We start from the raw sequence: 56767 nt of genomic DNA, 5'->3' as shown, positions 1-56767 counted from the left end.
CCGGATCGAGCGTATCGCTGGGCGACGCGTTGTCGCTGCCCACACGGATGCGGCCGCCGCGGCGCGGCGTCTGCGCATGCGCCGACACGGCCGCGCCGGCAAGGCTCCCGGCAAGACCCAGTTGCATGCCGCCGGCAGCCAGGATCTTCAGGACGTCGCGCCTGCTGGCGCCATGGTGCAGGGCGCTCATGATCCGGGTGGATTCGGCAGGGCCGATGAGGCCCTCGATCGGCTTCTTGTCTGACATGGCAATAGCTCCTGGTGGGGGCCGGAGATCGGGGGATTGCGAAAGTGGAAACTCAGGACCATGCGGCGCGGGGGCAAGCTCCTGCTGAGGCAGCACGAGCGCGCGGCGTGTCATCTCCCTGACATTGAAGCATGTGCGACCGATGGCTTTGTGGGGTATTGCAAGCCTTGGCAGTAAAACCTGCGGTTTCGCGTGGGCGGTTTGGCATTGCCTGCCATGCGCACTGCGTGCGTGCATGTGCACCGCAACAATCCTCGGGATTACCCTAGGCAGGCACAGCGTCGGTGCATCGTCGGATGCAGCAAATTTTTCCTATCCGGGCCTTGCCTGTTCATCGCATCATCAGGGCTCTCTCTTTTCGTCCGGCGCTGGCCCTTACTGCAATGAATTCCGCGCAGCTCCCCCTCCATGCAAGCGATGGACCGCCCGCCATCCGCGTGATGGCACAGTCCGATCTGCCCGTCGCGCTTTCGCTTTCCGAAGATGTACGCTGGCCGCATCGCCCCAGCGACTGGAAGATGCTGTTCCAGATGGGCGAGGGCCGCGTTGCCGAAGTCGGCGGCGCGGTGGTCGGTGTCGGCATGCGCTGGCTGTGGGACGAGCGCGGCGCGTCGGTCGGGCTGCTCATCGTAGCCCCGGCCTTCCGCGAGCGTGGGATTGGCAGCGTGTTGCTGGAGGCGCTGTGCGCCGGCCTGGACGGCCGCACCGTGCTGCTTCACGCCCCCGGTAAGCTGCATCGCTTCTATGCGCGCATGGGGTTCGAACGCATCGGCGAGGTGCATCAATACGAGGGCAAAGCGTTGCCCGCGCCGTTGATGGCGCTGCCTGAAGGCTGCCGCCTGCGGCCTGGCGGGCGCAATGACCTGCAACTTCTGGTCGGGATGGAGCAGGGTGCCCGCGGTGTTGCACGGCCGTCCCTGATCCAGGCCTGGCTGCGCCAGTCGATCGGCACGGTGGTGCTCGATCACCCCGACGGGCCCCGCGGCTTCGCGATCCTGCGGCGCTTTGGCCGCGGCGCGATGGTCGGCCCCGTGGTCGCACCCTGTGCGATGTCGGCCAAGGCCATGATCGCGCACCTGGCCGGCCTGGTGACCGGGCGCGTGCTGCGCCTGGACGTCCACGCCGATGGCGAACTCGAGGAGTGGCTCGGCTGCCTTGGCCTGGCGCACGTCGCCGACGCGACGGTGCTGGCCCGCGGCACCCCGGCTTCGCCAACGGCACCATTTCTTCCCTTTGCGCTGGCCGACAAGGCCCTCGGATAAAAACAATGCATCAAGACACGACATTTCTCTACAAGGCGGATCCCGTGCGCGGCCGGGACTGGGCCAAGGTCTTTGCGCGCGAGGCGCCTGGCATCGATTTCCGCATCTGGCCTGATATCGGGGATCCCGGGAAGGTCTGCTACCTGGCGGCCTGGGAGGCGCCGGACCGCATCGCAGAGCGGTTCCCGAACCTGCAGGTACTGTTTTCGACCGGAGCCGGCATCGACCAGTTCGACCTGGACGCGCTCCCTGCGCACGTACCGCTGGTGCGAATGATCGAGCCCGGCATCGTCGACGGGATGGTGGAGTACGTCGTGTTCTCGGTGCTCGCCCTGCATCGCGACATGCCGGCGTACCGGCGGCAGCAGGCGCAGGAAGCGTGGCAGCCGCTGCAGGTGCGTCCGGCACACGAGCGCCGCGTGGGCGTGCTCGGCCTCGGCTCGCTGGGCCAGGCGGTGCTGGAGCGCCTGCGGCTGTTCGGGTTCGACTGCGCCGGCTGGGCAAGGTCGCCGCGCAGCCTGGAAGGAGTGCAGTGCTATGCCGGCCCGCAGACCCTGGACGCGTTCCTGGCCCGCACCGATATCCTGGTTTGCCTGCTGCCGCTGACGGATGAAACACGTGGAGTATTGAGCGCTCGCGTGTTTGACGCCCTGCCAACTGGGGCGGGGCTGGTGCATGTCGGACGCGGGCAGCACCTCGACGATGCCGACCTGCTGGCCGCGCTGGATTCGGGGCAGATCGGCGATGCCATTCTCGACGTCACGCACCCCGAGCCGCTGCCTGCCGGCCACCCGTTGTGGCGCCACCCCAGGGTCTGGCTCACGCCCCATATTGCCAGCATGACGCAGCCGGGCACGGCGGCGCGGGTCGTGCTCGACAATCTGCGCCGCCTGCAGCGCGGCGAATCGCTGATCGGGCTGGTGGACCGTGTGAAAGGGTACTGAAAGGCGATCCGGTGCCTCACTTTCCGGGCGTGCCCCGATTGCCCTCGCCGAATCATGCGGGGACAATGTGATTCAGTCATTCCAGTCTTGAAAGCCCATGTCCGCCCCCATCAAACTTGACCGACTCGACCTCCGCATCCTTGCCCAGCTGCAAAAGAACGGCCGCATGACCAACGTCGACCTCGCCGATGCCGTGGGTCTTTCTGCAAGCCCGTGCCTGATTCGCGTCAAGCGGCTGGAGCAGGCCGGCTATATCGGCGGATACAGCGCCCAGATCCGGATGGACAAGCTGGGCGATATTCTCACGGTGTTCACCGAGATCACGCTGGAGGACCACCATCGCGAGGACTTCGCGCGCTTCGAGAAGGCTGTGTGCGCGGTGGATGAGATCGTCGAATGCCACCTTGTCAGCGGCGGCTATGACTACCTGCTCAAGTTCATCACCCGTGGGGTCAACCACTACCAGGAACTGATGGAAAGCCTGCTCGAGCGCAATATCGGCATCGAGAAGTACTTCAGCTTCATCGTGATCAAGTCGCCTTTCATCAAGACGCACTATCCCATCGAACGGCTGTTCCCTTCGGCAACCTGAGCCCTGGGCTTTGGCACGCTGCGGCCGGCATTCCCGGGGGGCGGTGCGCTGGCCGTCTGGAACTGCCGTGGCGTCATGCCGCAGACGCTCTTCAGGCAGCGCGTAAAGTGGCTCTGGTCATAGAAGCCGCATTCGTGCGCGGTCAGCGCCGGCGAGTGGCCCTGCCTGAGCAGCCACTGCGCGCGCCGGATTCGTTTCAGGCTGATGTATCGATGCGGCGTCATGCCCAGCGTCAGCCGGAACACGGTCACGAAGCGTCCGACGCTCAGCTGGACGAGGTCGGCCAGTAGCGGCAGCGGCAGCGGTTCGCCCAGGTGCTGGTGAATGTAGGCGAGCGCGGCGCCCAGGCGGGGATGGGCTTGGTCGTCGGCAGTGGGGCCGGTGGTGGGGCCGGCGCTGGGCGGCTGAGAGGATGCAACGGTCGTGCTCATGCTATCGAGCATAAGTGCAACGTTGCCGTGCATCACGCTGATCTTGCCGCTCCAGTCCACATCGAATTGCGAACTGCTTTGTCCGGAACGCAGAATCTGCGGCAGGGGTGCAGCCGGGCTGATCCTCCCGGCATGCGCTAGGTGGCCAGGACGTCCGCAACCCGCCGGCGGCACAGGGCGACGAATTCCTGCGCGGCTCGCGATTGTCCCTGTCCCGGGTGGAAGGCGAGCAGGGCACGAAAGTGAAAGGCTGGTGCAAACGGTACCGCGCGCAGCCCCAGCGCCGCATACTCGCGCGCAACCAGCGGGTTGGTGATCGCCAGGCCAGCGCCCGCCAGCACCAGCGCGCATTGCGTCGCGCTGTACGGCGTCTCGGCGACAAAACGGGCTGATTTTCCGGCCGCTGCGAATAACTGCTCAAGCCGCCGCTGCGCGGGATCGGATGCCGACAACGCAATCAGTGGCGCATCCTGCAGATCGCGCGGCTCGATGCGGGCGTGGTGGGCGAAGGGATGCGTGGCCGGCATCGCGCACACCGCAGGCGCCTCATAGAACGCCGAGGCCACCAGCCCACTGGTGTCAGCCTCGTCGCCCATGAAGGCGAGGTCCAGCTCGCCCTGCAGCAAGCTGGCGCGCAGCGCGAGCGAACTGTCCACCACCAGCTGGCAGCGGATGCGCGGATAGAGATGCAGGAATTCCGACACCACCGCGGGCATGATGCTGGCCGACATCGCGTGCAGGGTGCCTACGCGGAGCACTGAATCCTCATGCGAGCGAAGCATGTCGATCTTGCGCTGCACCATGTCAAGGCCGACATAGACACGCTCGACCTCCGCCATCAAGGCGTGCGCTTCAGGTGTCGGGACCAGTCGGCCCTTGAGCCGGTCGAACAGCTTCAGTCCGGACCCGCCCTCCAGCTGGAGCAGCAATTGCGTGACTGCCGGCTGACTGATGTGCAGCGCGGTGGCGGCGCGCTTCGCCGAACCGAGCAACATCACCATGCGGAAGATTTCGATCTGACGTGCGCTGATGCTCATGGGCAGAATCTAAGGGATATAAGTTCTACTTAATTGTTGTGCCGAACGCATGACGGTGCAGGGCGAGCGGCGGCGCTAACATCCATCGCATGCAAACATCTTTTCAACCACCATCGGAAATGCGCGCCACGGGCCGCGTGCGCCGCAACGAGCGCCTAGCCGCCCTGCGCTGTATTGCCTGTCACACCCAGTATCCCATAGCAGACATGCCGACGGGCTGTCCACGCTGTGCCGGGGCGGGCCACCCGAGCAGCGTCGAGGCGGTCTACGCTGGCGCCCCGTTGCCGCTTCAGCCGAAAAGCCAGGGTTATAGGTGGGGGGCATGGCTGCCCTATTCGGATGGCATTTCGCTGGGCGAGGGCAATACACCTTGCCTCGATGTTCCCGCGCTCGCGCGAACCCTCGGTGTCGAGCAGTTGTGGATCAAGCACGAGGGCATGAACCCGACCGGTTCGCACAAGGACAGGATGTCGGCACAAGCCGTCAGCCGTGCCCTGGACGTTGGCGCCCGGCTCGTCGTCCTGGCGTCCAGCGGCAATGCGGCGGTTTCGGCGGCGGCATACTGCGCCGCCGCTGGCCTTCCCTGCGAGATCGCCACCTACAGCGATCTGCCTGCGCCGTTCGCGCGCGCCCTTCGCGAGTACGGCGCGATGCGCGTGGCCTTCGACAGCGGGCACGCGCGCTGGGACCACGTACGGCGGCGCGTGGAGCGCGATGGCGCTTTTGCCGTGACCAACTACTGCGTGCCTCCCGTCGGCAGTCCGGTATTCGGTGTCGAGGGATACCGTGCCGTGGCGCTTGAGTGGGTGGCCCAGGGCGTCCGGCCGGACCATGTGCTGGTGCCGACGGCGCGGGGCGACCTGCTCTGGGGCGTCTACAGTGCGCTGCGCGATCTGGTGCATGGCGGCGTGCTCGATCGCGTGCCGCAGTTGTGGGCGGTCGAACCGTTTGCGCGTTTGTCGCGCGTGCTGGACGGCGTAGCGCTCCAGTCCGAATTCGAGGGTCGGACCGCGCAGTTTTCCACGGCGGGCTCCACCGTCACGCTGCAACAGGAAATGGCGGCCCGTCTTTCCGGCGGGGGCGCCGTGCTGGTCGACGATCACGCCGCCGCGGAGGGTATGTCCCGCCTGGCGAAGGCTGGCTTTTGGGTCGAGCTGTGCGCCGGCGCATGCTACAGCGGCGCCTGGCAGTTGCGCTCCGCAGGGCGTATTGCGTCGTCCCAGCAAGTGCTGTTGCTGCTGACGGCCAAGGGCGACCGCGACCCGTTCCCATTCGATTCCCTATGAACCTCCCAAGGAGTGTTGGCATGACGATTCGCAGCATCATCGCTTCGCTGCTCTTTCTCGCCGCTCCTTGCAGTAGTGCTGCGCTGGCGGCGTATCCGGACAAGCCGCTGCGGCTGATCGTGCCATGGGCGCCGGGCGGCAGCACCGACGCCCTCGCACGTGCCATCGCGCAGCGCATGGGCCAGACCATGGGACAAACCGTGGTGGTCGAGAACCGCTCCGGCGCCTCGGGGCGGATCGGCCTGGAGATTGCTGCCAAAGCCCCACCGGACGGCTATACCCTTGCGGTCGTGGAGCTGCCGCATGCGATCGCTCCCGCTGTTTTTACACAGATGCCGTACGACCTGGTGCGAGACTTCGCGCCGGTTTCGCTGATCGGTGAGTCGCCGCTGATCCTGTTTGCCGACAGTGCTCGCTACAAGACCGGCGACATCCAGCGTTTTCTCGCCGATGCACGCAAAGGCGGTGATACGCCTCTGCTCATAGCGACTAGCGGCAACGGTTCCATCAGCCACCTTTCCGCAAAGATGCTGGAGGCGCAGGCCAGTCTGAAGGTGGATGCGGTCCCTTATCGGGGTTCGGCGCCCGCGTTGAGCGATGTTGCGGCGCAACTGGTCGGCGGGCACTTCGCCACGCTGGCCAGCGGCAGCAGCTTGCTGGGCGCTGGCAAGGTTGCCGCGCTGATGGTCACGAGCACGTCGAGGCTGGTGGCGCTTCCCGCGGTGCCAACGGCCGCGGAAGCCAGGCTGCCCGGCATGCAACTGAGCCAGTGGTGGGCCATCGTCGTGCCGGCGAGGACGCCGCCGGACATTGCGGCGCGACTGAACATGGAGGTCAACCAGGCGCTGGTGTATGGACCGACACGCGACCGGCTCAGCAGCCAGGGCGTCGAGCTGAAGGGTTCCTCACGCGAGCAGCTCGCTGCGTTCCTGCGCAGCGAGATCGCCCGGTGGGCCAGGGTCGTGCGGGATGCCGGCATTCAGCCGGAATAACGGCGCAGGGATTGGCGTGCCAATCCTGCGTGGGCTCAGTGCGCTCCCGTATTCCGACCGACCGGTCGGACATTGCCGCAGGCCCGGCTGAATTGCGGAGGGTGGAAGCCGTTGAAGACTGCCGCAATTCGCGCCGCGACCTGCAGCAGCGTGTCTCGTATTGAACAGAGCCGGGTGATCAACTAAGATGGACTTTCCGGGCGCGAAGAGCAAGTGCCCGCTGGCCAGACCTTGCCTCACCAGGACCAGGTCTCTGCCGCCAACTCCCCCGTATTAAGAAGTCCCGCTGCAAAACTACCCCATTTGCTGAGGAGACGCCTGTGCTGAGTCATCATGAGTTCGCTACCCTCGTACTCGTAAACGACAGCGCCGACGCGCGCGAGTTGGACCGAACGGATGTGGAGATGTTGCTCTCGCATCAGTTGATTACGCTGGAACGCCTTGGACCAGACTACAGCCGTCCTCAGGTGACAATTCAGGGGTACCATTTTCTCAAGGCTTTGGGGCGCATTCGCGCGAGAAGAGTGAATCCCTGTGCTATTGCAAGCAGTGCCATCGCCACTCTCGCCACCCGTGCCTGAGTTGGCACGGGCGCACCCTGATCAAATGTCGAAGTAGAGTTGGAACTCCCACGGATGTGGCCGCAACTTCAAGGTATCGATCTCGTGCGTGCGCTTGTAGTCAATCCAGGTCCTGATCAGGTCGTCAGTGAAGACATCTCCCTTTCGCAGGAACGCTGAGTCGGATTCCAGCGCGGCAAGCGACTCTTCGAGCGAACCTGGAACCTGCCGGATGCCGGCGGCTTCCTCCGGTGGCAGGTCATAGATGTTCTTGTCGAGCGGATCGCCGGGGTCCGTCTGGTTTTCAATGCCGTCAAGGCCGGCGAGCAGCATTGCCGAGAAGGCGAGGTAGGCATTGGCGGACGGGTCAGGGCAGCGAAATTCAACGCGTCGGGCGCTTGGGGAATCCGAAACCATTGGAATCCTGGCCGCGGCGGATCGGTTGCGCTGCGACATGGCCAGGTTGACAGGGGCCTCGTATCCAGGCACCAGTCGCTTGTAGGAGTTTGTACTCGGTGCGCAGAACGCCATCAGCGCGGGCGCGTGCCTGAGCAAGCCGCCGATGTACCAGCGGCACATCTGGGACGTCTGCGCCCAGCCGTGCGCGTCATAGAAGAGGTTCTCGGCGTCGCGCCAGAGGCTCTGGTGGCAATGCATGCCGCTCGCGTTGTCGGCAAACAGGGGCTTGGGCATGAATGTGGCGACCTTGCCGTGGCGGCGCGCAACGTTCCTGCAGATGTACTTGTACATCATCACGTTGTCTGCCATGCGCGCCAGGCGTGCAAAGCGCATGTCGATTTCATTCTGGCCCGCCGTGGCGACCTCGTGGTGATGCACCTCGACCTGGATGCCGGCCTGCATCAGCGCGAGTACGATTTCGGAGCGGATGTCCTGCAGCGTATCGCTTGGCGGGACGGGAAAGTATCCTCCCTTGTAGCGCTGCTTGTAGCCAAGATTGCCTCCGCCATAGGCGCCTTCGTCGCGACCCGAGGCCCATTCGCCTTCGGCGGATTCGACATGGTAGTAGCCTGAGTGCTGGTCCTGCCCGAAGCGAACGGAGTCGAAAATGAAGAATTCCAGTTCGGGGCCGAAGTAGCAATCCGTAGCAAGACCGGTTTGCTGGAGGTACAGCTCCGCTTTCCGTGCGATGTAGCGCGGATCGCGCGAATACGCCTGGTGCAAGACAGGATCCAGCACGTCGCAGATCAACGCCAGCGTTGGTGCTGTGCAGAACGGATCGATGAATGCCGTGGTCGGGTCAGGCCTGACCAGCATGTCGGACTCGTGAATTTCCTGGAATCCACGAATGGACGACCCGTCGAACCCGATGCCGGCCGAGAACAAACCGTCGTTGATTTCGGGCAGCGTGATCGAGAAGTGCTGCCACACGCCGGGCAAGTCGGTGAACCTGAGGTCAACGACCTGGATCGCGTGCGTCCTGATCAGGTCGATGACTTCACCGGGGTTTTGCGGCGGCGCAAATTGATAGCTGCCGGGTTCTATCGAGACCATGCTCATGACTGCCTCCCTCGTCTGCCCGCCGCATAGTCCAACATTAGCCTGCCAAATTCCGAATGCAAAGTGCCTCGGCAACCCGTTGCAGTCTTTCCGGGAGGCTCCCATGCGGTGAAATCCGCGTTCTCCCCAGGCGGCTCACCGCAACACAGTAACTTGGAGGCAAGTGATGTATGGCGATCTTTTGGGGATCTCGCTTGCTGGCGCGCCTCACTTATCCACGGATGCTGTTCGCCTGAGCTCCCCTGGACTTTTCCCCGTCCACTGTCGGAATGCCCGGATGAAACTGGCCTCGCTGCCGAACCCGGCGGCGATCGCTATCTGCTTCAACGGCCTCGAGGTTCGCGTAAGTTGCTGGATAGCCAGATCACGTCTGGCCTCATCCTTCAGGCCCTGAAGCGAGACGCCTTCTTCTGCCAGGTGCCGATAAAGGGTTCTCGTTGAAACGTTCAGCAACGCCGCCACGGCGGCCGACGTCGAGACCTCGAATCCACTTGTACGGAAAAGCTTGCGAATGCGCTGCGAAAGGAGCCGGTCGCGCCTGTACTGGAGCACGATAAGCGGTAGCGGACGAAGCAGCATCTGCCGCAGATCGTGATCGTCCCGGCGTACGGGCAATTGCAGATACGCCGCGTCGAAAACCAGGCTGGCGTGGGGCGCTTCGAAATCGAGTGACCCGCGAAACATCAAGTCATACGCCCTGGCGTGCCGCGGCTTCTTGAACGGGAAGGTGGCGCGCGACAGCGGGATGCGGGAATCGACCAGCCAACATGCGAAACCGTGAATGTTCCGAAGGGTACTTACCAGGCAAAACTCACGTTGCCGGAGTAGGTCACGGTTTTCGCGGATGACGAGGTGCGCCAGCCGAGCCTCGACGTTCAGTTCCAGCTTGATGTCATCCACCAGCAAACCATAGTGCCGGCACCAGCGCAGCAGAGCTACCCGCAAATTCTGCGAGGGCAAGGAGGCACGGCAAAGCATGCCGTTGGTTCCCCAGGGGAGGCGCCGCGAGAACCAGCCAAGCCCCTCGTCGTCGAGCTCGTGCATTGCAGTCGCGGACAGCGCTTCGAACTGATCGGCAGTCACGCGCGCATCGTCGCTGCGCAGTAGCGACGGTGAAATGTGCGCCGCGCGCAGCGCTCGCCGTGGATCCACGCCGTAGCGCTCGTACGCCAGGACGATCGAACGAACAAAGGCGATGGGTGTTTCTGCTACCGATTTCATGTCTGGCGCGTGTTGGTCCAACTGGCACGATCTGCAAGGGAGTTGGCACGCTTTGCATCCGCTGTTGCCCTATGCTCGCGTCGTGGGAATCTTGAAGTCTGAGGAGCGTCGAGATGGATGATGGGATCAGCAAGTCATGGCCAAAACAGGTAAGGATTGTCGAAGTCGGGCCGCGGGACGGCCTCCAGAGTGAAAAGCAGATCGTTCCTGCCGCGGTAAAAATCGAGCTTATCGAGCGCCTGGCGGATGCGGGACTGCCGGCGGTGGAGGCCACGGCCTTCGTCTCGCCAAAGTGGGTGCCGCAGATGGCAGACAACGCAGTGGTCCTCAAGGGCATTCGGCGCAGGCCTGGCACCTCCTATCCTGTACTGACACCGAATCTCAAGGGCCTGGAGGCTGCCATTGAGGCGGGCGCCGACGAAGTGGCAGTATTTGGGGCTGCCTCGGAGGCATTCTCGCAGAGGAATATCAATTGCTCCATCAGTGAAAGCTTGAGGCGATTCGAGCCACTCGTGTCTGCCGCGCTTGCCCACGATATCAAGGTGCGCGGCTACGTATCCTGCGTGGTGGGATGCCCGTATGAAGGCGCGGTGGCACCGGCGCAGGTTGCGCAGGTTGCCAGGGGTCTCGCTGACATGGGTTGCTATGAGGTGTCACTCAGCGACACCATCGGAACGGGTACGCCCACTTCGGTACGGCGAATGCTCGAAGCCGTCGGCCAAGGCTTGCCGATGGAAAAGCTTGCCGGTCATTTTCATGACACCTTTGGCATGGCCATTGCAAATATCTGCGCCGCACTCGAACTGGGGATGGCGGTATTTGACAGCTCTGTTGCCGGGCTCGGGGGATGCCCCTACGCCGCGGGGGCTTCGGGCAACGTTGCCACCGAGGACGTGGTCTACTTGCTCAGCTCCGTGGGGATCGAGACCGGTGTCGACATGGAAAAGCTGCTCTCGGCCAGCGCCTTCATCTCGGATCATCTGGGCCGCCTGCCAGCTTCCAGGGCGGCACGGGCCCTGATGGCGAAGCGCGGTCACGTCACATCAAAGGTGACCTGCCAGTCATGACCATTCTCTATCACTGCATGAGTGCGCGCTCCTTCCGTCCCCTCTGGATGCTGGAGGAGCTGGGCCGGGAATATCAGCTGGTGATGCTGCCTTTCCCGCCGCGCATCCTGTCGCGGGATTACCTGGACATCAATCCGCTGGGTACGGTTCCATTCCTGATCGACGGGACGACGCGGATGTCGGAATCGGCTGCAATCTGCCAGTACCTCTGCGCAACCAGTGCGCCCACCTCGCTGCAGGTCGAAGCAGGGGAGGACGACTTCGGCGCCTACCTGAATTACCTTCATTTCGGTGAGGCAACCCTTACGTTTCCCCAGACGCTGGTCCTTCGCTATTCGAGATTCGAGCCAGAAGAGCGGCGCCAGCCGACCGTCGCCGCGGATTACGCGAAATGGTTTCTGGCGCGCTTGCGCACATTGGAACCGGTCATCGAGAAGCACCCATACCTGTGCTCGGGTCGTTTCACCGCGGCCGATGTTTCCGTGGGTTACGCCTTGCTGCTCGCACAGCACCTGGGGCTCCAGCCGCGCTTCACGCCGGCGATCGCGGATTACTGGCAGCGTTTGCAGTTGCGACCTGGCTTCATCCGCGCCCTGAACGCCCAGGAGGCGGCGGCGCTGGCGCAGGGCATTTCGATTGTCCCTGCGCCGGACACCGCGCCAGGCACGTAAGTGGCGGCGCGCGACGCATCCTCTACTTGATGGGGGCAGGGCGTGAAAGCGCTAGGGAAATCCCCGGTGCGGATTGTCATTGCAACGACAGATCGATGCGTACGGATTGCCTATGCTGCTTCGGTCATCAGACAGCCCGCTGAATCTCGACGTTCGCGGGGAATGTAGCCTGCAGAGCTTTGTGTGTACGCAGGCCGCCAACATTGGTGCAGGCAGCACCGGGGAGACAACCAATGCGTCAAGTCGACGTTCACAAGCTGGCCGACGAGGCCCGCCTCAATGGCTTTCACGGGCTCGTACTATTCTGGTGCGCGCTCATCATCATCTTCGACGGTTACGACCTGGCAGTCGCCGGGATCGCGCTGCCATCGATCATGAAAGACATGGGCGTCAACGCGACCAGCGCGGGATTCATGGTCAGCTCGGCGCTGTTCGGAATGATGGTCGGTGCCATCTTCCTGGGCACCATCGCGGACAGGATCGGCCGTCGCCGGGCCATTTCCATCTGCGTCGGACTGTTCAGCGTCTTCACCGCGGCGGCCGGCTTTACCAGCGACCCGGTAACGTTCAGCGTTACCAGGTTCCTTGCCGGCCTCGGCATCGGCGGTGTGATGCCCAACGTGGTCGCGCAGATGACCGAGTACTCGCCGAAGCGGATCCGCAGCACGATGGTCACATTGATGTTCAGCGGATATGCGGTGGGCGGCATGCTGGCCGCAGTCCTCGGCAAAGGCCTGATCGAGACGTACGGCTGGCAATCCGTTTTCGTCGCAGCGGGACTCCCGGTCATCCTAGTCCCGCTGATCATGAAGTCGCTGCCCGAGTCGATGCCTTTCCTGATCAAGTCGGGCCGCATTGACGAACTGAAGCAAACCGTCTCGAAGCTGGAGCCGAGCTACCAGCCGCATGCAAATGACCGCTTCGCACTGCCGTCCGAGCACAAGGCCGACGATGCGCCGATTCGCCACCTGTTCCATGAGGGACGCGGTTTCAGCACGGTGATGTTCTGGGTCGCGTTCTTCATGTGTTTGTTCATGGTGTACGCGCTCAGTTCCTGGTTGACAAAGTTGATGGCCAACGCAGGCTACAGCCTTGGCTCCGCGCTGACGTTCGTGCTGGTGCTGAATTTCGGCGCGATCGCCGGTGCGGTCGGCGGCGGCTGGCTGGCCGACCGCTTTCACATCAAGCATGTGCTGGTGGTGTTCTTTGCGCTGGCGGCCGTGTCGATCTCGATGCTCGGCTACAAGGTTCCGACCGCGGTGCTGTACTTGCTTGTCGGCATGGCCGGCGCCACGACGATCGGCACGCAGATCCTCGCCTACGCGTACGTTGGCCAGTTCTACCCCATGGCTGTGCGCTCAACCGGCATCGGCTGGGCCTCGGGCGTCGGCCGCAGCGGGGCGATCCTGGCGCCGATCGTGATCGGCACCCTGGTCGGGATGAGCCTGCCATTGCAGCAGAATTTCTTCGCGATCGCCGTGCCGGCGGTGATTGCGTTGGTCGCCATCGCATTGGTGGACCATCGGCGCTCGGCCTCGGCGCATGATGAGGACGTTAGCGCCGAGATTGGTGAGCCGGCTGTAGTCGGCACGCGTCCGGCGATACTGCGCCAGTGATGTCGCATGCAGTGGGTGCGGCAACGCGCCTCGGGCTCCCTGATGCAGGGGGCTTTTTTTGTGCTTGACGGGCGTGATTTGTTTCGCCGGCGTAGCCGGGGGGCCTTTGGGCTCGGGCAGTGCCCGAGCCCCAGAGGCCATCAACAAAACACGCATCCCGCTATCTGGCGAAGACCCAAAAAAATGAGGTGGCATCGCAGGCGATGCCACCCCAGCTTGCTGACAAAGCCAGCCTGCGTGCTGCCAGTTTGCTTCCCCTTCCCGCTTGCGGTAGGGGAGCGTTCACCAAGGTTCAACGCATTGACGCACCACTCTGCGCTACTACGCCGACAGCTTTGCCGGCAGCCTGCTCATATCAAGCTATCAAGCCTCAAACGCCAGCAGCTGCGCCCCTTCTGTCACCTGCTCGCCGATGCCGTACAGCACTTCGCTGACCACCCCGTCGGCCGGCGCGCTGATGGTGTGCTCCATCTTCATCGCCTCCATCACCAGCAGCGGGGCGCCGCGCGTGACGGTGCTGCCGGCCTCGACCATCACCGCGATGACCTTGCCCGGCATCGGCGCGGTCAGCTTGCCGCCTTCGCTTTCTGATTCGCCTGCATGGGCCAGGGGATCGAGCCAGGTCAGCGTGACGTGACGACCGGCACTGAAGACATGGAACGTCTCGCCATCGAGATGCACCTGTCCGTGCGCACGCCGCGTGCCGAGGTCGACGCGAATATCGTCTGCCTGGCATTTCGCGGAGAACTGCCCAGCCATGCCCGCGTAGTACAGCGTGCTGCCGCGCTCGTTGGTGTTCAGCGTCACGTCGAGCACCTGCTCGCCATAGCCGAAGCGCAACTGGCGCGATGCGCCGCTGTTGAGCCGCCACGCGCCGGCATGGGTCCACGGCGAATGCTGGTCGGCGGCATCGATGCGTCGTTCCTTGTTCTCGCGATCCAGCAGCGCCGCCACGGCCAGCGCGATGATTTCCATGCCGACCGGCGCCGGCGGCGGGAACAGGACCTTCTCGTTGCGCTCGATCAGGCCGGTGTCGAGATCGGCGGTGCGAAACGCTTCGGACGACACCAGCCGCTGCAGGAAGGCAACGTTGGTCGACAGGCCGACCACGTGATACGACGCCAGCGCCTGGCGCATGCGCGCCAGCGCTTCGTCCCGATCCTTGCCCCAGACGATCAGCTTGGCGATCATCGGGTCGTAGAACGGGCTGATGGTGTCGCCTTCGCGCACGCCGGCATCGATGCGGATGCCGGCCGGGCCATGCATATCGCCGCCGCGCATGAACTGCACCGCCGGCGGCGTGCGCAGGAAGCGCAGCGTGCCGGTGGACGGCAGGAACTGATTGTCGGGATTCTCGGCGTAGATACGCGCTTCCAGTGCGTGGCCGTCGATGCGCAGTTGCTCCTGCGTCAGCGGCAGTGCTTCACCGGCAGCGACGCGCAGCTGCCATTCGACCAGGTCCTGCCCGGTGACCATCTCTGTGACCGGATGCTCGACCTGCAGGCGCGTGTTCATCTCCATGAAGTAGAAGGAGCCGTCCTGGTTGGCGATGAACTCCACCGTGCCGGCACCGACATAGCCCACCGCTTTGGCCGCAGCAACCGCGGCCTCGCCCATGGCGCGGCGGCGTTCTTCGGTCATGCCCGGCGCCGGCGCTTCTTCCAGCACCTTCTGGTGGCGACGCTGCACCGAGCAGTCGCGCTCGAACAGGTAGACGCAGTTGCCGTGGGTATCGGCGAATACCTGGATCTCGATATGGCGCGGGCGGGTAAGGTATTTCTCCACCAGCACCTTGTCGTCGCCGAAGCTGGCCGACGCCTCGCGCTTGACCGAGGCCAGCGCGGCCTCGAAGGCATCGCCCGACTCGACCACGCGCATGCCCTTGCCGCCACCGCCCGCGCTGGCCTTGAGCAGCACCGGGTAGCCGATGCGGTCGGCCTCGCGGCGCAGCAGCGCCGGATCCTGGTCCTCGCCGTGGTAGCCCGGCACCAGCGGCACCGAGGCCTTTTCCATCAACTGCTTGGCCGCGCTCTTGCTGCCCATCGCGTTGATGGCCGAGGCCGGCGGGCCGATAAAGACCAGCCCCGCCGCGGCGCAGGCCTCGGCAAAGGCCTCGTTCTCGGACAGGAAGCCGTAGCCCGGGTGGATGGCCTGGGCGCCGGTCTCCTTCGCCATCTCGATGATGTGGTCGGCGCGCAGGTAGCTGTCGCGCGCGGCCGCGCCGCCGATATGCACGGCCTCGTCGCAGAAGGCGACGTGGCGCGCGTCGGCGTCGGCGTCCGAGTACACCGCGACGGTGCGGATGCCGAGCCGGCGGCAGGTGGCGGCCACGCGGCAGGCGATTTCACCGCGGTTGGCGATCAGGATCTTGTTGAACATCGATCTTCCTTGTCGTGGTTACATGCGGAACACGCCGAACTTCATGTCCTCGATTGGCGCGTTCAGGCTCGCGGACAGGCCCAGGCCGAGCACGGTGCGGGTCTGCGCGGGATCGATCACGCCGTCGTCCCACAGGCGCGCACTGGCGTAGTACGGGTGGCCCTGGTGTTCGTACTGGTCGCGGATCGGCTGCTTGAAGGCGTCTTCCTCCTCCGCGCTCCACTTGCCGCCCTTGCCCTCGATGCCGTCGCGGCGCACTGTCGCCAGCACGCTCGCGGCCTGCTCGCCGCCCATCACCGAGATGCGCGCATTCGGCCACATCCACAGGAAGCGCGGCGAATAGGCCCGCCCGCACATGCCATAGTTGCCGGCACCGAACGAGCCACCGATGATCACGGTGAACTTGGGCACCTGCGCGGTCGCGACCGCGGTCACCATCTTCGCGCCGTTGCGAGCGATGCCTTCGTTCTCGTACTTGCGGCCGACCATGAAGCCGGTGATGTTCTGCAGGAACACCAGCGGGATCTTGCGCTGGCAGCACAGCTCGATAAAGTGCGCGCCCTTGAGCGCCGACTCGGAGAACAGGATGCCGTTGTTGGCGATGATGCCGACCGGGTAGCCCCAGATGCGTGCGAAGCCGCACACCAGCGTGGTGCCGTAGCGCGCCTTGAACTCGTCGAACTCGGAGCCGTCGACCAGGCGCGCGATCACCTCGCGCACGTCATAGGGCTTGCGCGTGTCGGTCGGGATCACGCCGTACAGCTCTTGCACCGGGTACAGCGGCTCCACCGGCTCGTGCAGGCGGATCTGGTCCGGCTTGCGGCGGTTCAGGTGCTGCACGATATTGCGCGCCAGCGACAGCGCGTGGTGGTCGTTCTGCGCGAAGTAGTCGGCCACGCCCGACAGGCGCGTATGCACGTCGGCGCCGCCCAGGTCCTCGGCGCTCACTTCCTCGCCGGTGGCGGCCTTCACCAGCGGCGGGCCGCCCAGGAAGATGGTGCCCTGGTTCTTGACGATGATGGACTCGTCGCTCATCGCCGGCACGTAGGCGCCGCCGGCGGTGCACGAACCCATCACCACCGCGATCTGCGGGATGCCCTGCTTTGACAGGTTGGCCTGGTTGTAGAAGATGCGGCCGAAGTGGTCGCGGTCCGGGAACACATCGTCCTGGTTGGGCAGGTTGGCGCCGCCGGAATCGACCAGGTAGATGCAGGGCAGGTTGTTCTGCTCGGCGATCTCCTGCGCGCGCACATGCTTCTTGACCGTCATCGGGTAGTAGGTGCCGCCCTTGACGGTGGCGTCGTTGCAGACGATCACGCATTCCTGCCCGGCCACGCGGCCGATGCCGGTGATGATGCCGGCGCCGGGCGCAACATCGTCGTACATGTCATAGGCCGCGAGCTGCGACAGCTCCAGGAACGGCGTGCCCGGATCGAGCAGTTGCTGCACGCGGTCGCGCGGCAGCAGCTTGCCGCGCGACAGGTGCTTGTCGCGCGCGTCTTTGCCGCCGCCTTCGGCGAGCTTCGCGATCCTGGCCTCCAGGTCGGCTACCAGGGCCTGCATGGCTTCGGCGTTGGCCTTGAAGGACTCGGAGCGGGCGTTCAGTTTGGTTTCGATGATTGGCATATCGTGCTACTTGGTGTGCCGCGAGATGGTGCTGTCGGTCGGCAGATGGCGAGGGCGGGTGTGCGGCTAAGGCGCGCTCACATCGTTTCGGAGAACAGCTCGCGGCCGATCAGCATGCGGCGGATCTCCGAGGTGCCGGCGCCGATCTCGTACAGCTTGGCGTCGCGCCACAGCCGGCCGGCGGGGTATTCATTGATATACCCGTTGCCGCCCAGGATCTGCACGGTCTCGCCCGCCATCCAGGTGGCCTTCTCGGCCGTGTACAGGATCACCGCGGCGCAGTCCTTGCGCACCTGGCGCACGTGGTCGCTGCCCAGCCCGTCGAGGTTCTTGCCGACCGTGTACAGGTAGCTGCGTGCGGCCTGCAGCGTGGTGTACATGTCCGCCACCTTGCCCTGGATCAGCTGGAACTCGCCGATGCTCTGGCCGAACTGCTTGCGGTCATGGATATACGGCGTGACCACGTCCATGCACGCCTGCATGATGCCGACCGGGCCGCCCGACAGCACCGCGCGCTCGTAGTCCAGCCCGCTCATCAGCACCTTGGCGCCGCCGTTCTCGGCGCCGAGGATGTTCTCGACCGGCACCTCCACGTCCTGGAACACCAGTTCGCCGGTGTGCGAGCCGCGCATGCCCAGCTTGTCCAGCTTCTGCGCCACCGAGAAGCCCTTCATGCCCTTCTCGACGATAAACGCGGTCATGCCGCGCGCGCCCAGGTCGGGCTCGGTCTTGGCGTAAACCACCAGCACGTCGCAGTCCGGGCCGTTGGTGATCCACATCTTGGTGCCGTTGAGCACGTAGCGGTCGCCCTTGAGCTCCGCGCGCAGCTTCATGCTGACCACGTCTGAGCCGGCGTTGGGTTCGCTCATCGCCAGCGCGCCGATCCACTCGCCCGACACCAGCTTGGGCAGGTATTTGGCCTTCTGCGCCGGCGTGCCGTTGCGGTGGATCTGGTTCACGCACAGGTTGGAATGGGCGCCATACGACAGGCCCACCGAGGCCGAGGCGCGGCTGATTTCTTCCATCGCGATCATGTGCGCCAGGTAGCCCATGTTGGCGCCGCCATATTCCTCGGCCACCGTGATGCCGAGCACGCCCAGGTCGCCCATCTTCTTCCAGGCGTCCATCGGGAACTGGTCGGTGCGGTCGATCTCGGCGGCGCGCGGGGCGAGTTCGGCCTGGGCCCAGGCGCGCACGGAATCGCGCAGCATTTCGATGTCTTCGCCGAGGTCGAACTTGAGGCCGGGGAGGGTGTTCATAGCGGTGTTGTCTCTGGTGTTGTCTGTGGGATCGGGGGAATGGCTGGCGCCGCGCACCGGCGCCGGCGCGTCAGGCCGTCCTGGATTCGCTGAGCTTCAGTTCCTGCGTCATGCGCTCGCGCATCACGAATTTCTGTACCTTGCCGGTGATGGTCATGGGCATCTCTTCGACAAAGCGGATGTAGCGCGGGATCTTGTAGTGCGCGATCTGGTCGCGGCAGAAATCGCGGATCTCATCCTCCGTGGCGCTGGCGCCCGGCTTCAGCACGATCCACGCGCAGACTTCCTCGCCGTACTTCTGGTCGGGAACGCCGAACACCTGGACCGCCTGGACTTTCGGGTGGCGGAACAGGAACTCCTCGATCTCGCGCGGGTAGATGTTCTCGCCGCCGCGAATCAGCATGTCCTTCACGCGGCCGACGATGTTGCAGTAGCCTTCCGCGTCGATGGTGGCGAGGTCGCCGGTGTGCATCCAGCCGTCGCGGATGGCTTCGGCGGTACGCACCTCGTCATCCCAGTAGCCCAGCATCACCGAATACCCACGCGTACACAGCTCGCCTGTTTCGCCTACCGGGACCGTGGCACCTGTCGCGTCCACGATCCTGACCTCGAGGTGCGGCTGGATGCGGCCCACCGTGGTGGTGCGCTTGTCCAGCGGATCGGTGGTGCTGCTCTGGAAGGAAACCGGACTCGTCTCCGTCATGCCGTAGGCGATGGTCACCTCGGACATGTGCATCTGCGACACCACGCGCTTCATGGTCTCGATCGGGCAGGGTGACCCCGCCATGATGCCGGTGCGCAGGGAAGAGAAGTCGTACTGCGAGAAATTCGGGTGATCGAGCTGGGCAATGAACATGGTCGGCACGCCATGAAGCGCCGTGCAGCGTTCTTCGCTGACTGCCTGCATGGTGGCTTCCGGCTCGAAGGCCTGGCCGGGGAACACCATTGCCGCGCCGGAGGACACGCATGCCAGCACCGCCAGGACCATGCCGAAGCAGTGATAGAAGGGCACCGGGATGCAGAGCTTGTCCTGCTCGGAGAAACGCATCGCCATGGCAATGAAGCGTGCGTTGTTGACGATATTGCGATGGGTCAGCGTGGCGCCCTTGGGCGCACCGGTAGTGCCGCTGGTGAACTGCACGTTGATCGGGTCATGGCGATCCAGCTGTGCCGTGATGGCATCCAGCGTCGACCGCGCCACGCCCGTGCCGCGCGCAATCACATCGGCATAGCGGAGCATCCCGGGCGTATGGTCGTCGCCCATCCGGATGACGCAGCGCAGTGCCGGCAGCCGCGCCGCCTGCAGTTCGCCCGGCGCGCAGGTGGCCAGTTCGGGGGCGAGTACCTGGAGCATCTCCAGGTACCGTGAGGTCTTGAAGGCTTCCGCCGCGACGATCGCCTTGACGCCCACCTTGTTCAGCGCGTACTCCAGCTCGGACAGGCGGTAGGCGGGATTGATGTTCACCAGCACCAGCCCCAGCCGCGCCGTGGCGAATTGGGTGACCAGCCACTCGACCCGGTTGGGGGACCAGATGCCGACGCGGTCGCCTCTGGCCAGCCCCAACGTGTGCAGGCCTGCCGCCAGTGCGTCCACGGCATCGGAGAATTCGCGCCAGTTCCAGCGCACCCCTTGCTCGCGAAAGGCAACGGCTTCCCGCTCGGGGTAGCGAGCCACCGTTTGCGCCAGCAACTCCGGCACGGTCTGTTCCGACAGCGGAATGGTGGTGTCCCCCTTCACATGCGAAAGCCCGCCAATCGGCAGGGTGGTGGAAGAGGACTCGGCCTGCATCGTCATACTTGTCTCCAAAGCCCGGTTGTGGTTCGTCTCTCTGGATATTTGTGAGTGTTCCTCAACAAACATCGTTTCGATGAATTTTTGGGGCGACGTCTCCGGGTTTTCCCGGATATTAGTAGGGCGATCCCTAGGTTTTCGAGATATTCTTCCGAGACCCGTCTGACGCCCGTTGGTGCGATGACTGAAAAATACATGGTGCCAATCGAAATGGCAACCTAAAATTGAGCAAAGCTCAAGTCGGGGTTGAGCCGGCCCTATAATCTCGCCTTCGGGCAAGCTAGGACTCAAAGATGGAAGACGTCACATCGCCCCGCCGTGTGCCCGCAGGCGCCAAGGCGGAGCAACGCATCCGGGACATCCTGCGCGTCAGCCGCGAGGTATTCGCCGAGCTCGGCTACGAGAGGACCACGACCACCGAGATCGCCCAGCGCCTGGGCATCTCCGAGGGCACGGTGTTCACCTACTTCCATGGCAAGCGCGAGCTATGCGCACGCGTGATCGAGGACTGGTATGACGAGATCATCGGCACCGTGGAACAAGGCATGCCGCACGGGCAGAGCACGAAGGTGCAGCTGGAGTTTTATGTCAGGACACACCTGAGGCTGTTCCTGATCCAGGGGACGGGCTTGTGTGCGCTGGTGTTGTCGGAGGGCCGTGCCAAAGGGCCGGGGCTGGGAGAGATGTTCGCACCGCTGCAGCGCCGCTATACGGCGCCGTTGATGGACTTGCTGGCGCGGGCGCGGGACAACGGCGAGATCCGGGATGACCTGCCGTTGAGCCTGCTGCGCTCGGCAATCCTCGGGCCGATGGAGCACATCCTGTGGGACGCGATCGCCCGGCAGCGGCAAGTGGATATCGAGAAGACGGCCAGGGATATGGTGGCGTTGTTGTGGCCCGCCTTGCTGCCTGTAGACGTCGAGGTGGAGAAATTGCGCGCATTCTATGGAGAAGTCGGCGCGGCGTTGAGAAGGGCGGGCAACGGTTGACGCGCGGCGCGTCTTGAAGCGCCGGTCCACTAATCCACTGATCTAGTTATTGCGAGGGACTCTTGCCGGATTCATACGCCGTCATGCGCGATCGCCTGCTGGAAGCGCCGTGGGCGCGACACCTCTCTGCAGAGCAGCGGGGACGCGTTGAACGAGACACCCGCGTGTCGAGCTACGCCGCGGGGTCGCTGGTCTGCCAGCAAGGCGCAGCGGCCCTGCATTGGATTGGCGTGCTGGACGGCATGGTGAAGGTCAACACCGTATCGCAGGATGGCCGTGGAACAACGTTCATTGGCGTTTCTACTGGCGGATGGCTGGGAGAAGGGGCACTGCTCAAGCACGAGCTTCGTCCCTACGAAGTGGTCACGCTGCGCGACAGCTGGATCGCGTTGGTGCCGGCAGAGACCTTTGACTGGCTGTTCGAGACAAGCCTGAGCTTCAATCAGTTTCTGGTGCGCCAGTTGAACGCGCGACTCGGCCAGTTTGTTGCGGTCGTGGAGAGTTACCGCATGCAGACAACCACGGCGCAGGTAGCCATTTGCGTCGCGGAACTGTTCAACCCGGCACTGTGCACGGCTACGTCTGACGTCCTGCGGATTTCACAGGAGGAGATCGCACGCCTGTGCGGCCTGTCCCGTCAGGTCGTGAATCGCGCCCTGCACGAGCTGGAGGCAGCCGGCCTGGTTCGCATGCAATACGGCATGATCCATGTACTGGATGTCACTGCCTTGCATGCTTTTGGACGAGGCATTGACCCGAGACAGCAAAGTCCGGCATCGACGCCCCAGGGCTGACGGCCACGCGCCGACGGCAGCAGGCGAGGCCTGCCTGCCGTCGGTGGGCATCCACAATCAGGTCAGTTTGAAGGGAAGCTGGCGCTGCGGCTTGCCGGTGAGGCGCGCAATGGCGTTGGCAAATGCCGGCGCCAACGGCGGCAGGCCAGGCTCGCCCATGCCCGTGGGTGGATCGGCGCTGGGCACGATGTGGACGTCGAACGCGGGGGTGTCGGTAATGCGCGCCACCGTGAAGTCGCCGAAGTTGCTTTGCTCGATGAAACCGTCCTTCAGCGTGATGGCAGAGCCCGCCAGGCACATCGACAGCCCCATGACTGCCGCGCCCTGCACCTGTGCTTCCACGGTGCGGGGATTCACTACCAGGTTGCAATGCACGCCGGCGGTGACACGATGCAAGTGCGGACGGCCTTCCTTCACCGACGCCTCCACGACATAGGCCACCACGGAATCGAACGCCTCGTGCACCGCGACACCCCAGGCGCGGCCGGCGGGTAGCTTCTTCTTGCCGTACCCGCTCTTGTCCACCGCCAGTTGCAACGCCGCGCGGTGGCGTGGATGCCTGTCGCCGAACAGGCGCATGCGGTAGGCCACCGGGTCTTGCCTGGTGGCGCGCGCAATTTCGTCGAGCAGTGTCTCCATGACGTAGGCAGTGTGGGTGGACCCGACACTGCGCCACCACAGCACCGGCACGTTGGGCGTGGGGTGGTGCACGGTCAGGCGCATCGGTAGCGGGTAGGGGTCACGCATGCCCTCCGTGGCCGTGGCGTCGATGCCGTTCTTCACCTGGAACTCCCCGAACACCGTGCCCGAGGTAATGGACTGGCCAACGATGACATGATCCCAGGCCAGCACCTTGCCTTGCCGGTCGAAGCCGATGCGCGCGCGATGCAGGTGCATCGGACGGTAATACCCGCCCTTGATGTCGTCCTCGCGGCTCCACAGCGTGCGTATCGGTGCCTTCATGCCGGCGGCGCGCGCGGCCTTGGCGATCGCACAGGCCTCGACCACGTAGTCGCTCGTGCTCGCGAAGCGCCGGCCAAAGCCGCCGCCCGCCATCTGCACATGGATCTTCACCTGCTCGGGCTTGAGGCCAAGTGCGCGCGCCGCCGCGGCACCGTCCAGGCCGGGGCACTGGCTCCCTACCCACAGTTCGGCGCGCCCGTCGGACAACTGCACGGTGCAGTTCAGTGGCTCCATTGGCGTATGTGCCAGATAGGGGAACACGAATTCCGCTTCCAGCTTGCGCGGCGCGGTGGCAAGCGGCGCCATATCAGCGTCGAACTGACGCCGGCCGGGCCGCGCCGCCAGCTCGCGGTACTGGGCCAGCAACCGTTCGCTGTCAGCCTTTTCGACGGCGGCCGTGTTCCATTGCAGCTTCAGCGCGTCGCGCCCTTGCTTGGCCGCCCAGTAGCCGTCGGCGAGCACGGCCACGCCTTCGCCACCACGGTCCACCGGCACGCGCAGCACTGCCTTGACACCCTTGATGGATCGCGCGGCGCTGTCGTCCACCGTAGTCAGTCGCGCGCCAAACACAGGCGGATGTGCCACCACGGCAGTGAGCTGACCGGGCAGGCGCGTGTCGATGCCGAAGTCCTGGCGCCCGCTGCTCTTGGCACGCGCATCGATGCGCGTGGTGGGCGTGCCGATGATGCGAAAGTCCTTCGAGTCCTTCAGCGTGACCTTCTCTGGCACCGGCAGAGCCATGGCGGCCTCGGCCAGCTCGCCGTAGGTCAGCGTGCGGCCACCCGGACCCAACACCACCCCGGCGCGGGTGCGCAGCGTGGCCACGTCCACTTTCCAGCGCGCCGCCGCCGCCGACAGCAACATCGCGCGGGCACGGGCGCCAAGCTCGCGGTACTGTGTGAAGCTGTTCTTGACCGAATGCGAGCCGCCGGTGAGATGAATGCCGAACAGCGGGTCGACGTAGGGAGCGTCGTTCGAGCCGTGCCGGCTGCGCACCAGGCTCCAGTCCGCGTCGAGCTCCTCGGCCAGGATCATCGGCAAGGCAGTCTGCACGCCCTGGCCGAACTCCAGCCGGTTGACAGTTACGGTGACCTCGCCGCCGGGAGCGATCTGCACAAACGCCAATGGCTGCTGTGTCGGCTTCAGGGCGCTCGCGGCACCGCCGGCACTGGCGGCCTGTGCCATGGCCAGATGCGGAAATGCACCGAGCGCCAGGCCGGCGGAGCCGGCCAGCTTCAGGAAGCTGCGGCGCGGCGGCATGGCGGGTTCGTCGCTCTGGCTCCGCGCCAGCAGCCGCTGCAGGTTGCGCGGCATCTCGCCGTGATCGAAATTGGGCAACATGGCGGATCCTTCAGGCGAGGGCTTTGGCGGCATCGGCCATCGCGGCGCGAATGCGGGGGTAGGTACCACAGCGGCAGATGTTGCCCGCCATGGCGGCGTCGATCTCGGCAGCGCTGGGTTGCTTGCCGCGAGGCAGGGATTTGAGGAAGGCGGTGGCGCTCATGATCTGGCCGCTCTGGCAGTAACCGCATTGCGCCACGTCGTGCTTCACCCAGGCTGCATGGACTGCGGTGCCGACCCGGTCGCTGCCATCGGTGGCAGCTTCGATGGTGACGATGGTCTTGCCCTTGGCGGCAGAGACCGGCGTGATGCACGAGCGAATGGCCTGGCCGTCCAGATGCACGGTGCAGGCGCCGCATAATGCGGCGCCGCAGCCGAACTTGGTGCCGGTCATGCCAAGGGAGTCGCGCAGCGCCCAGAGGATGGGCGTGCCGGGATCGACATCGATCGTGTGCTTACGGCCGTTGACATTGAGCGTGCTCATTGGGGAGGGTTCTCCGTAGGTGGTGATCAGGTACGAGTGCCGTGAATCGCCTGGCCTCAGCCCGCCCAGCCCTGCAACCAGAAGGCGTATGGCGTTGGCAGCACTGACGCCGCCTTTTCGACCTTGAGGTCCCGCGCCGCCTGGAACGGCCAGTGCGGATTCGCCAGCAACGTACGGCCGAAGAGCGCGAGGTCGAGCTGCCCCTCGCGAATCAGGGCGTCCGCCTCTGACGCACTCGTGATCTGCCAGCTGGTTGCAACCGGCAGCCCGGTCTGCGCGCGAATCTGTCGCGCGTAGGGAACGAGGAAGTTGGGTCCCCATGGCACTTGTTCGTCCGCAGTGGACAGTGCGAGTCCGACGTCGACAAGATCCAGGCCGGCATCCTTCAGCCATTTCAGGACCTGAACGGACTCCGCGAGTGTCTCGTCTTCCCGACCGTTGAATTCCATGACACCCAGGCGTGCCGTCAGCGGCAGGCTTTTCGGCCATACCTCTCTCACAGCGGCTACAGTCTCGATCAGGAAGCGGGAGCGATTTTCGAGGGAGCCGCCGTACTGGTCGTCTCGCGCATTGGTGAGAGCGGACAGGAAATTCTGAGCGAGGAAGCCATGGGCAAAATGAAGCTCGAGCCACTGGAATCCCGCCTGTAGGGCACGACCTGCGGCATCCACGAAATGCTGTTGCGTGCGTCGGATGTCCTCCAGGTTCATTTCCCGCGGCATATGCGGGTTCGCGGGCATGAACGGCAGCGCGCTCGGCGCCAACGGCTGCCAGGCACGCGGATCGTTCTTGTCCAGTGGAGCACCGCCCTCCCAAGGGGGCGTGCAGCCGGCCTTGCGGCCGGCGTGACCGATCTGGATGCCCGCTACGGCGCCGGCGTCCTTGATGGCCTTCGCCACAGCGGCAAGGCCTGCAATGAGCGAGTCACTCCAGAGACCCACGTCACCGGGCGTAATCCGTCCGTCCGGGGACACGGCGGTCGCTTCAACGATCACGAGTCCGGCGCCGCCGCGCGCCAGCGTAGCGTAGTGGCTCTGATGCCAGTCGCTCAGATGCCCGACCTCGGCCATGTACTGGCACATGGGAGAGACGACGATACGATTTCGAAGGGTGACTCCCTTCAACGAGTAGGGGGAAAAGAGGGACGACATCCGGCAAGCCCGTGGAGAGTAGCGATGGGGCCCAGTTTGAGGGAGGGTGCCCGAAAACTGTTTGCCAATTCCGCCTCACTTCTTGCCCAATCCGACGATTGCATGCCTGTCACGCCCGCCTGGCTTCGCCCGGTGCTAGACTTCCCGCAGCAAAAAGAAGGCGGAGTAGGAGCATGAATGCGCGTGACAAGACTGGAAATCCTGGCAAGGCTGCGGGCATTGACATCCTCGCCGAGGCAATCGGCCGAATTGCCCAAAATGACGGCGACTACTTCACTGAGATTTCGGGCCTGACGCTCCACCGCAGGAGCGCCAGCGCGGCGCCGATGCCATGCATCTACGGGTTCGGGTTAGGGGTGGTTGCTCAGGGTGGCAAGCAGGTCATGCTTGGCAACGAGGTGTTCAACTACGCCGCCGGACAATCCTTGCTGACGACGATCGACGTGCCTGTCGTGTCGAACGTCACGGTCGCTACGCCGGCCGAGCCGTTCCTTGGCCTGATGCTGGCGCTTGAGCCGCGCATCGTCATGGAACTGGCCGCGGAAATGGAAGAGATGGAGCCTCGGAAGGAGAGTCCGAATCTCGCGATTTCCGTCAGTGACCTTGAGCCGCCTGTCCTGGACGCATTGATCCGGCTCGTACGACTGCTCGACGAGCCGGAACTCATCCCTCACGTCGCCGCATTGATTCAGCAGGAAATCGCCATTCGCCTGCTGGCCGGGGCCTATGGGCCGCTACTTCGAAAGTTCGCGGCCACCGGCTCGCCAAGTGAGCAGATTGCCAGGGCAGTGGCATGGCTCAAGCTGAATTTTGCACATTCGTTCCAGGTGGAGGAACTCGCAGCCAATGCACACATGAGCCCGTCGACATTCCGGCAGCACTTTCGCGCGATTACCGGGATCAGCCCGCTGCAGTACCAGAAACAGCTGCGCCTCCAGGAAGCACGCCAATTGATGCTGAGCCAGAACCTCGACGCCGGAACGGCAAGTCTGCGCGTCGGGTATGAAAGCGCATCACAGTTCAGCCGGGAATATGCCCGGCTCTTCGGTGCTCCGCCTTTGCGGGATATCCAACGGATGCGCGTTGGCTGAAAGGGCAGCAATGCATGACAGGCCATCTCCACGCTTTCCGCCCGGGAGATCCGCATGCTCAGCACCGACAAGTCTGGTGGCGTTCGAGAAATTCCCCGATCACCTGATTTACCGTGTCAGGATGGGTAACAGGGCCCATGTGGCCAAGATCCTCAAATTCCACCAATTCAACTTGGGGCAGTGCTGTGGTAAGTAGCCGTGCCACCCCACGCGCTGACGGGGGCGAGCGCTTGCCCACCATGTAGAGCACCGGGACGTTCAGTGAACGGAATGCCTTCAGGGGTGTGGGCTCTGTGAACAGGGCATGGGCCCATCTGCGTACATTCGTCACCGATGCGGCAATTGGCGGTTTGCGTGGTTCGGGGGTTTGCTTCCAGGCTCCGGCTCCCATCCAATAGTCGATAAAGCGCTCGGCGGCGGCGTCATGGTTCCCTGCATCGAGGGCGGCGCCCGCGCCAGCGACTGTATTGCGGATGCCATCCGCCTCGTTCGGCGCGGGCGTCTCCGCATCGAGCAGGGCAAACAGCGTTGGCTCGTAGAGGGCCAGGGCGCGCACGCGGTCAGGATTCGCCAGGGCCGCGATGAGTGCGACGGCGGCTCCATATGAGTGGCCCACGAACGCCAGCGATGAGCCAGCCCTCCTGACCACCGGCTCGATGAGCGCCGCCTCCTCTCGCAGGTAAATGACCCGGTCCGAGGGCCAGTGTGGACCCTTGCCGGAATCATACGAATCCGGTGCAAGGACGTGGAACTTCGGTGCGAGGCGTTCCATCAGCGCACGCCATTGTCCGGAGTTGCTCGCATTCGAATGGATGCATACGACCCCGGGTCCGGCCCCCGCCTCGCGAAAGAACGGCTCATGCCGAGGCATGCCCGTTGGCAGCGCGGTATTCACGTTTTCCTCCGGTCGGGTAGCAACATCCAGAGTCTGCTGCGGCAGGAGCGAGGATGTCGAGAGAAATGGACGCATGGCTGTCTCCTCAGGAGGGTTGGCGCATTTGACTGGCAGCGACAGGTACGGGGCGAACCTCTCGGATCGGCAAGTGAAGGGCGGCGGCAAACAGACAAAGGGCGATGTCTGCCAGCCACATCCAGTCATAGCTTCGGGTTGCCTCGAAGGCCTTTCCGCCGAGCCAGGCGCCGAGGAAACCGCCGATCTGGTGCGAGAGCATGACGATGCCGAAGAGCGTGGCGAGGTAGCGTGCGCCCCGCAGTCTTGCGACCAGGCCGATGGTCGGCGGGACGGTCGACAGGTACGTGAAGCCGAGTCCGGCGGCGAACAGGGCGAAGGCCATCGGCGTCTTCGGGGCCAGGAAGAACGCGAGGATCAGCACCGCCCGCGCCAGGTAGAGGGAAGCCAGCGCGTATTTCATGGAGACCGTCTGGATGGCCTTGCCAATCGACAGGCTCCCCAGGATGTTGAACAGCCCGATGATGGACAGTGACCAGGCGCTGACTGTGGCGGGCATTCCACAAAGCGCCACCACGCCAGGCAGATGCGTCGAGATGAAAGCGACGTGGAATCCGCAGGCGAAGAAGCCGGCGTTGAGCAAGAGGAAGCCCGGATCGTGGAGCGCCCCGCGCAATGCCACGCCGATCGTGCACCCGCCGGCCACACCAGGAAGGGAGGGCGCTGGCGAAGGGCGCGTGACGACCATGATTGCCGGGACCGCGGCCAGTCCCGCCACGCCGAGGAGCACCATTGCCTGCTGCCAGCCGGCGGTCCCGATGAGCAACTGGGTGAGGGGCAGGATGGTGAACTGGCCGACCGAGCCGCCCGCATTGACGATGCCGCTCGCCACCGCGCGCTTCGCCTCGGGGATCAGGCGATTCGCTGCCGACATGAGCATTGCCGGGCCGATCGCGCCAGCGCCGGCGGCGCCCGCCACGCCGATCAGCAGCATGAGCATGAAGGCATTGTCCGAGATCGGCGTCGCTGCGATCGCGGCGGCAAAGAGGATTGCGCCTGCAATCATCACCCGACGCGGTCCCCAGCGGTCCGCGACAGCGCCGGCCACCGGCTGCGCCACGCCCCACATGAGCTGTGAGACGCCAAAGGCAAGGCTGACGGTGGCGTACCCGACGCCGGTATGGGAATTGAGTAAGCTGATGAAGAGCGGCTGCGCCTGGCGCAGGCCGAGCCCAAGCGCGAAGACTGCTCCCGCGGCGAGCGCGATGGTTAGATGACTGCGGCTGCGCACGTGCACGGTGGTGTCCATGACTGCTTCTCCTTTTCCGTCCGTTCCAGGTCGTCCCAGTCCCGATCTTTTGCCGCGCGCGTGGTAGGCGGCGTGGAAATTGCCGTGGAATCAGATCGGCCGCCCGAATCCGGCCTCCCTCCGGTGCAGATTCAGATGCTTGGGCCACTTCGCGTCCGGCAGCATGGCGTTGCCCTGTCGCTGCCGGCGTCGAGGAAGGTCCGCGCGCTCCTCGCTTATCTGGCGCTTGCGCCACGCCCGGTCTTGCGCAGCCATCTCTGCGAGTTGCTGTGGGAGGTGCCCAACGATCCACGCGGCGAGTTGCGCTGGTGCCTCAGCCGGATCAGGAGACTTGTCGACTCGGGCAAACGGCAGCGCCTGAAGACCAGCGGAGACACGATCTGGCTCGACCTGTCCGATGGCTTCGTCGATGCGCTCGAGATCGCGCATGCGCTCGAGGAAGGCGTCACGGCACTGAGCCCGGAGCGGCAGCGAAGCATTGCGATGCTGTTCGAAGGGGATTTCCTGGACGGTCTCGACCTTGCCCGCTGTCCGGTGTTCAGCGCGTGGCACACCGCGCAACGCCGGCGTTTCCGTGCTTGCCATACCGCGCTGCTGGAGCATCTCGCGAAGAGCGCTGCCGGCGAAGAGACGTTTGGGTATCTGGACAAGTGGCGCGAACTCGCGCCATTCGACCAGCATGTCCACGCGACCATTCTCGCCACGCTCGCCCGGCAAGGCCGCATTCGCGAAGGGGAGGAGCATGTGGCGGCGACCGCCAGGCTGTTCGAGGCCGAAGGCCTGGATAGCAGGCCGATCCGCAACGCCTGGCGGTCGGCCGTGACAGCGACGGTCGTCGGGTTCGAAGGCCGCGCAGAGGTCGCAGAGGTCGCCCAAGTCTCCGGGGTCGCCGCAGGGATTCCCCGGCACGGCTCCATCGCGGTCATGCCGTTCGTCGACCTTTCCACCGAGGTCCACGTCCGCGGCGGGGCGGCCGATGCGCTCGCGCACGATGTCATCACGCGGCTCGCCAAACTGCGCAGCCTGTTTGTCATCGCGCAAGGGACGGTGTTCGCACTGCACGAGCGGCACGTCGGCGCGGAAGAAGCTGGCCGGACCCTGGATGTCGACTACGTCGTGGGCGGATCGGTAAGCACGCGGAACGGGCGCCTCACGGTGACCGTCGAGCTCGCCGAGACGCGCAGCGCCCGGATCGTCTGGGGGGACACCTTCCACCATAAACTGGACGACGCCTTCCTCGTGCTGGAAGAGGTCGGCAACCGGATCGTCGCTTCCATCGCCAGCGAGATCGAGATCCTCGAGCGCAACCGCGCCATCCTCAAGCCGCCGAGCTCCCTCGATGCGTGGGAGGCATACCACTGCGGCCTGTGGCACATGTACCGGTATCGCAGGGCAGACAACGAGATGGCCCGCCATTTCTTCCAGACTGCGCTACGGCTCGATCCAACCTTCTCGCGTGCCTACGCCGGACTCTCCTTCACGCACTTCCAGGACGCGTTCCAGAACTGGGAGAAGCGCGGGCCGGAAATCGACAAGGCCTACGACGCCGCGGCGCAGGGCCTCATGGTCGACGACCGCGACCCTGCGGCGCACTGGGCGATGGGTCGTGCGCTCTGGCTACGGGGCCGCCCCGAAGAGTCCGTCGCCGAACTTGAGCAGTCCATCGATCTCAGCCCGAACTTCGCGTTGGGCCACTACAACCTTTCATTCGTCCGCTCGATCTCCGGCGACGCGCAGGCTGCCATCGTTTCTTCGGACCTCTCACGGCAGTTGAGTCCATTCGATCCCATGCTTTTCGGCATGCTCGCCACGCGAGCGATGGCGCTGGTCCGTCTCGGACAGTTCGAGGAAGCAGCCGGCTGGGCCGTCAAGGCAGCCGCGCGGCCCAATGCCTTTCCGCACATCCACGCGATTGCTGCCTGCTGTCTCGCGCTGGCTGACTCCCCGGAACAGGCGCGATCCCAAGCCGCTGCCATCCGCAAGATCGCCCCACGCTACAGCCTTGCCGAATTTCTGATGACTTTCCCGTTCGATCCCGAAGGCGAAGCCCTGTTCCGCGAAGGCGCCAGGCGCATTGGGATGGAGTGAGCGGCATACGCCGCTGTCCGGTCCACCGGTCATCCGCGCATCAAGCAGGTAGATCGGGCATGGTGGCGGCCAAAGGCACGGTATCCGCAGTACTAATGAACTTCGCGCGCGGCCGCAGCATGAACCCCTGCGTGCGCTGCTCGAGTGCGTGGGCGATCCAGCCGGCAGACCGGCTCAGGACCCAGAGCGCGGGCGCCCCGCTCGACGGCAGGCCGAGCACACGGGCCAGCACGGCCAGCGCCACGGCGATGCCCGGCAGGATCCCGTCCTCGCGCGCCAGCCGCAGGAATGCCAGCAAGTCTTGCACCTTGGGATCGGCCGAAGGAAGAGACGCGGCCAGCGTCAGCAGGAACTCGGCGCGCGGGTCGCCACGCGGGTAGAGCGGGTGGTTGAAGCCGAACAGCGTAGTGCCGCGGGTGCGCACCAGTGTGAGCATCTCGCTCTGGTTGCGGCGTGTCAGCGGCGTGAAGACCTTGTCGTCGATGCTCGCGGCCGAGGCCGCCATGGATGAACCCGCGTGGGCGCACAGCGCGGCGGCCACGCAGCAGAACAGGTCGCTGTTCGTGGACGCCGTGATTCGCGACACGAACGAAGCAGTGGCCAGTTCGTGATCGGCCAGTACGATCAGTGCCTGGTTGACCGCGGACCGGGCCTGCGCCGAAGTACTGCACCCGGAGGCGCGAAGCACCAGCGCGGCGATGGATTCGTCCGGCTTGCGTTCCACGAACCTGCCCGGCGTCGCCAGCCCGCCAAAGCATCCCGCCAGCGTCTGGATGATCAGGCGCGCGTCCTGACCGGAGGCGCCGCTCAGCTCGTCCTGCCCGCGGGCGTCCATGCCCAGCCACAGGACGGCGGTTGCCAGCACCTTGCTCAGATCCGCTGCATCCAGCGCCTTCAATTCCGTATTGAGCCGGCGTCGCACGTCGTCGGGCGTGTCGATGGCCGGCCATGCATCCATGGCCGGCTGCCAGCCACCGGTCAGCAGCAGATGGACGACTGCCTCGAACGATATGTCCCCCCTGGCCAGTTCGAAGGCGCTGCGGCCGCGGTACGTGGGCCCGCCCGCATCAATGCATGTGATGCCGGTACTGACGACCGGGGCACCCCAGCGCATCGAGCTGGCGGCCGCTTCGTCCCGCCGCGGCACGCCCCGGTGTCGCGCCGACAAGCGTTCCACGTCTTCGCGCAGATACAGGCTGTGCCGGCCATCCTGGCTGCGCACCCGGCGCAACAGGCCCCGGCTGACGTACGCGTAGAGCGTTGCAGGCTTGATGCCGAGTGCCGAGATGACGGCTTCGCGGTCCAGGTAGTCAGGGAAAGTCATGATGAGATTGATCGTAAGAATCAATATTGCGCAACATCACGACGAATCATAGAGTCAATCCACCGCTGTTGGAAACCAGATGCAGGAGACTCGCCATGCTTCGCTTCCCGGTGCCACGATCGTGGCCGCGCCTGCTGTTGCAGATGTTGATTGCTTGTGTTGCGCTGACCTGTGTCCTGCCACGCGACGCCAGTGCGGCAGGGGACAACGGCGGCTACCCGAACCGTCCCGTCACGATCGTGGTGCCGTTTCCCCCTGGCGGAAGTCCCGACCAGCTCGCGCGCATCCTGGCACAGCAGCTCGGCGTGCTGTGGAACCAGCCGGTAGTGGTCGAGAACCGGCCAGGCGCGGGCGGAAATATCGCTGCGGGCGTCGTGGTCCGGGCCAAGCCGGACGGCTATACGCTGCTGATGGGCACCGACGGGCCGCTGGCGATCAACCCGTCAATCTACGCACACATGCCTTATGACCCCCGGCGCGACTTTGCGCCGATAGGCCTGGCGGCCCACGTGGACTTCGTCCTGGTCGCGGACCCGGCCCTGCCCGTGCGCAATGTCGCGGAACTGCTGAAGCTCGCTCACAACCGGCAGCCAGCGATGACCTACGCTTCCAGCGGCGTCGGCAGCCAGCACCACCTGGGTATGGAACTGTTCCAGTCCGACGCTGGGGTGGAGCTGCGGCACGTGCCGTACAAGGGCGTATCGCCGGCGTTGGCCGACGTCATGGGCGGGCATGTGTCGGTCATGTTCGCCGCCATGCCGGCGGCGGCGGCGCTGGTGCGCAGCGGCAAGGTGCGTGCGATCGCCGTCACGGGGCCGAACCGCTCGCCGATGCTGGCGGAGATTCCCACCATCGGGGAATCGGGGATTGCCGGACTCAAGGCTTTTGAGTTGCGTGCGTGGTTTGGTCTCGTTGCCCCGGCTCGGACGCCAGCACCGCTGGTCGCACGCCTGAATGGCGACCTGAACAGGGTGCTGGGGATGACGGAAGTCCAGGCGACGCTCGCAAGGAATGGCTTTCGCGTGGAGCAAGGCTCATCCGGCAGCTTCGCGAGCTTCATCGAATCCGAGCGGCTGCGCTGGGCCAGGGTCGCGCAGTCCAGTGGCGTACATGCCGAATAACCCCCATCGAGGAAAACATGCGTCAAGACCAAGTCATGGAAGCATCGACATCGCATCAAGCATTCAACGACGGCAATGGCCGGGAGCCCGTCACCTGGCATGTTGACGACAGGCCATGGACGCCCCTGACTGGCCTGTTCATCCGGAAGGCGGGATACAAGACCGTGATCCCGCCGGAGTTCACCAACGATGCATACAGCATCGAGCTGACCACGGTGGGGCCGGGCGGATCGTCGCCAACACACGTCGAACCGTGGGCGCACGTGTTCTATGTGCTATCCGGCCGTGGCGAGGTGACGGTCGAGGATGAGGTCAGGGAAGTGCACGCCGGCTCCGTCAGCCCGATCTCGGCGGGGCAGCCGCACTCTTTCCGCACGCTCGGGGATGAGCCTCTGGAGATGCTTGTCATCTATCACCCGCCTCGCAAGCGAGTGCCACAGACCGAAAGACTCAGCGTCTGCGTGCGACAGCTCCGCCATGAGGCAGATGGCGTCATCAGCGTCGAGCTGACGTCGCCGGATGGCGCTGACCTGCCAGCCTATGAGCCCGGCGCCCACATTGACCTCTACTTGCCGAGCGGCATGGTGCGAAGCTATTCCCTCTGTGGGACCGCGCCGGGTCGCTACCAGATTGGCGTGCTGAAGGACCGTGCGAGCCGGGGAGGCTCCGTGTATGTGCACGAGCAACTGCGTGTTGGTGCTGCCATCGAGATCTCGCGCCCACGGAACAACTTTCCGTTGCAGGAGGGGGCGGCGCATTCCGTCTTTGTAGCGGGCGGCATCGGCATCACGCCGATCCTGGGCATGTTGCGCCGGCTGCGCCAGCTCGGCCGCTCCGCGGAGCTGATCTACGTTGCGCGTTCGCGCAAGGCGACCGCATTCGTTGCGGAGATTGAGGCCATCGGCGTGCCGGTCACCTGGCATTTCGATGACGAGCAGGGCGGACCGCCCGACCTGAAGGCGCTGCTGTCCGGGCGAAGCGCCGATACCCACTTCTATGCCTGTGGCCCCTCGCCCGTGCTCGATGCCTTCGTGTCGCACTGCGAGGCGCTGCACTATCAGCAAGTGCACATAGAGCGATTCGCGGCGGCAGGCAAGCCGGCCGCCGCAGATGCCAGGGCCGAGTTCCGGGTCGCGCTGGCGCGCACGGGAAAAACGCTGGATGTGCGCGCGGGCAATACCATCCTTGACACGCTGCTCGACGCTGGCGTGGCGGTCCCTCACGGATGCAAGGCGGGCAACTGCGGTGCATGCAAGACCACCGTGCTGCGCGGCACGCCAGACCATCGTGATGCAGTCCTGACGCAGGCAGAGCGCGCCGCCAACCTGATGACGGTGTGCGTATCGGGATGTCGAAGTGATGAACTGGTGCTCGACCTATGACCCATCCGCCCGTATGGCTGAAGCGTCTGACAGCGGCAGCTTTTCGATCGCCTTGTCCCTTGATCAGCGCGTTGGACATCACATCGACATGCCCGCCACACATGACATGCCAACTTGCGCCGGCAGGAGAAGGAGAGGACGCATTCTGACTCGACAATGCAGCGCTAAGTGTCGTACCGCACGCCCTCCGCAACAGGTACTTGTTGTACCCGGCGACTATCGACTAGCTTGAAAGCCTTGGGCCGCTTCGATGAGGAATCATGATGAAGAGGGTCATAAGGCGTCTGGCCACGATGGTTGCCGTGGGCTTCGCAGTGGGCCTGTTCGGCGTCAGCGGGGCGCGGGCCTCCGACATCGACTGTAAATCACCTGCGAGCGGATCCCCGGTCCGCTGCGAAGACCCGCGCGGCGTCGGGATGCGATGCACGCTGGCGACCGACGACCCCCGCCCGTCCGCGCGCAAGCATCACCTGATCTGCGGTTCCAGCAGGCTGTCAGAGCGCTACGAGCGCATCTACGCCGAGCAGCAGAGAATGCTGCGCAAGGGTACGATTCACGACTCGGACATCACGGCCTGGCGTGCCCGGCGCGATGCCTGCGACTCGGTACGCTGCCTGGAAGGCATGTTCGCCAGGTTCTGGCGGGAGCGCGACGCGATGCGAAATGCGCCGGCCCGGCCCGCCGCCCCGCCCCAGGCTGCTACGGCTATGTCAAGCCCGGCCACGCAGGAGCCGGCACCGACGACTACGCAGGGCGCGCAAGAACAGCCGGCGTCGACTGAGTCGCTTGCCATGCAGGCCAGGCCGGAACCCACCGAGCTCACTCGGCCGACCGAAGCCCCTACGTCAAGCCCGGCCACGCATGAGCCGGCACCGACGACTGCGCCGACGCAGAGCGTGCAAGAACAGCCGACGTCGACTGAGTCGCCTGCCATGCAGGTCGGAGCGGAACCCACCGAGTTCGCTCTGCTGACCGCGACCCCCGTTGAAACACCAGCTGCCATGCAAGCGGCGGCGCGCCCCATTGCAAAGGCCATGAACAGCAGTCCGGGCAAATCCCGTCCGGCCGCGCTTGCCCTGGAGAGCCTGTTTTCCGGGGTTGCCGTTTTGGGCATAGGCGCGGGTTTGCTGTGGACTCGGCGTAACGCTCGCGCAGGGGACCGGTCACGTTCCACCGTCCGGGCGGTCATGGTTATCGCCTATGTCCTGCTTTTTGTGAATGCACTGTTGCTGCCGTTCACGCTTGGTTTAGGGTAAAAGCGTGCGTCATGGGAAGGCCCTGGCGCGTTCGAGTCTGACTGAAGAAATCCATCCATCAAGGGAGAGTGAACATGCGCATGCTTCTCAACGTCCGAATACCTCACGAGCCATTCAATGCTTTTGTGCGCGATGGCACCATCGGTGACGTGATGGAAAGGATTCTGGCAGAGACGAAACCGGAGGCCGTCTACTTTACCGAGCAGAATGGAGGACGCGGAGCGATTCTCGTCGTCAACCTCGACGAACCCTCGCAGATTCCCGCATTCGCAGAACCCTGGTTCCTGATGTTCAATGCCGATTGCGAGTTTCGCGTGGTGATGGCGCCTGAGGATCTCAGGAAGGCAGGACTGGGAACACTTGGATCGAAGTGGCAATAGCGCGGCCGCGGCATGGCAGCACGCAACGGCGGACTAACCACCGTGAAGCAACTCGTCAAGTTGTGGGTTTCGATGTTTGCGGCTGTCTCCGGTATTGCGCAAGGCGACGGCACCGTGATCGTCAATGGCTCGAACGTTGTCGTGACAGGCGAGTCGGTCGCCATCATCAACGGCAAGGTCTACGGCGGCGCCGATATGGTGAAAGCGAAGGGTTCGGTCGTCAGCGAGCGCCGTTCGCTACCTGCGTTTCATGGCATTGACATGATGCTGAGTGCTGAGGCGACGTACCGGTTCGCTCCCGACCCAGGCATTACCATCTCGGCCCAGTCCGACATCATGTCGAAGATCAAAACGACCGTCGATGGCGGCAACCTGGTGATCGCCTCCGATGGCTCGTTTTCTTCGGACAAGCCAATCAGGCTGCTGGTCGAAGGACCGGAGCTGTCGCGCGCGGTCGTCTCCGGGTCGGGCAGGCTTGTGGCCAACGGCCTGCACGTCAATGCCGTCCTGCTCCAGGTGTCCGGTTCGGGCTCGATCGTAGCCGACGGCACTGCCAGCGAAGTCAAGGCTATGGTGTCGGGCTCAGGCAGTGTGGAACTGGCCAACCTGCGCGCGAAATCGCTTTCTGCTGACGTATCAGGAGCCGGGCTAGTCTCGGCATATGCCTCGGAATCCGCGGAAGTGGGGTTGAGTGGCGCCGGCAATGTTCGAGTTTCCGGCAATCCTCCCAGGCGATCGGTAGACCGAAGCGGTGCGGGATCCGTACGGTTCGAGTAGCCGCCATGCCCGGGAGCTGACTTTGCCTGGAGAGGCGGTGAAGACGCGCTCGGGCACGGTGGGTCTGGCCGCACGCAAGCGGTCAGCACTCGACTAGCATTTACTGCATGTGCTGCCCGCCATTGATGGCGATATTGGACCCGGTCACGTAGGCCGCTTCCTCCGAGCACAGGTAGGCCACCAGCGCTGCGACTTCTTCCGGTTTTCCGACGCGGCCGACCGGAATCTGCGGCAGGATCTTGGTCTCCATGATTTCCTTGGGCACGGCGTTGACCATCTTGGTGGCCAGGTAGCCCGGAGAGACGGTGTTGACCGTCACGCCCTTTCTTGCCACTTCCAGGGCCAGCGACTTGGTGAAGCCGTGCATCCCAGCCTTGGCGGCGGCATAGTTGGTCTGGCCGAAGGCGCCCTTGGATCCGTTGACCGACGAGATGTTGATGATGCGTCCCCAGCCGCGTTCGACCATGCCTTCGCAAAGCGGCTTGGTGAGATTGAATACCGAGTCGAGATTGGTCCGCATCACGGCATCCCAGTTCGGCTTGTCCATCTTCTTGAAGGCCATGTCGCGGGTAATGCCGGCGTTGTTCACCAGAATATCCACTCGGCCTACGTCAGCCAGGATTTGCGCAGCGCAAACCTGGCAGGCATCGTAGTCGGATACATCAACTTCGTAGGCACGCATCTCGCGGCCGGTGGCGGCCATCGCGGCAAGCCAGTCCTGAGCGTTCGCATTGCCCGGCGAGTGCGTCACCACCACGGCATAGCCTGCGTCGTGCAACTTGATGCTGATGGCTTCTCCCAGCCCGCCCATACCACCTGTTACTAGTGCGATTTTCTTCGTCATCCTGCTTGCTTTATTCTCGTAAAGTTAAAAGACCCCTGCCTTGCCGGGAAGGGCTCTTGCCCTGGTTGCCCAGAGCAAGTTCCCATTGCCCTCGCGCGCGAAGGGCGAGGGCGCCGGGCCGGATGGATCCGGTCCCGGTTTTTATGCTTATGCGGGAAGGTTGGCGTCGCGGTGCGGCAAGCCAGGAGGGTTGATGTCCCTGGCCTGCAAGCCTGCGATCTCCGTTCTGCGCGCTGGCCCGGCCTTGCCAGCGATACGCCGTTATTGCTTGGAAGCGCGGGCTGCCTGCTGTGCCGCGCCAGAGGCGGCTGCGGCCGTCGTGGCAAAGTTGGCCTTGGCGACTTCAGCCGTCTGCTTTGCCGCGTTCTGGATCGATTCATAGGTGCTGCTGGCGGCTGCTACGCTCGATTGCAGCAGCGCAGTGATCGCTTCAGATCCGGCCGGCGCGTTCTTCACGAAGGCGTCAACGAAGGCTTGAACATTACGGTTGTGCTGTTCGTACTGGGCCTCGACTGCCTTGCTCAGTTCCGCTTGCGTGTTCGATGCGATTTCGTAGACATTGCGTGCATAGGCAACAGCCTTCTCCGCGGCAGGCTGGGCCAGATTGCCCTGCACGGCGAACACTTCACGCAGGTCCTTTCCGGCCAGCACCGCTTTGGCATTGTCCTGGCCTTCGGCAAGCGTCGTCCTGACAGTCTGCAGGTTGAGCTCGGTCAACTTCTGGAAGCCTTCGAAAGCCATGTTCGTGAGCGTGAACAGATGGCCCAGATTGGCCTTTTGCACTGCAGCAAATTGATCAGGCATAAAAGGGGACATGCGTAATCTCCTGTGGATTGATCGACCGGGATTCATGCAAAAGTGCTGCAAATGCTTCCCGGTGAGGTACGGTTCCCGGATAGGCGGCGCCGCCAATCCTACGGCGCACCATCCGAGTGCGAATCCTAGAGTGTTTCTTCTAATTTGATCCCTAGGTATATACCCAAAAAGTATTGAAAGCCGGACAATAAAAGTGCTGCATAAGACATATAAATTACATATTCTTACGTAGAAATGTTGCGGTGCGAGGTGCATGTAGGGCGCACCTCGCTTTGGCAGGCCTGGCGCTCGGTCGCGTTTGGGGGCGTGCTTTCAGCCACCAGCAGGCGGTCGTGTTGATGGCGGGTTGACCTCAACTGGCCGAGCTACTGCCCTAAACGCTCCCGCAGGAACTCGATAAAGCGCTGCGTCTTCGCCGGCAGCAGACGGGTCTCGGTGATGGCATAGACGGGCATCGGCATGCCGTGCCATCCCGGCATGATGCGGCGCAGCTTCCCGCTGGCCAGTTCATCGGCGACGATTTCCTCCGGCATCAGGACAATGCCCATATCGAGCGTTGCCAGGCGGCGGCTCATGCCAACGCTGTTGAGCGTGAAGCGCCCACCCACCGACACCGTGGCGGTGCGCTTCCCGTCGCGCAGCGTCCACGAACCCGGCTTCAGGATGCTCAGGCACTCGTGCCGCTCCAGGTCGGCGGGCTTGTTTGGCTCGCCCGACCGTTCAAGGTAGCCGGGCGAGGCGTAGAGGTAAGGCGTGAGCGAGGCCAACGGGCGGGCGATCAGTTGCGAGCTTTCGGACTCCCCCATGCGGATCGCGACGTCGAAGGGTTCGCTGACCAGATCGACCCGTCGCGGAGTCAGGTCGAAATCGAAGGTGATGCCGGGATAGAGGCCGGCAAAATCGGCGATCAGGGGCGCCAGGTAGGTGACGGCGAAATCCACCGGCAACGAGGCGCGCAGCACGCCGCCGGGCTGGGCGAGCATTTCGCCGAGCTGCTCGTGTGCCAGGCGGGCTTCATCGACGATGCGCTTGCATCGCTCGAAGTAAATCTGGCCGGCCTCGGTCAATTCGATCTTGCGTGTCGTGCGATGCAGCAGGCGCAGCCCGATCGCCTTCTCCAATGCGCTGATCCGCCGCGACAGGGTGGAATTCGGCACTCCCATCGCCTCCGACGCGCTGCGAAAGCCCTTGGCTTTGACGACCTCCACGAACAAGGCCATGTCGTTCAGCAGTTCCACGCTCACTGCTCCATCAGTGGATCAATGTTCTCAAAATTACCATATTTATCCCACGCGAGAAGCGGGCGATGATGCTCCACCCAAATCAGAGGGAGCCATTCCATCATGAGCAAACTGTTCGATCCCGTCCGCGTCGGCCGCTACACGTACGGCAGCCACTTCCGGGCCTATGGCCTGCGTGGCGGGCCGCGCTGATCGACCACAACGCAGTCTCATCATGGCTTACGAGCGATTCTCTGGAGATACTGCTCATCTTGCTCATAGGGCTCGCAGAGAGTAATCCATGGCGCACTTTCGCCGGAGAGCGTTTGTCCAGGAAAGGGCGGCGCTCCGACCGGGTAAAGGGGGTAGCATAGGCATGCGCATGGGTGGCGCAGGCATTTCCGCAAGCTTCCCGTGTGCACCGCGGGCGTTTCCGAGGCGCCTGCCCGACGCTTTGTGTCGACGCGGGCAGTACTTTTGCCAACCAGGGCCTGTCAAACGACCGGGGAATCGCCGCAACACACTTGTTCACTACAGGAGCAACTCATGCGCAGAGTACTCACGATGACGCTTCTTGTCGTTGCCGCAACGGCTTCAGGCTTGAGCTATGGTCAGCAGAAGAAGGCCGACCCATACACCGATGGAGCCAAGGCCGGTAAAGCCGATCCCTATACCGATGGTGCAAAGTCCGGCAAGTTCGACCCGTACACCGACGGCGCCAAGCAATCCACGCAATCCACCCTGAATCCCACACAAGGAAAGGCCGACCCATATACGGACGGCGCCAAGGTTGGCAAGACCGATCCGTACACCGACGGCTCCAAGGCCGGCAAGGCGGATCCATACACGGATGGCGCGAAGTCCAAATAGCAGCCAGCCTCGTTGTCGCGCTGTGGTGTGGCACACCGCAGCGCGATCATGCGACTGGCTACCTCTGCCCCGTGGCGCCGCGCCAGCGCCGCACGAATTCGCGGTAGGCCGCGATGTCCAGATGTCGGGTCAGGTCGGCGTCGAGCGGGATCGGGCGCAGGCTGGGGCCGAGTTGCGCGGTCAGCCGGGCGGCAGTGGTTTCGCCGCCGACATCGCCGCGCACGGCGTACAGCCCGGCTCGCTCCGCCATCAGGGTCTGTCCGCGTCGCGACAGCGTGTAGTCCACCCACAAGCGGGCTGCATTTGGATGGCTCGCCCGCTGGCTGATCAACTGCAGGCGCGACAGCACCAGGGTGTAGTCGTTCAGGAAGGCGTAGCCGATGTCGGAATCCTTGCGCGCTTGCGCGACCGTGTAGGCGCCCAGCACGTTGTAGGCGATTACCATGCTTCCGGTTCCGACCTGGCGCAGCATCGCGGCGGTGATCGTCGCCAATTTGGCGCCAACCTTGCCGAGGCCTTCGGCCATGTCCCAGAAGGCTGGCCACACCCTGGCGTCCTGGGTGGCCAGCAGGAACCCCAGGCCTGACTTCTCGATGTCGTAGGTGATGACCTTGCCGCGCAGACGGGTTGCCTGCGCCGCCAGCAGCCTCTCGAACTCGGCATGCGTGCGCGGCACCTGGGCCGCGGGCAGCAGCTTCTTGTTGTAGGCGATCGCCACCGGCTCGAAACTGGTGGCCCAGGCACGATCCTGCCAGCGCGCCCAGGCGGGCAGGCCGGGCGCTTCGGGCGATTCGTAGACCATGGCATAGCCGCGGCCGACCAGGCTGGCCTGCAAATCCATCGCCGAACTCCACAACACATCCGCGGACTCGGTGCCAAGCTGCGTCTCGGCCAGATAGCGGTGGTACAGCTCGGTGCTGGTGAGGTCTTCATACTCGACCCGGACGCGTGGGTACATCGACTGGAAGTCGGCCAGCAGCGGATTGACCAGGTTGGCATCGGTGGTAGCGTAAATCACCAGACGCCCTTCGTCCTCGGCCGCGCGGACGATGCCGGCATACTCCGGCGCGTAGCCGGGCGGCGCCTTCGCACGGGGCGCGTAGTCCAGCAGCTCACTGGCTTCCTGCGCGGCCGAGATCAGGGGCAAGCCCAGCCCCAACCCCAGCAGGGCGCGTCGCCGGGCAAGAAATGGCGTGCGGTGGTTTCGCATGGCGATGCCTCAGGCCCGGCCGACGACCGGGATCACGCCGAAGACGATGCACGCGGCCAGCATCACAACCGCCGCCGACAGCGCCCACAGCAGGGTATAGCGCTGATGGTCGCCGAACTCGATCTCGCAGAGGCCAACCAGCAGGTAGGTAGACGCCACCAGTGGGCTGAGCAGGTGGACCTGCTGGCCGATCAGCGAGGCGCGGCCCAGTTCCGCGGCGGTGATGCCGTGCATGGCGCCGGCCTTGGCGAGGATCGGCAGGATGCCGAAGTAAAAGGCATCGTTGGAGATAAAGAAGGTGAACGGTACGCTCAGCACCGCGGTCACGATCGCGAGGTACGGTTCCAGCCAGTTCGGCAGACCGGCAATCACGCTCGCGGCGATGGCATCGACCATCTTGGTGCCCGACAGGATGCCGACGAAAATGCCGGCGGCGAAGATCAGCGAGACCACCGGCACGATATTGCCGGCATGCGCGGCCAGCCGGTCTTTCTGGTCCTGCATATTGGGATAGTTGACCATCAGCGCGATCGCGGACGCGACCATGAACAGCACTTGCAGCGGGATGGCGCCGTGGATGAGCAGCGCCATCAGGGCCACCGTCAGCGCGAAGTTGAACCACAGCAGCCTGGGCCGTGCGGTTCCCGGATCGCTGGCCGTGACCGGCGCCTGGGCGCCGTCGGCCAGCGTGGCGGCCTCCTGCAGCGTGAGCGCGCCGAGACGCTTTCTCTCGCGGCGTCCCAGCAAGGTCGCAACAAAGATGCCCCACAGGCCGGTTACCACCATCGGCAGGATCATCGGTACGAAAAGCTGGCCCACGTCCACGCCCAGTGAACTGGCCGCACGAGCCGTCGGCCCTCCCCATGGCAGGACGTTCATCAGCCCGCCGGCCATCATGATCACGCAGGCCAGTACCAGGCGGCTGAGGCCCAGCCGTGTGTACAGCGGCAGCATGGCGGCGCAGGTGATCATGTAAGTGGTCGAGCCGTCGCCATCGAGCGATACCACGGTCGCGAGCACGAAGGTGCCGACCACGATCCTGGTCGGATCGTTGCCGACCAGCCTGAGGATGACCCGCACCGCCGGGTCGAACAGGCCGGCATCGATCATGATGCCGAAGTAGAGGATGGCGAACATCAGCATCACACCGGTGGGTGCGAGCTTCTTGATACCTTCCAGCATCATCGGGCCCAGGCTGACGCCGAAGCCCGCGAGCAGCCCGAAGACGATGGGCACCAGCATCAGCGCGACCATGGCCGACAGGCGCTTGGTCATGATCAGCGCCATGAAGACGAGGATCATCGAGTAGGCGAGGGCAGTCAGCATGTCCGGACCTCCGGCGGTGCTCAGGCGACGAACCGGCAGGCTGAAGCCGCGCATGTCCATGTTGCGGCCGCGGTTCAGGTGGTCGTCGGCCTCGGCTGCGCAGCCGAGCATGCGCGGGTACAGGAAGATCGTGAAGGCGGCGGTCTCCAGCTCCCGCTCGCCGATCTGCCCGGCGGCCAACGGCTTCCACGGCATCTTCAGCAGAAGCGCTGCGATCACCGCGTCGATATTTACGCAGTATATGTTGCGTGAGACGCCTGCGTGGGACAGGTTTCATCGGGTGCCTGAGTTCCAGCACCATGATGGTCACGATCACCGCGAAGACCGCGTCTGAAAATGCAGTCAGCCGATCCGCGGTTCGCTCCCGCCCCAGGCATCCCGTACCTCGGCGGCCAGTGCGGTGGCACGGCCCTGGTAGCGTGGCGAGAAATGGAATGGCGTCACCGCGCGGGCACCCGCGCTGCGCGCGATCAGGCCCGCCTGGGTAGCGGTCAGGTGGTTCTTGCGCAGGCCGTGCGCGCTGTCGACATCCAGGAATACGCTCTCGATGAAGAGCTGGTCGACGCCTTGCATCAGGTGCGAAAGCGCTTGCACGTTCTCGCTCGTATAGCGCAGGTCGGTCACATAGCCGATGCGCCGGCCGGGCTGGACATCCAGGATCAGCCGGCTTAGCTCGCCGACCGTTCGCGTTACCGCGTGGTCGCCGCTCCTGTCCCGCCACTGCACGAGAATCGGCGCATCGCCGGCGGCGCCGGTCAGGACCGCATGCTTCAGTTCGCGCAGCCAGGCGCCGGTGGTCAAGCCGGATTCAGCCAGGCGCTCCTTGTTGATGCCGAGCCGGACCTTTTCCTCGACAAGGTAGGCCACGCATGGAATCCCATGATCGACAAAGCAGGCGCGTACCCGAAACGTAGTCTCGTCGTGCACGATATCGCCGGTCCTTTCGATGGGCGCCTCGGCCTCCCTGGCGAAGCCGTGACGGCTGGAAAAGCATGCGCGCCGCATCTGCCCGTCCAGTCCGAGTTCGATCGCTTCGACGACCAGTTCGATCGCGTAGCGATGCACCACGTTCCACGTATAGGCAAGCAGCTTGTGCTCGACCTGCGCCACGAATCCTGGCCCGCCGTACAGCACGATGCGCGGCTTGCGCCCGAGCAGCACGCGCAGCAGATGGTCGAAGCCAGAGAAATGATCCATGTGTGCATGCGTGATAAACACATGCGACAGGCGCATCAGCTCGCGCGGCATCAGCGTGGTGATGTCGCCCAGGTCGAATAGCAACGCGCGCCGTTCGTCCAGGAAGTCTACGAGCAGTCCCGGGTCGCCAAAGACATCGTTGACGAGGCGGGCTTGCAGCAAGGGACGCATGATCACTCGCGGTGCGGCAGTCACCGAGGCTCAGGTAAAGGTGCGTGCGCGTCCGGGCAGCCAGACATCGCCCGGATGGCTGGTGGTCGGCTAACGGTACTGGCCGGCTCTTCTCATCAAGGATAGAGAAGCCGCGCCATGCCTGTGGACGGTGACGAGACTTCCTCGGATGCCATCGCGATGCGATTGTGGCCCGTAAGTGACACCTGGACGGGGCAACCGTGGCGGAGTGCGTGAAGCTGACCGTCACCAGCCGCAAAAGTGCATTGCAAGGTACTGCCGCGCAAAGCACAAGTTCGACGCCGGTCTGCCAAAAACTGGAGTAAATTTAGAAAGACCGGCTCATACAAGGTTGCGCTGGCTACCTGCCAAAGGCGCCAGCGTCGCCGCCGCTCGGGAATTGGGGGGCATCATGGATGAAGACACCGTCGTCACGGTTACGGTACAGGACAATGGCCCCTATCGCATAAAGGGTCCCGTCAGGATTGTGACCCCGGCAGGCGCCACCTTTGCCTTCGAAGGGGATCAGGTCTGGTTATGCCGGTGTGGCCATTCTGAAAACAAGCCTTTCTGCGATGGCTCGCACAAGCGGCAGGGGTTTCTCAGCACGCCACAACCGAAGTCTTGAACTGCCTTCGATCGTGCCTCGCCGTGTAGCGGACATCGGTTCGGTGCCTGCGCCATGAAGATCGGAAACATCGAAGCCATCGTCCTGCGCATCCCGTTTACGGTGGGCGGTGTTTCCGCTGCCGGCGTGTGGGGCGGTGCCGGGATGCAGGTCGCCGATTCGCTGCTCGTCAAGGTGACTACAGACGATGGCCTGGTTGGCTGGGGGGAGACCTTCGGATTCGTTGGTATTTCGGCGGTCAAGGCTGCGATTGAACAGATGCTGGCGCCGGCCTGCATCGGCAGGGACGCGGCGCAGATCGAGGCCCTCGGCCTCGACCTCCAGCGCAGGTTCCATGTCTTCGGGCGCAGCGGCGCCATATTCTACGGCCTGTCGGCGCTCGATATCGCGCTGTGGGATATCTGCGGCAAAGCGGCCGGACTGCCCCTCCACCGGCTGCTCGGCGGTGCGCGTCGGGATCGCCTGCCGGCATATGCCAGTCTGATCCGGTATGCGGACCCGGAATCGATTGCGAACAACGTGAGGCGTGCCATTGAAGACGGCTACCGGAGCCTGAAACTGCACGAAGTCGATCTCACGGTGATCCGCGCCGCTCGCGATGCCGCGGGCCCGGACGTCGAGATCACGCTGGATACGAACTGTCCGTGGACACTCCATGAGGCAATCGGGATGGCGCGAGCGCTGGCGCCGTTGTCGCTACGATGGCTGGAAGAGCCCCTTTGGCCACCGGAAAACTTCAACGGGCTTGCCGCGCTGCGCCGGCAATGCGGTATCCCGATCGCCGCCGGAGAGAATGCCACCACGCTGATGGAGTTCCAGCAGATGCTCAGCGCGGGTGCCGTCGATATCCTGCAACCCAGCCCGGCGAAGATGGGCGGCATCAGCGCGCTGCGCAAGGTCTTTGCACTGGCCGAGGCGCACAACACCCAGGTGATGGTCCACACGTTCTACGATGGCCCGGGCCTGCTGGCCAGCATCCATGCCACGGCAGCGCTAGGGGACGCCGAGGCCATGATTGAATGGCGCTACTTCGATATGGAAGCGCAGGTGCTGGGCGATACCATCGTGCCGAAAGCCGGCGTGATCGCAGTCCCCGAAGGTCCGGGCCTGGGCATCGACCCGGATCCCGAGGTCATCCGGCGCTATCGCATTTCGTGACAAGGCTGCGCTGGAAGTCGTTTGTCGGAGATGGCTAACGCTTGCGGGATGTACCATACTTCAGGGCGTGTACCTTGGCTCTCAACCCCTGACCTGAGGAATTCGCCATGAAGCTATTTCGCATTGCTGTCCTGGCGTTCGTGCTCGCGGGATGCGCCATGAATCAGGGCACGCCTGGCAATACGCAGGCGTCGCGCACAGAACCCTGTAAAGCGACGTCTGAGCAAGAGATTGCGGCGTTGTTTGATCGATGGAATCAGTCCCTGCAGACAGGGGATCCACGCAAAGTGGTGGCCAACTATGCAGAACGGTCAATTCTTCTTCCGACGGTATCCAACAAGCCTCGCCTGACCGTCGCGGAGAAAGAGGACTATTTCCAGCACTTCCTGAAAGATGGTCCGTCCGGAAAGATTGACTCCCGCAGCATCGAACTGGGATGCAATTCTGCTGTGGATTCCGGGCTCTATACATTCACCTTTGCACGAACGGGAGCCGTTGTTAAGGCCCGCTATACCTACACCTATCGCTGGAATGGTTCGCAGTGGCTGATTACAAGTCATCACTCGTCGGCCATGCCAGAGAAGATGTAACTGAGGCGTACGCCTCAGTTCCTGAGGGCAGCGGTTCAAACTATTCATGCAAATAATCGCGGTGGCAGGGCGCTAAGTCGCATAGCGCAAGGCCTTCCGGCGCAACGGGATTTGACTTCACTTCCTAGAAGGCAAGGTCGGCGATCTTTCCGGCGAGACCCTCTTTCTCTTCCAGTCCAAAACCTGGCGCATCCGTCGGCTCCACATACCCGCCGCCAATCTTGCAGTTCTCGCCATAGCCGCCGAATGGCTGGAAAACACCGGGATAGGCTTCGCAGCCGCCCAGGCCGAGGGCCACCGCGATGTGCAGATTGATCAGATGTCCTCCGTGCGGGAACGCAAAGCGGCGGTCAAAGCCGTGTGCTTCGAGCACGGCGAGCATCTTCGCGTATTCGGTGATGCCATAGCTCAGGCCCGCATCCATCTGGAAGATGTCGCGCCCCGGCCGCAGGCCGGCAAACTGCACCAGGTTTTTCACATCCTGTGTCGAGAACAGGTTCTCACCGGTGGCCAATGGTCCGTCGTACTGTTCGGCGATGCGGCGGTTGAGGTCATAGTCGAGAGGATCTCCGACCTCTTCATACCAGCGCAGTTTCATCGGCGCGATCTCCCCGGCATACGCCAACGCCATCTCGAGGTCGAAGCGGCCGTTGGCGTCGACAGACAGGCGCTTGCCGTCGCCCGCGATGGCAAGGGCGGCTTCGATGCGTGCGATGTCCTCGGCAAGCGGGGCGCCGCCGATCTTCATCTTGAAGGCTTCGAAGCCCATTTCCTGGTAAGCCTTCAGTTCGGCTTTCAGGCGATCAAGGCTGGCGTCCGGATAGTAGTAGCCTCCCGCGGCATAGACCGCAGCGCGCTTGTCCGTGACGGTGCGGCCATAATGCCGGGCGATTGTCTGATAGGCGGGCTCGTCATTGAGCTTGGCGTTCAGGTCCCAGATGGCCAGTTCAATCGCTGCCGCGGCACTCGCGCGGTCGCCATGCCCGCCGGGCTTTTCATTGCGTAGCGCGGCAGCCAGCACCTGCGACGCATCAAATTGCTTGCCATCCGCTGTCAGCAACGTCTGCGGGGCGGCCGCCAAGACGCGAGGGATCATGCGCTCCCTCAGGATGCCCCCCTGGCCGAAACGCCCGATCGAGTTGAAGGCCACCCCGGTCACGGCCTTTCCGTTTCGGATGACATCTGATTGCACCGCCACCAGCGAGATGGTGTGCTCGGAGAAGTTGACCAGCGCGTTAGCGATATTGCCCGCGAGTGGCACGGTCGTTTCAAGAATACGGGTGATGCGCATGAGTACCTGTACTAGTGGCTTGAAGAGGCCCCGGGGGAGGGGGCGCTGAATGCTTGCGCAGGCGTCAGTCGACAGTGGCACCGGAGTCCTTGACCACCTTTCCCCATTTCGCAATCTCGTGGTTCAGGAACGCGGCGAACTGGGCGCGGGTTTCATCTCCCGCCGGTGTGACGGCCAGTTGTTCGAAGCGCTGACGCAGCGCGGGATCGGCCAAAGCCTTGCGGATGGCGGCATTCAGCTGATCCAGGATCTCCACCGGTGTCTGCGCAGGGGCGGCGACGCCGAACCAGCCAATCGCCTCGAAGCCGGGATAGCCCTGTTCCGCGACGGTGGGGATGCCCGGCAGGAAAGGCGAGCGCTGCGCTGAAGTCACGGCAATCGCTTTGAGCTTGCTTGCCTTGATCTGCTGAAGTGCCGAGGGGACGGAATCGACCAGGATGGGAATCTGGCCGCCGATCACCTGCGTCTGCGCCTCAGCCGCGCCTTTGAAGGGCACGTGGTTCAGCTTGATGCCGGTGGTCGTGCGGAACAACTCCATGGTGAGGTGCTGGGTCGAGCCATTGCCGGACGACGCGTAGTTCAGGTCGCCTTTGCCTGCCTTCGCAACGAACTCCTTGACGGTGGAGAATCCGGCGGACGGATTGGCGAGCAACACCTGCGGCGTGTTGCCGAGGCGAGCCACGGGGGCGAGATCACGTGCCGGGCTGTAGGGCAGGCGTGGATACATCGCCGGGGCAATCGCGTAGGGCCCATTGCTGACCAGCACCAGGGTGTAGCCATCCGGTGCCGCTTTGGCCGCGACGTCGGCGCCGAGCGTGCCGCCGGCTCCGGGCCGGTTTTCGATGACGAAGCCCTTGCCAAGGGACTTGGTGAGCTGTTCGCCGATCAGCCGCGCGAGGATGTCGCCGGATTGTCCGGCGGGGAATGGCACGACGATCCGTACCGGCTTGCTCGGGTAGCTGTCGGCGAGCGCCAGGCCCGGGGCGGCGACTGCCAGGCATGTCGCAGCTAAAGTCAGCAGGCCCAGGCTTTTCAATCCTCTCATCACGTGTCTCCAGTCCTGCACTTGGGCAGGTGTGTCTCGGTCTTCATTGGTACGTACCAATTGATTGGTGCGTACCAATATAAGTTTGAGTCGCGGCCTGGTCAAGTACAATTGACCCGTCTGAACAGGATTCGATCGGCAAGGGAAGTTATGGGGGCACGCTACGCGGAAGTGGCGAGGAAGATCGTCGGTGACATCTCCTCCGGCAGGATTGCAGTGGGATCGCAGCTTCCCAGCGAAGTGGAACTGGCTGGCCAGTACGAAGTCAGTCGCGCCACGATCCGGTCGGCGCTGACCGTGGTGGAGAATCTTGGCCTGATCTCGCGGCGCCGGCGCGCCGGCACCAGGGTCGAGAGCGCGCAGCCAACCACGAACTACGCAGGGTCGGTGATGACAGTCAGCGACCTGGTGCAATACGCCGCCGAAACCGAACGGCATGTCCGGACGATCAGCGAGGTGGTCTGCGACGATGCCCTGGCGCATCGCCTGGGCTGCCGCCCAGGTCAGCGCTGGTTGAAAGTGCAGATGCTACGAACCGAGCCCGGGCCCAAAGGGCGGGCCATCTGCTGGACCGATGTCTATCTGGAGCCGTCGATCGGTCAGGCGATACGCCGCAAAGTCCGTCAGGCGCACGGCCTGATTTGCGACATGATCGAGGAACAATGCGGCCGCTTTATCGTGGAGGTACGACAGGCCATCCGCGCAGTCCTGATGCCCGACGACAAGGCCCGTGAGCTCGCCGTAGCGCCCCAGTCCGCCGCGTTGGAGATCTGCCGGCACTACTTCGACCAGACCGGTGATGTGCTGCAGATCACCTTGAGCGTTCATCCCGGCGATCGCTTCGAATACGGTTTCGCGTTGCGACGCGATGGGGCGGCGAAGGCCGAGTAGGCCAAAGCGCAGGGGTCCTGCGGCCAGCCCACGATATGGCCCTCCATGGTTTATCCTCTGCGCTGGCTGCTTACCAACCCATCTATCACCGGGCATTCACAGTGCGTATCGATCCCACCACCCTGACCATTTTCCTGACGGTCGTGGAAGAACGGAGCCTCGCGCGGGCGGCAGAGCGGCATTTCATGGCCGCCTCTGCAGTCAGCAAGCGCATCAGTGACCTGGAGGACGTGCTGTCCGCACGCCTTCTTGACCGGCACAGCGGTGGGGTGCGCCCGACCGCGGCCGGCCTAGAGCTGGTGGCGTACGCCAAAGGCATCGTCGATCTGTTGGGCCGGCTGCGCGCGGACATGAGCCGTTACAACGAGGGCACCAAAGGCGACGTGCGCGTCTTCGCCAACAGTACGTCGATCGTCGGCTTCCTCGGCAGCGATCTGCCGGCGTTCCTGCGGCGCTACCCGGAGGTGGAAGTCCGCCTGGAGGAATGGAGCAGCCCGTACATCGTGCGGTCGCTGAAGGACGGACTGGCTGACGTCGGCCTGTTCTGGGCCGATACCCCGCATGCGGGGTTGGCAACGGTGCCTTACCGTTCTGCCCGGCTTGTGGTGGTGGTGCCTGCCGGCCACCCGCTGGCAGGCAAATCCGGAGTTTTCTTCGGCGATACCCTGGACTACGATCACGTCGCCTTCCATGAGGGCAGCATGCTCTACCGGCTGGCGGAGCAGGGCGCGGCTGCGCTGCAGAGGTCGATCCGGACACGGTTGCAGGTCACGAGTTTCGACGCCATGCGGACCATGGTGTCTGCGGGCGTGGGGCTTGGCATCATGTCCGACGTGACGGTTGCTGCGCAGCACAACAGCGGTGGGCTCCATGTCGTACCCCTGCTGGATGACTGGGCCTCGCTGGCAATGCTGGTCGGATATCGGGACTTTGCCGAGCTGCCGCGCGCCGCGCAGCTCTTCGTCGAGGGCCTGTCGCCGTCCGGCGCAGCGTCCGCCTGAGCCGGCCATCACAATCAGGAACGGCCGCCATCGAAATCCAATAATTTACGGCCGCGCCACAGTTGCGGACACTAGCTACTCGAGCAACGAAACGGCTGGCGTCCCATGAATCTCCCCCTGACCGGTATCACCGTAGTAGCGCTGGAGCAGGCCATTGCGGCCCCTCTGGCCACGCGCCACCTCGCGGACTGGGGCGCACGTGTCATCAAGGTCGAGCGCCCGGGTTCCGGCGATTTTGCCCGGGGATACGACAAGGTCATGCAAGGCATGTCGAGCCAGTTCGTATGGGTCAACCGCACCAAGGAAAGCGTGGCCCTCGACATCAAGACCGAGGAAGGCCGGCGCGCGCTGGATGCCCTGCTCGGCAAGGCCGATGTCTTCCTGCAGAACCTGGCGCCCGGAGCGGCCCGCAAGCTCGGCCTGGACGCCAAAAGTCTGGTGGCGCGTCACCCGGCCCTGATTGCCTGCGATATCTCCGGCTACGGCTCGACCGGACCGTTCCGCAACAAGAAGGCCTATGACCTACTGGTCCAGTGCGAGACCGGCTTCCTGTCGATCAACGGCACGCCCGAGGCGCAGGCCAAATGCGGGCTCTCCATCGTCGATATCGCGACCGGCATGTATGCCTTGAACGGGATCCTGATGGCGTTGTACCGGCGCGAGCGCACCGGCAGCGGCACGGCGTTCGAAGTCTCGCTGTTCGACAGCATGGCGGAATGGATGAGCTACCCCGCCTACTACACGCGCGACAGCGGCACGCCGCTTGCGCGCGCGGGCGCGCGCCACGCCACTATCGCACCGTACGGCCCCTTCAAGGCGGGCGACGGCAAGGCGGTGTTCTTCGGCATCCAGAACGAGCGCGAATGGCAGGCATTCTGCGCGCGCGTGCTGGAGGATCAAGCGCTGGCTTCGGACCCCCGTTTCAGCGCCAACCCGCAGCGCCTTGCCAACCATGAGGCGCTCGAGGCCATCATCACCGACCGGTTTGCCGGATGGTCGAGCGCCGAGGTCGCAGAGAAGCTGGAAGCGGCGTCTATCGCGAACGCCAGCCTGAATGACGTGGCCGAGTTCCTGCAGCATCCGCAATTGCACGAGCGCGGGCGGGTTCAGGAAGTTTCCAGCCCGGTCGGGCCGCTCCATGTCTTCAAGCCGCCCCTCATCATTGATGGGATCGAACCGGTCATGGGACCCGTCCCGGCGATCGGCGAACATACCGGTGCGGTACTTGCCGAACTTGGCCTGGAAGCGGCGCAACCGGGTGGGACGAATGCCCGCGCATATGGGAGCGCACAATGAAAGTCACCCGGACTTACCTGGCCGTGCCGGCCCACCAGGATCGGCTGGTGGCTTCCGCAGCGCGATCCGGGGCCGATGCCGTCTTCCTCGACCTGGAAGACGCGGTGCCGGAGTCGATGAAAGCCGCCGCGCTGACGGCCGCTATCGAGGCCCTCAACGGGCTCGATTGGGGCGACAAGGTAGTTGTCGTGCGCGTGAACGGGGCAGGGGAGCAGCAGCGCAAGGAGATCCAGGCGCTGGTGGAACGCTGCGGCCGCCTGAATGCCGTGTTGCTGCCGAAGGTCGAGTCCGCGCAGGAGATCGCCCAGGTGCAGGCCCAGCTCGACGGCACCACGGTAGCCATCGAGGCGATGATCGAAACCGCGAAAGGCCTGGTCTTCTGCGAGCAGATCGCCGCGGCTGGCGGCAATCTCGAAGCCCTGCATTTTGGCGTCGGCGATTTTGGCGCATCGATCGGGGCAAAGGGCGTGGAAATCGGCCTGTCCCATCCGGGTTATGCCATGACCTCGCGCACCACGGAGGGCTACGCCGACACCCCCCTCGATATGTGGGCCTATCCGATGATGCGCATCCTGGTGGCCGCGCGCGCGTTTGGCCTGCGTGCGATCGACGGGCCTTGCGGTGCCTTCCGTGACGCGAGGCTGACCGAATCCAGCGCGCTGAAAGCCGCGGCGCTCGGCTATGACGGCAAGCAGGTCATTCACCCGATGCAACTGGACAGCACGAACCGCGCCTTTACCCCCACCGATGATGAATTCGAGGCCGCGCAGCGCGTGGTGGCAGCGCTGGCCGATGCCGAGCGGGAGGGCCGCGGAGCGGTGCAGCTCGACGGCAAGCTGGTCGACTACGCCAATATCAGGATGGCGATGAAGGTCGTCGGCATGCGTGGTCGAGCCGGCGCGTAGCCATCCATCACCCAATCAACCGGCCACCACAGATGGCCGGAATCCACCCAGGAGACTCAGTATGAAACGACGGTTCCGGACGGCACTTGCGTGCCTGGTATTTGGCACTTCCCTTGCCCAGGCAGCGCCCGCCAGCGATGCCTATCCTTCCAAGCCGGTCACGATCGTGGTGCCACAGGCGCCGGGCGGGACCAACGACATCGTCGGGCGCATCCTGGCCGCGGCGCTGTCGCAGTCGACCGGCCAGCAGTTTATCGTCGACAACCGTCCCGGGGCTGGCGGCAATATCGGCAGCCAGTACGCCGCCAGGAGCAACCCCGACGGCTACACCGTCCTGCTGACGATCAGCAGTACCCAGGCGATCAATCCGGCGGTGTACAAGAAAATACCGTTCGATCCCGTCAAGGACTTTGAACCCATCGCATTGGTCGCCAGCGTGCCCAACGTGCTGGTTGCCAACCCGTCGTTCCCGGCATCGTCGATGAAGGAACTGATCGAGCTGGCAAAGCGCAAGCCGAATGAGTTCCGCTACGCCTCGGCCGGAAACGGCTCGCTGAACCACCTGCTTGGCGAGATGCTGAACAGCATGGCAGGCATCTCGCTGGAACATGTGCCGTACAAGGGCATCGGGCCTGCGCTCAATGACCTGCTGGGCAACCAGGTTCCGCTTGCCTTCGCCAGCCTGCCGTCGGTGCTGCCGCACATCAAGGCCGGCAAGCTGAAGGCGCTCGGGATCAGTTCGGCCAGGCGTTCCAGCGCGGCGCCGGATATTCCGGCGATCAGTGAAACCGTGCCGAACTACAGCGGGGATCTCTGGGTAGGCCTGTTCGCCGTGCGCGGCACGCCCAAGGATGTCACCAGCAAGCTGACGGCGGCCGTGGACAAGGTGCTGGACGACAAGGCCGTCCAGGACAAGCTCAAGGCGCAGGGCGCCGAGCTGCCGCGGGCCACGCCTCAGCAACTGTCGGCCATGCTGAAGTCCGACATGGACAAGTGGGCGAAGATCGTCAAGGCGTCTGGCGCCACCGTCGACTGAACCACGCCGCCGCCACGCCGGGCCGACGCGGCGCCTGGCGTGGCCACTGTCCCTTTCCATTTGAGAAAGGAAGGTGGAGAAAGCCGCGGTTCCATCTCGGCCCGCCTTCCCCTCATCATGTCTGTAGCGCGGCAAGCGGGTGGTTCCACGCCGCCCGTCGACCGCCGCTCGCCGATACACAGCCAGTGGGATGACTCGTGTCGCACATCGGCACGCTGCCTGCAGACCACCAAACCTCGAAGTGATGCCAATGAAGATCGTATTCCTGGACCGTTCCACCATCTCGCCGCAGACCACGCTGCGAGCGCTGCCGTTCCCGCATGAGCTCGAACTCCACGGAGAAACGGCTGACGAGGACGTCGCCGCACGCATCGCCGGCGCGGACGTGGTCATCACAAACAAGGTGAAGCTGGATGCCCGGCAGCTCGAGCAGGCACCGAACCTGAAGCTCATCGCCGTCGCCGCCACCGGCACGGATATCGTCGACCTGAAAGCCTGTGCCGCCCGCGGCATCGTCGTATCCAACATCCGCAACTATGCCGTCCATACGGTGCCGGAACATACCTTCGCCCTGATCTTCGCGCTGCGGCGCAGCCTGGCGGCCTACCACGATGCAGTCAGGCGCGGCCGCTGGCAGGAATCCGGGGCCTTCTGCTTCTTTGACTACCCGATCAAGGACTTGCACGGATCGGTGCTTGGCATTATCGGCGACGGCGTGCTCGGCCAATCGGTGGCCCGGATGGCGAGTGCGCTGGGCATGAAACCGCTGTTTGCCGCCTACAAGGGACGCCAGGATATGGGTCCGCTCTACACGCCATTCGAGGAAGTGCTGAGGCGCAGCGACATCATTACCTTGCATTGCCCGCTGGTGGCGCAGACACGCAACGTGATCGACTCGGCCGAGTTCGCGCAGATGGAACGGCGTCCGTTGCTGATCAACACCGCGCGCGGTGGGCTGGTCAACGAAGCGGCGCTGGTGGAAGCGTTGCAATCCGGGAAGGTGTCCGGGGCCGGGTTTGACGTCGCGACGCAAGAGCCGCCCGGCGCGGATCACCCATTCCAGCAACTGAAGGATGCGCCCAACTTCATCCTGACGCCGCACGTGGCATGGGCGAGCGACGAGGCAGTGCAAGGCCTGGCCGACCAGCTGATCGACAACATCCGTGCCTTCGCGCAGGGCACGCCCAGGAACGTCGTCGCCGGGTAGGAGCACCGTTCGTCAACCAACAAGCTGAGCTCTCTGATGAGACGATTTCGCAAGGCCAAGATCGTTGCCACGCTGGGACCCGCCAGCGCCTCCGCGGACGCCATCCGCGCGCTGTTCCTCGCCGGCGCGGATGTCTTCCGTTTCAATTTCAGCCACGGCACGCACGACGCCCATCGTCATACCTATGACGTAGTACGGCAAGTGG

At 64.3% G+C, this 56767-nt stretch carries 52 protein-coding genes and 2 pseudogenes (2 of these 54 only partly in view); 30 read left to right on the top strand and 24 right to left on the bottom strand.

Going from position 1 to position 56767, the window contains the following annotated elements:
* Positions 1-247, bottom strand: partial view of an ABC transporter substrate-binding protein gene (locus K307_RS37365; protein WP_155301335.1) — the beginning only. It extends 1373 nt beyond the left edge of the window; 247 of the gene's 1620 nt are visible here — the first part of the coding sequence; it begins with the start codon at positions 245-247; the stop codon falls past the left edge of the window.
* Positions 248-687: 440 nt separating this feature from the next.
* On the opposite strand from K307_RS37365, the gene K307_RS37360 reads away from it, so the two are divergent.
* From K307_RS37360 to K307_RS37350, 3 genes are all read left to right on the top strand, one after another.
* Positions 688-1509, top strand: a complete 822-nt coding sequence (locus K307_RS37360; RefSeq protein ID WP_230626318.1) for a GNAT family N-acetyltransferase — start codon at positions 688-690, stop codon at positions 1507-1509.
* Positions 1510-1514: 5 nt separating this feature from the next.
* A complete protein-coding gene (locus K307_RS37355; protein ID WP_042886127.1) occupies positions 1515-2453 on the top strand; it encodes a 2-hydroxyacid dehydrogenase in 939 nt (312 codons plus the stop codon).
* Positions 2454-2550: 97 nt separating this feature from the next.
* Positions 2551-3045 carry an Lrp/AsnC family transcriptional regulator gene (locus K307_RS37350; protein WP_013956719.1) on the top strand — a complete coding sequence of 165 codons (495 nt, stop codon included), beginning with the start codon at positions 2551-2553 and terminating at the stop codon, positions 3043-3045.
* On the opposite strand, the gene K307_RS37345 is transcribed toward K307_RS37350, so the two are convergent.
* Together K307_RS37345 and K307_RS37340 are read right to left on the bottom strand one after the other, a co-directional pair.
* Positions 3009-3476: a helix-turn-helix domain-containing protein gene (locus K307_RS37345; protein ID WP_080745448.1), complete on the bottom strand. Its 468-nt coding sequence runs from the start codon at positions 3474-3476 to the stop codon at positions 3009-3011. The two genes, K307_RS37350 and K307_RS37345, sit on opposite strands and share 37 nt — an antisense overlap.
* A gap of 137 nt (positions 3477-3613) precedes the next feature.
* On the bottom strand, positions 3614-4513 hold the full coding sequence (locus K307_RS37340; RefSeq protein WP_042886125.1) for a LysR substrate-binding domain-containing protein: 900 nt from the start codon (positions 4511-4513) through the stop codon (positions 3614-3616).
* A 119-nt stretch (positions 4514-4632) separates the two neighbouring features.
* Between K307_RS37340 and K307_RS37335 the strand changes: the two genes are divergently transcribed.
* The 3 genes from K307_RS37335 (at position 4633) to K307_RS46990 (ending at position 7372) form a co-directional block, all read left to right on the top strand.
* Positions 4633-5799, top strand: a complete 1167-nt coding sequence (locus tag K307_RS37335; protein ID WP_230626316.1) for a pyridoxal-phosphate dependent enzyme — start codon at positions 4633-4635, stop codon at positions 5797-5799.
* Positions 5800-5819: 20 nt separating this feature from the next.
* Positions 5820-6791 (top strand): tripartite tricarboxylate transporter substrate binding protein, encoded by a 972-nt coding sequence (locus K307_RS37330; protein ID WP_042886123.1) that lies wholly within the window; start codon positions 5820-5822, stop codon positions 6789-6791.
* A 320-nt stretch (positions 6792-7111) separates the two neighbouring features.
* Entirely contained in the window at positions 7112-7372 is a 261-nt protein-coding gene (locus tag K307_RS46990) for a hypothetical protein (RefSeq protein WP_230626313.1), read from the top strand.
* 21 nt (positions 7373-7393) lie between these two features.
* Here K307_RS46990 and glnA read toward each other — a convergent pair whose 3' ends face one another.
* Positions 7394-8869 carry a type I glutamate--ammonia ligase gene (gene glnA / locus K307_RS37320; RefSeq protein ID WP_042886120.1) on the bottom strand — a complete coding sequence of 492 codons (1476 nt, stop codon included), beginning with the start codon at positions 8867-8869 and terminating at the stop codon, positions 7394-7396.
* Positions 8870-9076: 207 nt separating this feature from the next.
* Positions 9077-10090 carry an AraC family transcriptional regulator gene (locus tag K307_RS37315; RefSeq protein ID WP_042886118.1) on the bottom strand — a complete coding sequence of 338 codons (1014 nt, stop codon included), beginning with the start codon at positions 10088-10090 and terminating at the stop codon, positions 9077-9079.
* Between the two features lie 113 nt (positions 10091-10203).
* Between K307_RS37315 and K307_RS37310 the strand changes: the two genes are divergently transcribed.
* The 3 genes from K307_RS37310 to K307_RS37300 all read left to right on the top strand — a co-directional run bounded on the left by K307_RS37310 (position 10204) and on the right by K307_RS37300 (position 13444).
* Positions 10204-11157 (top strand): hydroxymethylglutaryl-CoA lyase, encoded by a 954-nt coding sequence (locus K307_RS37310; RefSeq protein ID WP_051975353.1) that lies wholly within the window; start codon positions 10204-10206, stop codon positions 11155-11157.
* Positions 11154-11828, top strand: coding sequence for a glutathione S-transferase family protein (locus tag K307_RS37305; RefSeq protein ID WP_042886117.1), 675 nt, complete (start codon positions 11154-11156; stop codon positions 11826-11828). The genes K307_RS37310 and K307_RS37305 overlap by 4 nt, the downstream gene beginning before the upstream one ends.
* A 233-nt stretch (positions 11829-12061) precedes the next feature.
* Positions 12062-13444: an MFS transporter gene (locus K307_RS37300; protein WP_042886116.1), complete on the top strand. Its 1383-nt coding sequence runs from the start codon at positions 12062-12064 to the stop codon at positions 13442-13444.
* 363 nt (positions 13445-13807) lie between these two features.
* Here the strand turns inward: K307_RS37300 and K307_RS37295 are convergent, their stop codons facing one another.
* The 4 genes from K307_RS37295 to K307_RS37280 all read right to left on the bottom strand — a co-directional run bounded on the left by K307_RS37295 (position 13808) and on the right by K307_RS37280 (position 20503).
* Positions 13808-15823, bottom strand: coding sequence for an acetyl/propionyl/methylcrotonyl-CoA carboxylase subunit alpha (locus tag K307_RS37295; protein ID WP_042886115.1), 2016 nt, complete (start codon positions 15821-15823; stop codon positions 13808-13810).
* Between the two features lie 18 nt (positions 15824-15841).
* Positions 15842-17449, bottom strand: coding sequence for a carboxyl transferase domain-containing protein (locus K307_RS37290; protein WP_042886113.1), 1608 nt, complete (start codon positions 17447-17449; stop codon positions 15842-15844).
* A gap of 77 nt (positions 17450-17526) precedes the next feature.
* The gene (locus K307_RS37285; RefSeq protein ID WP_042886112.1) at positions 17527-18708 is read right to left on the bottom strand and encodes an isovaleryl-CoA dehydrogenase; all 1182 of its coding nucleotides are present in this window, start codon (positions 18706-18708) and stop codon (positions 17527-17529) included.
* 70 nt (positions 18709-18778) lie between these two features.
* Complete coding sequence (locus K307_RS37280) at positions 18779-20503, bottom strand: AMP-binding protein (protein WP_042886111.1); 1725 nt, start codon at positions 20501-20503, stop codon at positions 18779-18781.
* 290 nt (positions 20504-20793) lie between these two features.
* On the opposite strand from K307_RS37280, the gene K307_RS37275 reads away from it, so the two are divergent.
* Entirely contained in the window at positions 20794-21489 is a 696-nt protein-coding gene (locus tag K307_RS37275; protein ID WP_042886109.1) for a TetR/AcrR family transcriptional regulator, read from the top strand.
* Between the two features lie 83 nt (positions 21490-21572).
* Positions 21573-22283, top strand: a complete 711-nt coding sequence (locus tag K307_RS37270; protein ID WP_051975352.1) for a Crp/Fnr family transcriptional regulator — start codon at positions 21573-21575, stop codon at positions 22281-22283.
* 57 nt (positions 22284-22340) lie between these two features.
* On the opposite strand, the gene K307_RS37265 is transcribed toward K307_RS37270, so the two are convergent.
* Genes K307_RS37265 through K307_RS37255 form a run of 3 tightly spaced genes read right to left on the bottom strand, consistent with a single transcriptional unit; the run spans position 22341 to position 26222 of the window.
* Positions 22341-24587 (bottom strand): xanthine dehydrogenase family protein molybdopterin-binding subunit, encoded by a 2247-nt coding sequence (locus K307_RS37265; protein WP_042886108.1) that lies wholly within the window; start codon positions 24585-24587, stop codon positions 22341-22343.
* 10 nt (positions 24588-24597) lie between these two features.
* Complete coding sequence (locus K307_RS37260) at positions 24598-25071, bottom strand: (2Fe-2S)-binding protein (protein WP_042886107.1); 474 nt, start codon at positions 25069-25071, stop codon at positions 24598-24600.
* A 56-nt stretch (positions 25072-25127) separates the two neighbouring features.
* A complete protein-coding gene (locus K307_RS37255; protein WP_042886105.1) occupies positions 25128-26222 on the bottom strand; it encodes an NADH:flavin oxidoreductase/NADH oxidase in 1095 nt (364 codons plus the stop codon).
* A 173-nt stretch (positions 26223-26395) separates the two neighbouring features.
* Between K307_RS37255 and K307_RS37250 the strand changes: the two genes are divergently transcribed.
* Positions 26396-27313 (top strand): AraC family transcriptional regulator, encoded by a 918-nt coding sequence (locus tag K307_RS37250; RefSeq protein WP_051975351.1) that lies wholly within the window; start codon positions 26396-26398, stop codon positions 27311-27313.
* A 58-nt stretch (positions 27314-27371) separates the two neighbouring features.
* Here K307_RS37250 and K307_RS37245 read toward each other — a convergent pair whose 3' ends face one another.
* Both K307_RS37245 and K307_RS37240 read right to left on the bottom strand, forming a co-directional pair.
* Complete coding sequence (locus K307_RS37245; RefSeq protein WP_230626310.1) at positions 27372-28283, bottom strand: alpha/beta fold hydrolase; 912 nt, start codon at positions 28281-28283, stop codon at positions 27372-27374.
* A gap of 10 nt (positions 28284-28293) precedes the next feature.
* Positions 28294-29532, bottom strand: coding sequence for an MFS transporter (locus K307_RS37240; protein ID WP_042886104.1), 1239 nt, complete (start codon positions 29530-29532; stop codon positions 28294-28296).
* Between the two features lie 72 nt (positions 29533-29604).
* Between K307_RS37240 and K307_RS37235 the strand changes: the two genes are divergently transcribed.
* Positions 29605-31620, top strand: coding sequence for a transcriptional regulator (locus K307_RS37235; protein WP_042887922.1), 2016 nt, complete (start codon positions 29605-29607; stop codon positions 31618-31620).
* A 40-nt stretch (positions 31621-31660) separates the two neighbouring features.
* On the opposite strand, the gene K307_RS37230 is transcribed toward K307_RS37235, so the two are convergent.
* The gene (locus tag K307_RS37230) at positions 31661-32944 is read right to left on the bottom strand and encodes a citrate synthase (protein WP_051975350.1); all 1284 of its coding nucleotides are present in this window, start codon (positions 32942-32944) and stop codon (positions 31661-31663) included.
* A 95-nt stretch (positions 32945-33039) separates the two neighbouring features.
* On the opposite strand from K307_RS37230, the gene K307_RS37225 reads away from it, so the two are divergent.
* From K307_RS37225 to K307_RS37205, 6 genes and pseudogenes are all read left to right on the top strand, one after another.
* On the top strand, positions 33040-34065 hold the full coding sequence (locus tag K307_RS37225; RefSeq protein ID WP_051975349.1) for a Bug family tripartite tricarboxylate transporter substrate binding protein: 1026 nt from the start codon (positions 33040-33042) through the stop codon (positions 34063-34065).
* 17 nt (positions 34066-34082) lie between these two features.
* Positions 34083-34481: pseudogene (locus K307_RS50090) on the top strand (cupin domain-containing protein); the annotation flags it as partial.
* Entirely contained in the window at positions 34464-35447 is a 984-nt protein-coding gene (locus tag K307_RS37220) for a PDR/VanB family oxidoreductase (protein WP_051975487.1), read from the top strand. The pseudogene K307_RS50090 and the gene K307_RS37220, both read left to right, overlap by 18 nt.
* 260 nt (positions 35448-35707) lie before the next feature.
* Positions 35708-36703: a hypothetical protein gene (locus K307_RS37215; RefSeq protein WP_051975348.1), complete on the top strand. Its 996-nt coding sequence runs from the start codon at positions 35708-35710 to the stop codon at positions 36701-36703.
* 74 nt (positions 36704-36777) lie between these two features.
* On the top strand, positions 36778-37083 hold the full coding sequence (locus tag K307_RS37210; protein WP_042886103.1) for a hypothetical protein: 306 nt from the start codon (positions 36778-36780) through the stop codon (positions 37081-37083).
* A 42-nt stretch (positions 37084-37125) separates the two neighbouring features.
* A complete protein-coding gene (locus tag K307_RS37205; RefSeq protein ID WP_196251640.1) occupies positions 37126-37860 on the top strand; it encodes a head GIN domain-containing protein in 735 nt (244 codons plus the stop codon).
* Between the two features lie 100 nt (positions 37861-37960).
* Here K307_RS37205 and phbB read toward each other — a convergent pair whose 3' ends face one another.
* From phbB to K307_RS37190, 3 genes are all read right to left on the bottom strand, one after another.
* Positions 37961-38704, bottom strand: a complete 744-nt coding sequence (phbB, locus tag K307_RS37200) for an acetoacetyl-CoA reductase (RefSeq protein ID WP_042886100.1) — start codon at positions 38702-38704, stop codon at positions 37961-37963.
* Positions 38705-38965: 261 nt separating this feature from the next.
* Positions 38966-39520 carry a TIGR01841 family phasin PhaP3 gene (gene phaP3 / locus K307_RS37195; RefSeq protein ID WP_042886099.1) on the bottom strand — a complete coding sequence of 185 codons (555 nt, stop codon included), beginning with the start codon at positions 39518-39520 and terminating at the stop codon, positions 38966-38968.
* 365 nt (positions 39521-39885) lie between these two features.
* On the bottom strand, positions 39886-40758 hold the full coding sequence (locus K307_RS37190) for a LysR family transcriptional regulator (protein ID WP_196251639.1): 873 nt from the start codon (positions 40756-40758) through the stop codon (positions 39886-39888).
* Positions 40759-41286: 528 nt separating this feature from the next.
* Here K307_RS37190 and K307_RS37185 point away from each other — a divergent pair.
* Entirely contained in the window at positions 41287-41610 is a 324-nt protein-coding gene (locus K307_RS37185; RefSeq protein ID WP_042886098.1) for a hypothetical protein, read from the top strand.
* A gap of 58 nt (positions 41611-41668) precedes the next feature.
* On the opposite strand, the gene K307_RS37180 is transcribed toward K307_RS37185, so the two are convergent.
* From K307_RS37180 to K307_RS37170, 4 genes and pseudogenes are all read right to left on the bottom strand, one after another.
* A complete protein-coding gene (locus K307_RS37180) occupies positions 41669-42820 on the bottom strand; it encodes an ABC transporter substrate-binding protein (protein WP_042886097.1) in 1152 nt (383 codons plus the stop codon).
* Positions 42821-42829: 9 nt separating this feature from the next.
* Positions 42830-44146, bottom strand: coding sequence for a CitMHS family transporter (locus K307_RS37175; protein WP_042887912.1), 1317 nt, complete (start codon positions 44144-44146; stop codon positions 42830-42832).
* A gap of 20 nt (positions 44147-44166) precedes the next feature.
* Positions 44167-44416 (bottom strand): annotated as a pseudogene (locus K307_RS50740) (hypothetical protein); the annotation flags it as partial.
* Between the two features lie 72 nt (positions 44417-44488).
* A complete protein-coding gene (locus tag K307_RS37170; protein ID WP_042887911.1) occupies positions 44489-45514 on the bottom strand; it encodes a ribonuclease Z in 1026 nt (341 codons plus the stop codon).
* 412 nt (positions 45515-45926) lie between these two features.
* Between K307_RS37170 and K307_RS46985 the strand changes: the two genes are divergently transcribed.
* The 3 genes from K307_RS46985 (at position 45927) to K307_RS37160 (ending at position 47890) form a co-directional block, all read left to right on the top strand.
* Positions 45927-46142 (top strand): CDGSH iron-sulfur domain-containing protein, encoded by a 216-nt coding sequence (locus K307_RS46985; RefSeq protein ID WP_080745447.1) that lies wholly within the window; start codon positions 45927-45929, stop codon positions 46140-46142.
* Between the two features lie 54 nt (positions 46143-46196).
* Positions 46197-47300: a mandelate racemase/muconate lactonizing enzyme family protein gene (locus tag K307_RS37165; protein WP_042886096.1), complete on the top strand. Its 1104-nt coding sequence runs from the start codon at positions 46197-46199 to the stop codon at positions 47298-47300.
* A 107-nt stretch (positions 47301-47407) separates the two neighbouring features.
* The gene (locus K307_RS37160) at positions 47408-47890 is read left to right on the top strand and encodes a DUF4440 domain-containing protein (RefSeq protein WP_042886095.1); all 483 of its coding nucleotides are present in this window, start codon (positions 47408-47410) and stop codon (positions 47888-47890) included.
* A gap of 124 nt (positions 47891-48014) precedes the next feature.
* On the opposite strand, the gene K307_RS37155 is transcribed toward K307_RS37160, so the two are convergent.
* Together K307_RS37155 and K307_RS37150 are read right to left on the bottom strand one after the other, a co-directional pair.
* A complete protein-coding gene (locus K307_RS37155) occupies positions 48015-49181 on the bottom strand; it encodes an enolase C-terminal domain-like protein (protein ID WP_042886094.1) in 1167 nt (388 codons plus the stop codon).
* A gap of 64 nt (positions 49182-49245) precedes the next feature.
* A complete protein-coding gene (locus tag K307_RS37150; protein WP_230626308.1) occupies positions 49246-50217 on the bottom strand; it encodes a Bug family tripartite tricarboxylate transporter substrate binding protein in 972 nt (323 codons plus the stop codon).
* Between the two features lie 159 nt (positions 50218-50376).
* Between K307_RS37150 and K307_RS37145 the strand changes: the two genes are divergently transcribed.
* The 7 genes from K307_RS37145 to pyk all read left to right on the top strand — a co-directional run.
* A complete protein-coding gene (locus K307_RS37145) occupies positions 50377-51117 on the top strand; it encodes a GntR family transcriptional regulator (protein ID WP_042886092.1) in 741 nt (246 codons plus the stop codon).
* A 101-nt stretch (positions 51118-51218) separates the two neighbouring features.
* Positions 51219-52118 carry a LysR family transcriptional regulator gene (locus K307_RS37140; protein ID WP_051975347.1) on the top strand — a complete coding sequence of 300 codons (900 nt, stop codon included), beginning with the start codon at positions 51219-51221 and terminating at the stop codon, positions 52116-52118.
* A 105-nt stretch (positions 52119-52223) separates the two neighbouring features.
* Positions 52224-53414, top strand: a complete 1191-nt coding sequence (locus tag K307_RS37135; RefSeq protein WP_042886091.1) for a CaiB/BaiF CoA transferase family protein — start codon at positions 52224-52226, stop codon at positions 53412-53414.
* Positions 53411-54319: an HpcH/HpaI aldolase/citrate lyase family protein gene (locus K307_RS37130; protein ID WP_042886089.1), complete on the top strand. Its 909-nt coding sequence runs from the start codon at positions 53411-53413 to the stop codon at positions 54317-54319. Before K307_RS37135 ends, K307_RS37130 begins: the two co-directional genes overlap by 4 nt.
* A gap of 61 nt (positions 54320-54380) precedes the next feature.
* The gene (locus K307_RS37125) at positions 54381-55355 is read left to right on the top strand and encodes a Bug family tripartite tricarboxylate transporter substrate binding protein (RefSeq protein ID WP_042886088.1); all 975 of its coding nucleotides are present in this window, start codon (positions 54381-54383) and stop codon (positions 55353-55355) included.
* Between the two features lie 250 nt (positions 55356-55605).
* Entirely contained in the window at positions 55606-56562 is a 957-nt protein-coding gene (locus tag K307_RS37120) for a D-2-hydroxyacid dehydrogenase (protein WP_042886087.1), read from the top strand.
* 36 nt (positions 56563-56598) lie between these two features.
* Positions 56599-56767, top strand: the start of a protein-coding gene (pyk, locus tag K307_RS37115) for a pyruvate kinase (protein WP_063771731.1). 1316 nt of this gene lie beyond the right edge of the window; only the first 169 of its 1485 coding nucleotides appear in the window; its start codon is at positions 56599-56601; the stop codon falls past the right edge of the window.

It is taken from the genome of Cupriavidus necator A5-1, assembly GCF_000744095.1.
Taxonomy (GTDB): Bacteria; Pseudomonadota; Gammaproteobacteria; order Burkholderiales; family Burkholderiaceae; genus Cupriavidus; species Cupriavidus necator_A.
The sequence above is the reverse complement of the archived record's forward strand: the minus strand, read 5'-3'. Positions and strand labels throughout refer to the sequence as shown.

What these genes read in the sequence shown, in the direction of transcription:
- K307_RS37360 (WP_230626318.1), top strand. Translation starts at nt 688, where the DNA reads ATGGCACAGTCCGATCTGCCCGTCGCGCTTTCGCTTTCCGAAGATGTA.
- K307_RS37355 (WP_042886127.1), top strand. Translation starts at nt 1,515, where the DNA reads ATGCATCAAGACACGACATTTCTCTACAAGGCGGATCCCGTGCGCGGC.
- K307_RS37350 (WP_013956719.1), top strand. Translation starts at nt 2,551, where the DNA reads ATGTCCGCCCCCATCAAACTTGACCGACTCGACCTCCGCATCCTTGCC.
- K307_RS37345 (WP_080745448.1), bottom strand. Translation starts at nt 3,476, where the DNA reads ATGAGCACGACCGTTGCATCCTCTCAGCCGCCCAGCGCCGGCCCCACC.
- K307_RS37340 (WP_042886125.1), bottom strand. Translation starts at nt 4,513, where the DNA reads ATGAGCATCAGCGCACGTCAGATCGAAATCTTCCGCATGGTGATGTTG.
- K307_RS37335 (WP_230626316.1), top strand. Translation starts at nt 4,633, where the DNA reads ATGCGCGCCACGGGCCGCGTGCGCCGCAACGAGCGCCTAGCCGCCCTG.
- K307_RS37330 (WP_042886123.1), top strand. Translation starts at nt 5,820, where the DNA reads ATGACGATTCGCAGCATCATCGCTTCGCTGCTCTTTCTCGCCGCTCCT.
- glnA (WP_042886120.1), bottom strand. Translation starts at nt 8,869, where the DNA reads ATGAGCATGGTCTCGATAGAACCCGGCAGCTATCAATTTGCGCCGCCG.
- K307_RS37315 (WP_042886118.1), bottom strand. Translation starts at nt 10,090, where the DNA reads ATGAAATCGGTAGCAGAAACACCCATCGCCTTTGTTCGTTCGATCGTC.
- K307_RS37310 (WP_051975353.1), top strand. Translation starts at nt 10,204, where the DNA reads ATGGATGATGGGATCAGCAAGTCATGGCCAAAACAGGTAAGGATTGTC.
- K307_RS37305 (WP_042886117.1), top strand. Translation starts at nt 11,154, where the DNA reads ATGACCATTCTCTATCACTGCATGAGTGCGCGCTCCTTCCGTCCCCTC.
- K307_RS37300 (WP_042886116.1), top strand. Translation starts at nt 12,062, where the DNA reads ATGCGTCAAGTCGACGTTCACAAGCTGGCCGACGAGGCCCGCCTCAAT.
- K307_RS37295 (WP_042886115.1), bottom strand. Translation starts at nt 15,823, where the DNA reads ATGTTCAACAAGATCCTGATCGCCAACCGCGGTGAAATCGCCTGCCGC.
- K307_RS37290 (WP_042886113.1), bottom strand. Translation starts at nt 17,449, where the DNA reads ATGCCAATCATCGAAACCAAACTGAACGCCCGCTCCGAGTCCTTCAAG.
- K307_RS37285 (WP_042886112.1), bottom strand. Translation starts at nt 18,708, where the DNA reads ATGAACACCCTCCCCGGCCTCAAGTTCGACCTCGGCGAAGACATCGAA.
- K307_RS37280 (WP_042886111.1), bottom strand. Translation starts at nt 20,503, where the DNA reads ATGACGATGCAGGCCGAGTCCTCTTCCACCACCCTGCCGATTGGCGGG.
- K307_RS37275 (WP_042886109.1), top strand. Translation starts at nt 20,794, where the DNA reads ATGGAAGACGTCACATCGCCCCGCCGTGTGCCCGCAGGCGCCAAGGCG.
- K307_RS37270 (WP_051975352.1), top strand. Translation starts at nt 21,573, where the DNA reads ATGCGCGATCGCCTGCTGGAAGCGCCGTGGGCGCGACACCTCTCTGCA.
- K307_RS37265 (WP_042886108.1), bottom strand. Translation starts at nt 24,587, where the DNA reads ATGTTGCCCAATTTCGATCACGGCGAGATGCCGCGCAACCTGCAGCGG.
- K307_RS37260 (WP_042886107.1), bottom strand. Translation starts at nt 25,071, where the DNA reads ATGAGCACGCTCAATGTCAACGGCCGTAAGCACACGATCGATGTCGAT.
- K307_RS37255 (WP_042886105.1), bottom strand. Translation starts at nt 26,222, where the DNA reads ATGTCGTCCCTCTTTTCCCCCTACTCGTTGAAGGGAGTCACCCTTCGA.
- K307_RS37250 (WP_051975351.1), top strand. Translation starts at nt 26,396, where the DNA reads ATGAATGCGCGTGACAAGACTGGAAATCCTGGCAAGGCTGCGGGCATT.
- K307_RS37245 (WP_230626310.1), bottom strand. Translation starts at nt 28,283, where the DNA reads ATGCGTCCATTTCTCTCGACATCCTCGCTCCTGCCGCAGCAGACTCTG.
- K307_RS37240 (WP_042886104.1), bottom strand. Translation starts at nt 29,532, where the DNA reads ATGGACACCACCGTGCACGTGCGCAGCCGCAGTCATCTAACCATCGCG.
- K307_RS37230 (WP_051975350.1), bottom strand. Translation starts at nt 32,944, where the DNA reads ATGACTTTCCCTGACTACCTGGACCGCGAAGCCGTCATCTCGGCACTC.
- K307_RS37225 (WP_051975349.1), top strand. Translation starts at nt 33,040, where the DNA reads ATGCTTCGCTTCCCGGTGCCACGATCGTGGCCGCGCCTGCTGTTGCAG.
- K307_RS37220 (WP_051975487.1), top strand. Translation starts at nt 34,464, where the DNA reads ATGCTTGTCATCTATCACCCGCCTCGCAAGCGAGTGCCACAGACCGAA.
- K307_RS37215 (WP_051975348.1), top strand. Translation starts at nt 35,708, where the DNA reads ATGATGAAGAGGGTCATAAGGCGTCTGGCCACGATGGTTGCCGTGGGC.
- K307_RS37210 (WP_042886103.1), top strand. Translation starts at nt 36,778, where the DNA reads ATGCGCATGCTTCTCAACGTCCGAATACCTCACGAGCCATTCAATGCT.
- phbB (WP_042886100.1), bottom strand. Translation starts at nt 38,704, where the DNA reads ATGACGAAGAAAATCGCACTAGTAACAGGTGGTATGGGCGGGCTGGGA.
- phaP3 (WP_042886099.1), bottom strand. Translation starts at nt 39,520, where the DNA reads ATGTCCCCTTTTATGCCTGATCAATTTGCTGCAGTGCAAAAGGCCAAT.
- K307_RS37185 (WP_042886098.1), top strand. Translation starts at nt 41,287, where the DNA reads ATGCGCAGAGTACTCACGATGACGCTTCTTGTCGTTGCCGCAACGGCT.
- K307_RS37180 (WP_042886097.1), bottom strand. Translation starts at nt 42,820, where the DNA reads ATGCGAAACCACCGCACGCCATTTCTTGCCCGGCGACGCGCCCTGCTG.
- K307_RS37175 (WP_042887912.1), bottom strand. Translation starts at nt 44,146, where the DNA reads ATGCTGACTGCCCTCGCCTACTCGATGATCCTCGTCTTCATGGCGCTG.
- K307_RS37170 (WP_042887911.1), bottom strand. Translation starts at nt 45,514, where the DNA reads ATGCGTCCCTTGCTGCAAGCCCGCCTCGTCAACGATGTCTTTGGCGAC.
- K307_RS46985 (WP_080745447.1), top strand. Translation starts at nt 45,927, where the DNA reads ATGGATGAAGACACCGTCGTCACGGTTACGGTACAGGACAATGGCCCC.
- K307_RS37165 (WP_042886096.1), top strand. Translation starts at nt 46,197, where the DNA reads ATGAAGATCGGAAACATCGAAGCCATCGTCCTGCGCATCCCGTTTACG.
- K307_RS37160 (WP_042886095.1), top strand. Translation starts at nt 47,408, where the DNA reads ATGAAGCTATTTCGCATTGCTGTCCTGGCGTTCGTGCTCGCGGGATGC.
- K307_RS37155 (WP_042886094.1), bottom strand. Translation starts at nt 49,181, where the DNA reads ATGCGCATCACCCGTATTCTTGAAACGACCGTGCCACTCGCGGGCAAT.
- K307_RS37145 (WP_042886092.1), top strand. Translation starts at nt 50,377, where the DNA reads ATGGGGGCACGCTACGCGGAAGTGGCGAGGAAGATCGTCGGTGACATC.
- K307_RS37135 (WP_042886091.1), top strand. Translation starts at nt 52,224, where the DNA reads ATGAATCTCCCCCTGACCGGTATCACCGTAGTAGCGCTGGAGCAGGCC.
- K307_RS37130 (WP_042886089.1), top strand. Translation starts at nt 53,411, where the DNA reads ATGAAAGTCACCCGGACTTACCTGGCCGTGCCGGCCCACCAGGATCGG.
- K307_RS37125 (WP_042886088.1), top strand. Translation starts at nt 54,381, where the DNA reads ATGAAACGACGGTTCCGGACGGCACTTGCGTGCCTGGTATTTGGCACT.
- K307_RS37120 (WP_042886087.1), top strand. Translation starts at nt 55,606, where the DNA reads ATGAAGATCGTATTCCTGGACCGTTCCACCATCTCGCCGCAGACCACG.